This is a genomic window from Calothrix sp. UHCC 0171 (genome assembly GCF_034931845.1).
Classification (GTDB): Bacteria; Cyanobacteriota; Cyanobacteriia; order Cyanobacteriales; family Nostocaceae; genus Brunnivagina.
Window position 1 is genome coordinate 54535 of the sequence record NZ_JAYGHN010000015.1, and the last position, 57671, is coordinate 112205.

Consider the following 57671-nt stretch of genomic DNA (forward strand, 5'->3'; position numbering starts at 1 on the left):
TATTTATCTTTAAGTCTTTATCTTTAAGTCTTTATCTTTAAGTCTTTATCTTTAAGTCTTTATCTTTAAGTCTTTATCTTTAAGTCTTTATCTTTAAGTCTTTATCTTTAAGTCTTTATGTATACTGTTTTGTGGCATCCCAATAACTAAAATTAGATTCGATTTCGCTCCAACTTAGTTCTAAAACCCCAGGTTTTGATGAACTATCAATACCCCAAGGATTAAACAGAGTAAATTTTTGCGTTGAGTAATTATAATTTACCAATGCGTAAGCGTGACCTGCAATAATATTTGCTGATACTGGTTTTAATTTTGAACCAAAACCAATAGATTCACTTAAATTAATACTATTAATAATAGTTTGAAAATCTAAAGGAACACTCATCCAAACCTTGTTACCAGTGATATGTTGTAATGCATCGCCAATATATCCTCCTTGAGCGATACCGGAGTAAGAGTTGGTATTGTCTTGGTAAATCCAACCAGATTCATTGAGTTGTGCATAAGCTTTTTCTACAAGGGCAACCCAAAGTTCATTTGTGGAGTTGTTATAATTTTTACCTTTACTAGCGTAGACAAAATTTCCTGATGAATCAGTTGGTAAATATCTATCTACTGTGACGTAATCAGCGATTTGGTTTCGCCAAAACTTGATGGTGAAAGTATTATCACCATTGTCTATAAACATGTTTTCAATGGTTTGGACTGAGTTAATTGCTGTTGCTGCTAATCCAGCAAGAAAGAAACAGTCGTTAATCTGCCCTTGAGTGATGTCTTGATAGCTAATTCCATTCTGAAAGAGTGAACCACTTGCTTGCTGATATGTATAGGCAGTTGATGGTCGATCGCCTCCCAAAAACCATTTATTGATGAGGTTTTCCATTTGGGTATCGCTACTACCTACACTCAAGTTACCCAGTGAATTCCCTTGGTATTTTTGATTAGCTGCATCTCCGTTAATGATTTTGTTAGCTAATACTCGCACTGGTTCGGGAATCGAAAGTGTAGCCGCATGATTGAGTATTGTTTTCAAATCGGCGAATTCAGTCCCGTCAATGATGCCACCGTCTTTAGAGTCGCGCAAAATGGCAATCATTTCATTACGATCGATTATTCCATCAGTAAAAGATGATTTTGCCGTTTGACGAATTCCCGCATCTTGAATTTGAACGACTTGATCAAACCAATCTACTGAAGTTGAAGGTATTGTTTCAGTGATTGCTTGGCTGCTGAACCTCAAGTTGTAATTACTGACTGCACGACCAAGTCTATAAACCTCAATATAGTATTTACCAGCTTCTAACACCACATTGATAGATTCATCAAATTTACGGCGATTGTAGGAACCAGCCACAATAGAACCATTACTGTCTAATATTTGGACATTTAAGTTGGCAGACAAACCATCGACAGTAACATCCAAACTACTACGGTTATTAAGGTTAAAGCTGTAATAATCGTTTGTATTTTCCCAACCGATGGAGCCAGTTAATACTTGTTGACTGCGGGAAATATTTAAGCTGGAATTGATATCAATACTTTGTTTAAAATTATTCACTACTATTACAATCCCTATGTCATCAAGCACCCTGCGGGAAGCAAGGCATGGCAAATTTTAGAGATACAAAAGTAACCCTAAATATCTCAGTAAGGAAAACAAATATGCGTGATATATCCCTGTAAATTTATGTCTCAGGGGTTATTCGTCTTTTAAGTTCAATATTTGAATTTCTATATTGCTGCTTTATATATCCAAACAGCCATGTGGAATATACGTATTTTTTATTTCTGATGGATCAAAATCTGAAATTGCGCGTTGTTGCGAATGCTATCAAAAACCACATCGGTTTTCGTCCTTTGCCGATATTCTGCGTCTAAATTGATTGCTGTTTGTAAATCTTGTAGCACTAAATCGATATTATTTGACTGGGCATATACAATAGCGCGGTTATAGTTGAAAGCCAGTTGTATTCGCAAATATTTTTCATAGAGTTACCAATTTAGGACTTATCAACCCTGCCCATCCTTTTTCTAACAGTTTATAAATTTGGCGAAGTTATTGACCGAGTTTAGTTGTTGGTAATATTCTAAAATCAGTCATAATGCTGCTGTTGTAGGTGCGGAGATTTAAATGCGGAATATTTGGGCATTTGCTTGGGGTGCTTTAGTCGGAATTCTCGGTGGACTAATCGGTTTGGGTGGTGCAGAATTTCGCTTACCAATTTTAGTTAGCATTTTTAATTATCGAACCCTACAGGCAATTATTATTAATCTCGTTGTGAGCCTCTTCACTGTCACATTTTCATTCATTTTTCGGAGTGGTGTTATTGGAATTGAAAATGTTTTTGCAAACCTGACAGTAATTATTAATATTCTGGCAGGTTCTCTCATTGGGTCTTATATTGGCGTTAACTACGCAACTCATATCAACGAAAAAACATTAAATCGAGTTGTTGTCGTTTTTCTATTTTTACTAAGCTTTGTACTAATTGGGCATAATCTTATTTTCAGTCTTCAAAGTTGGCAACTTCCAGACTTACTCAGAATTGGCATTGGTTTTACCGCAGGAATTGTGATTGGAATATTCAGTAGTATGCTTGGTGTTGCAGGTGGTGAATTGATTATTCCTACTATTATTCTCGTCTTTGCAATTGACATCAAATTAGCAGGAAGCTTGAGTCTTGCGATTAGTATTCCTACGATTATGATGGGTTTGTTCAAATATCAAAGTCAGCAACGACTTAAAGAAGTAAAATCCGAGCGAGAGTTTATTATTTCAATGGCATGTGGTTCAATATTGGGAGCATTTATTGGCAGCAACCTTTTGAGGTATGTAGCAAATAACTTGCTATATGGAATTTTGGGTATGATTCTATTTTTGTCAGCGTTGAAGTTAGCAAAACACAAGCCAAGTGCATAAACAAAGCCTTTGCAGAAGATAGGTATTTCAAGCCTTTAATAGTTCACCAAGCTAAAATTGACGGGTTACCTCGTAATTGGGCTGGAGCATCCAATAACATCACGTGCAGTAATTAATTATTATTATTTTTCTTCGCGTCCCCCTGTCTTCCCATCTCAGTGTCAGTTTTATCGTAATTATTTAGGCGAACCTGATATGTATAGATGCACCTCAATTAATCAACTACAAATTAGGAATAATTACGAGCGAGGGCTAAAGCACGACGAACTGCGGTATCGGCATTAACAAAACCATTACCGTAGAATTTGTCGTATCCTGGTGTTCCCAAGTCGTATGCAGTTTCTGATAATATAGACCTGATTTGCGATGCATTCAGATTAGTATTTGCGCTCCAAACTAACGAAGCAACACCGGATGCGATCGCAGTAGATGCAGAAGTACCGTTGAATTTATCGTTGTAGCCAAAATTAAATGAACCGGCGCTATTTTTATCGGCGTTAGCAGCAGTAAATTCAGTTGGTGCCATTAATGTTAATGGTCGCAAACCTGCATTGATAGCTGTATCGTTGGTATAGTTGGAACCCCACCAGTTCAGGTTAGAGTAAGAAGCCCTTTCTCCGAGATTTTTAGTGTTGCCGTACCAATCTTTATTTCCCCAGGATGCACCCACTGAAACTACATTGCCGTAATTTTGGGCGAAGGAAGCAGGGCTGGAGACTTCACCTACATCTTCATTTCCAGCAGCGATTACAAATAAGACTCTATCTTGGTTATTCGCAATTAATTGTTGGAAACTATCACTACTACCACCTACCAAGCTGAGGTTGACAATTAATTTTTGACCTTTGCTATTGGCTTGGTTAATCAGTTCTTGTGTTGCTTCTACCAAGGTTTTATCACCTGGGTCTAATTGATATGTACCATTAATGTTGTTACCCAAGACATCAATATGCATCACATCTGAATTCCAGTTAATACCCGCCATCCCAAAGCCATTATTGCTTGCTGCGGCGATGGTACTTTGGACTAGAGTTCCGTGGGAATAACCTGCTGACTCATCTATATAATTGTTGCCAGAGAAAATAGTCGATCGCAAATCAGGGTGAGTGACTCCATTGCTATCCCTTCCGAGTCCACTATCTTCAATACCTATAAGTACCCCAGCAGAACCTGTTGTGAATCTCCAGGCATTATGTACACCTGTCATGTGTAAATTCCACTGCTGAGAAAACTTCTCGTCGTTGGTTGTGACTGTTGCTGCGCTTCCCAGTCCAATATTGGGGTTAGCAATTGTTAAATCGTAGGTAATGTCAGCAAAAACGATTTGTTCGATACCTTCAAATAAAATTCGATTGCCGTCGTTGAATGTAATCGCATCAAATAATCGATTGCCATTACCAGGATTTTCAACTACACCCCCACCTGTCGCATTTGCCCAACTAAAGTTGGCTTGGCTTGAGGGAATACCAGCAATTGTTTTTAAATCTAGTACATCTCGCCCACCCGTACCAAAATTTATATTGCCGTTTCCCGAAAAAAACGTTGTTTGATTACTGCGATCGTAAATTAATGTATCTGCACCTAAGGTTCCTTGTTGCCAAATTCTGCCTGAAGAACTTTGGGGAACTGGTAGATTGTCATTTGGGATGGCAGCCCGTCTTTCTCTTACATTCCCAGGTCTGGAAGCACTCCTTCCCTCTGGCAATGAAGTAGCTGAAATATCTGAGAAATCTAAGGATGAAGCTGATATAGGTTCGTTAATATCACCTGCGTAAGGAATTGCCGATACAGTCAGGTTGTAAGTACCGAAAACGTTGCCTTCCCCGGAAACCCCGTAAACATAGATATAGTAAATACCCTCATCAATACTTGTGTTGATGCGCTCTCCCCTACGAGTTGATTGTGAAGTCTCCATAACTTCACCCACATCAAAAACCCCGTTGGCGTTTTTATCCTCGATTAAATCAACATTTAAATTACTTCCTAATTCTTTCAGTAATAAGTTAAAACTACTACGCCCTTGCAACCCGAATCTATACAATTTTCCTGAATCGAAAGAGCTAACTGTATCAGTATATACTTGGAAACTTGTGGAAATATTAATATCAACTGCTGTACTGAGCGGATTACCAGGAACGTTAGCTGGCATATTTAATTAAGTTTTTACAGGTGGTACATATAATATCAAAATCGATATTTGCTAGATTTGCAGCAAAAATCACGTAAAAGTGCCTAAGTTTACTAAAATCTCATAGAGGATTTACGTAAACTTCACGTAAAACTGATGATGAAAACCGTGTGCATTTGCACATGATATTTTTACTTGTGTAAAAACAATACATAAAGTTTCAATGTATTTATTTTACAATGGGGGATTGAGATAGAACAGTCTCAATAATTTAGGGAGTTTGGTGTAGATGTTAACCAGTAAATAATTATTTAGTGAAGGTTTACCAATCTATCATGAAGTTGTTACGGAGGACAACTAATAACTCGCCAAAATAAGCTTATACCCTTGTATTCCGGCAAATTGTTGATTACACTGACCAGGAAAGAACAGAGGAATCAGTAGTCCAAATATCAACTTTCAATCAGGAATTTCGACTCCTAACATTGATAGGGATAATTCTGAATTCTGACAACCGAGTTCTGCTTCAAGAAGCGATAGACTGCTGGAAATCTGACTTTTTTGGGGGAATTTATGGAAATGCTGTCATTAATCGATGATTTCAAACCTTGGATAGTAGCTTCCCTCTCGCAGAAAATAACGATCGCGATCGCATTGAATACAATTTTGCTGGGTATCGCTGCGGTTACGCCTAAAAAACTCCTGACTCCAGCCGGGTATTTACATGCTTGGTTCTTGGGGGTATTGATTTGGGGAACATTGGGATGGCAAGGATATGTAGTCGTCATGTTCTACTTTTTGATAGGTTCATTTGTCACCAAAATTGGGATGGCGCAAAAAGAAGCCGAAGGAATTGCCGAAAAGCGATCGGGTATGAGAGGTCCAGAAAATGTCTGGGGTTCAGCATTAATTGGCGGATTATGTGCTGTAGGTGCGGGAATATTCTCCTCAAACATTTTTTCCCCTTCCTCTTCCTTATCCTCGCTTTCTTCCCTGTTTATCATCGGTTACGTTGCCAGTTTCAGCACGAAACTATCGGATACCTGCGCTAGTGAAGTTGGCAAAGCTTACGGACAGCGTACTTTTTTGATTACGACGTTGCAACCTGTCCCACGGGGAACCGAAGGTGCGGTGAGTTTGGAAGGAACCTTGGCTGGATTAGTTGCCTCAGCAGCACAGGCATTAGTGGGTTTTGGAGTCGGTTTAATTGGTGGCTTGGATATCGCTTGGTGTATCTTAGCGGCATTTATCGCTACTAATATAGAGAGCGTCATTGGGGCAACCTTACAATCTAAGTATGATTGGCTCACAAATGAATTAGTCAATGTCTTAAATACATTAATTGGAGCGATCGCGGCAATGTTATTAGCTTTCTCCTGGGTGAATTTGTCAAGCTAATTGCCTCCGATGATGCATCGATAATTCTGTCAGCATAACCTCATTGCGTTATCTAACAAAATCAAGACCATTCAAAAATTGGCAAATAGGGAATGATAAAAATTTATGATTCGGTTGCTGATTTGCTGTACCAACGCTTAGGATTGCTATAGCATTTTGGCTGGAACGCTCTGAAGTTGAAATTTCCAAGTATTATCACTTTTAAGCGTGTTTACTTATACATAAAATCATTCATGGAATCCTTATCATTTCTAAACATTGATGACAAAGAGATTTCCGTCGCCCAAGCAGTGAAATACCTGCAAACGTCGGGAAAGCTAGGACAGTTTATTGGTGATATTGTCCGTCAGCATGTCATCGAAAACGAGATTGCCAGCCGCGAAGATGTGGCAATTAGTCCAGCATTGACAGAACAAGCTATTATTGATTTTCGCTTAAAAAATCAACTCACAGACCCACAACGCTTTAATGACTGGTTGAAAAATAGCGGCACTAGTTATGATTCTTTTCACGCTTCCGTCGGATTTGGCTTTAAGATAGAAAAGCTTAAAGCTGTAATTGCCATGCCCAAGCTTCAAGAATATTTCATCGAACGGAAAATTTTTCTCGATCGCGTGGTTTTATCTCGCATTATCGTCGATAAAAGAGAACTGGCGGAGGAATTACACGCACAAATCGAAGAGGGTGCAAGTTTTGAGCAAATTGCCCGCGAATATTCCTTAGCTGATGATCGGGTAGTTAATGGCATGATGGGACCAGTGAGCCGGGGTACGTTACCAGATATACTAAGAGCGGCAGTAGATGTAGCTAGTCCAAATACATTAATTGGACCGTTTGAATTGGAAGGACGCTTTGGGTTGTTTCGTGTAGAACAAATACTCAGTGCGTCATTAGATGATACTCAACTAAAGCAAGCATTACAGAACGAGTTGTTTGAGAAATGGCTAGCAGAGAAAATTCAAAAACTTACAGTCAAGCTGCAAGTGGTTTAACTACCGTCGATGATGAATTACAAAGGCGGGTGCTAGCATCTTTACCTTGGGATGAAGCACCATTTTCTTGGCTAACAACCGAAAGTCAAGATTTGCTCCAAAATCACGCCGAAGTGTCTCGTTACGGACTTGGGGAAAAAATTTGGTCGAAGGATATCCAAGGCTCGCAATATTTTATTGTAACGGGCAAGGTTCGCTTGCGGGAAGAAGAAACTAGCAAACCAATGGCTACCTTGGAACCGGGAGATTGGTTTGGTGAGTTGTTATTGTCTGCGATTGACTGTAAGGCTATTGCTGCTAGTAAAGAAGTTATAGTAGTTCGCTGGGATGTCGCAGTTTGGACGCAAGTTTCTACTCCTCAAGTTCAAGCATTTTGGGAAGGTGCGCCGGAAGAAAATACGGGTGATAGAGTTTCACCAACACCTGCGGATTCTCTAGTGATAGAAGAGAAGGAGGAACAGGAAGATAAGCTAGATAGTGATGTATTTCAGCACTCCAATTTTTCTCCCTCCCCTTCCTTATCTTCGCAAAAACCCCAGTTTCAAAAGGAATTTCTCGCGACTGTCACCCCTCAAGCCAGTTCTGGCTATCCCTTTGTTGCTGGTTGGAATACTGGGGCTGCATGTTTAACAATGCTGGGACAGTATTTACAGAACCCTGTGCAACTTGAATGGGTACAGCGTCAATTACGCGGACAACGACCACAAAATATGGTCGAAGCTGCGGAAAAATTGGGATTTTTGCTGCGAAAATTGCAGGTAAATTGGGCAGAATTACGCCAATTAACTTTTCCGGTGGTGATGCGCTGGGGTGGTACTCAAGGGAATGAAGGTAGTTGGGTAGTAGCCTATGGTATTAAAGGCGATCGCCTGATTATAGCCAATCCACTTAATAGTGAAGGTAAGTGTGAAACTATACCCAGACAGATGGCGGAGGAATTCTGGGATGGTAGCCTCTGGCAAGCTGAAGTCATTAACAAGCAAGAAAAATTCAACCTGAGTTGGTTTTTGCCTGCTGTGTGGAGATACCGAGGTTTGCTAACTGAGGTATTAATTGCATCATTCACTTTGCAACTATTGGGATTAACAACACCACTTATTACCCAAGTCGTCATCGATAAGGTAATGGTACAGGAAAGTTTGCCGACATTGGATGTAATGGCGATCGCTTTACTTTCAGTGGCGTTTTTTGAAGCTTTCCTGGGTGTATTACGGTTGTTTATCTTTACTCACACAGCCCGTCGTCTCGATTTAAGCTTGTCGGCGCAGCTATTCCGCCATTTGATGCGCTTACCTCTGGCTTATTTTGAATCCCGTCGAGTTGGGGATACAGTAGCGCGGGTACAGGAACTCGAACAAATCCGTCAATTCCTCACAGGTACAGCTTTAACAGTTATTTTAGATAGTATCTTCGCCGTAGTTTATTTGGCGTTGATGTTCTATTACAGCATTCCCCTCACCTTTGCAGGTTTAGCTGTATTACCGCTATTTGCCACCCTGACATTAGTGGCAACACCAATTTTACGTAATTGGTTAAACGAAACCTTTAACCGCAGCGCTGACAGCCAATCATTTTTGGTCGAAACTATCACCGCGATTCACTCCGTCAAAGCACATGCTGCTGAACCTGTTGCCAGAGATAGATGGGAAGGGTTATTTGCCCGTTTCATCCGTACTGGATTCAAAGCCTCGACTACGCAAAACATCAGTAGTAATATTGGCGACTTTCTCACCCACCTGTCCAGTTTGCTGATTCTTTGGTTTGGTGCCAAATTAGTCATCGAGCAAAAGCTGACAGTGGGACAACTTGTCGCCTTTCAAATGCTTTCTGGTCGTGTTACTGGTCCATTACTACGCTTAGTACAGCTTTGGCAAAATTTGCAACAGGTTTTACTATCAGTAGACAGAATTGGCGACATTCTCAACGTTGCTCCAGAAGCTGAACCCGGTACAGGCTTGGTTTTACCACCATTAAAGGGACAAGTATCCTTTGAACAGGTATTTTTCCGCTACAAACCAGACACAGAGCCAGTGTTGCGGGGTATTTCCTTTGATGTTGAACCAGGACAATTTGTGGGTATAGTTGGGCGTAGCGGTTCGGGTAAAAGCACCCTATCCAAGTTATTGCAACGGCTTTACACCATTGAATCAGGACGTATTTTAATTGATGGTTTCGATATCAAAAGCGCTGATTTAGCATCCTTGCGCCAGCAAATTGGTGTGGTACTCCAAGAAGACTTTTTGTTCAACGCTTCTATTTTGGAGAATATTACCCTGGGGAACCCTGATATTAGCGCTGAAGAAGTAGTCCAAGCCGCACGCATGGCAGTTGCTCATGATTTCATCAGCCAATTACCCCACGGTTATGAGACTAACGTTGGTGAAAGAGGCACAGCTTTATCGGGGGGACAAAGACAGCGTATTGCCTTAGCGCGGTTATTCCTTTGCAATGCTCCAATTCTGATTTTGGATGAAGCGACAAGTGCATTGGATGCGGAAACTGAACAACAGGTATTACAAAACTTGCAAGCCATTTCCCAAGGACGCACAGTGTTTATTATCGCCCACCGTTTTGCACCCCTCAAACGTGCCAACCAAATTTTGGTAATGGAACGTGGAGTGCTGGCAGAAAGGGGTACGCACGATAGTTTGTTGCGGGAAAAAGGTTTGTATTGGTCTTTGTATCAACGTCAACAAGCTAATGTTTAGTTGGATTGATTTCAAGATTCTCTTCCCCTAAACCCCTCGAAAATATCAAAGTTTGCAAAATTACTCTCCCAACTACTTGCCATATCGGAAAACCCAAGTTATGCTTTAGGAGTGTGTGAGGAGTAAGTTGAAGACAGAAAGCGCTTGGAGTGGAAACACGGTCACACGTCCAGGCGCTTTTTGCTTTTTACAAATATTTTGACTCAGGAAGCAGCTAAGAATTGACAGCCAGGATACATCTGATAGTCTTTCATGCGTGGGCAGGGATGTATAGGTGGCAAGCTATTGTTGTTTAAAGCCGCCCATTAGAGAGCGTTTATAAAGTAAATATTCAGGATAGTCGCCCAGGGAGAAACCCAGTTTCTCATCAAAAAGTGAGATGATGCTCGATACTTCAATCCAAGAAACCGGGTTGCTTTGGTCTTAAGGTTTACTTGATACATAACCTCTTATTGTGGAAATAGAGAAACTCTGATTGAGTTTGCAGTGCTTGAGTGGCGCTACACTAACACTCTAATTTTGTACTGTGTTTATCCGCCTTCCATTCGTGACTTAAAATCCAATACGATTCAGTTAAGGTTATTAGTCAATCGATTTGTTAAGAACCAAGATTTGGGGGATTCTCCCCCAAACCCCCTATTGGGAAAAGTTGACGGGGAGATGTTCTTCCCGTCAAACTTTGGACGGTTGCGTCCCCCAAGCCCCCTCCAAAAAAGTCGATCTGTTTTGCTTGTAATAATTGATTTATATTCTTAACTGAACTGTATTGACTTAAAATCAGGACTTCAAGCATCGGTAATTGTGACTACTAAAGTCTTTGAATATTTTCAGCTAAGTTTTACCCATAACTTAAGTTAAGTAACTTAGCTTAAGTTAAATCAATATATCGTTACGGTGTTAGCTTCTGATATTATCTTGGTGCATTTGCCTTGAGTAAATCATGGATAATCAAAAACATCGTGCTTATTGGCGCGCCAATACAGCTTTAATTCGTAATCTCCTAATAGTTTGGGCACTAGTATCTTTAGTGTTCAGTATCCTGCTTGTGCAACCTTTGAATACTATTCCCTTCTTTGGGGTTCCTCTGGGCTTTTGGATGGCTCAACAGGGGTCGATTTTAATATTTGTCGTGTTGATTTTTATCTATGCAGTGCAGATGGATAAACTTGACCACAAGTACGATATTAGAAGGAAGTGAGGAGTTAGATGTCTGTAGAACTTTGGACAATTGTTATTGTCGGAATTTCTTTCCTGCTATATCTTTATATAGGTTGGCAGTCACGGGTAAAGGATAGTAAAGGTTTTTTTGTTGCCGATCAAGGTGTTCCTTCGGTTGCTAATGGTGCTGCAACTGCTGCGGATTGGATGTCTGCGGCTTCGTTTATTTCCATGGCTGGTTTAATTTCCTTCATGGGGTATGATGGTTCGATTTACCTCATGGGTTGGACTGGTGGTTACGTGTTACTAGCATTGCTACTTGCACCATATTTACGGAAATTTGGTAAGTATACAGTTCCCGATTTTGTTGGCGATCGCTATTATTCCAACATAGCGCGGCTGGTGGCGGTGGTTGCTGCAATCTTTGTTTCTCTCACCTATGTTGCCGGACAAATGCGGGGTGTTGGGATTGTTTTTAGCCGCTTTTTGCAGGTGGACATCAATACTGGTGTCATTATCGGGATGGTGATTGTCGGCTTTTTCGCAGTGCTAGGTGGAATGAAAGGGATTACCTGGACACAGGTAGCACAGTATGGGATTTTAATTGTTGCTTACTTAATTCCTGCAATTGCGATCGCATTTCTCCTCACTGGTAATCCTATTCCCCAATTTGCTTTTACCTTCAGTGATATTGCCACTAAGCTCAATCAGGTACAGGTTGATTTGGGTTTTCAGGAGTATACTCAAGCATTTGTCAATAAACCAATGCTTGATGTGCTGTTTATTACCATTGCTTTGATGGTGGGCACTGCGGGTTTACCTCATGTAATTGTCAGGTTTTATACTGTTCCTGATGTGCGCTCTGCCAGATATTCGGCTGGTTGGGCATTACTATTTATCGCCATTTTATACACTACTGCGCCAGCCCTTTCAATGTTTGCTCGGTATAACTTAATTGAAACGCTGCACAATCGTACTATTCCAGAAGTACAGCAACTAGATTGGGTGAAAAAGTGGGAAAATACCAAACTTTTATCTTTTGAAGATAAAAACGGTGATGGGAGACTGCAACTGACACCGACAAAAGAAACGAACGAGATTACCATCGATCGCGATATTATTGTGCTAGCAACTCCAGAAATCGCTAAACTTGCACCTTGGGTAATTGCCTTGGTGGCGGCTGGTGGGTTAGCTGCGGCTTTATCTACAGCATCGGGACTATTGTTGGTAATTTCCAGTTCTATTGCCCATGATGTCTATTACCGGATTATCAACCCCAATGCCTCAGAGCAGAAACGCCTATTTGTGGGGCGTTTGATGGTGGGTTTATCGCTGGTGCTTGCAGGTTATTTTGGTGTGAATCCACCAGGATTTGTGGGTGAAGTTGTTGCCTTTGCCTTTGGTTTGGCTGCATCTAGCTTTTTCCCAGTAATTGTTCTGGGTATTTTCGATAAACGTACCAATTCCACAGGTGCGATTGCGGGAATGGTGATAGGTTTAATTTTCACTATTGTTTACATCGTTGGTGTCAAGTTTGCGGGAATGCCTGCTTGGTTCTTTGGTGTATCTCCCGAAGGTATTGGTACGCTGGGTATGGTAATTAATTTAGTTATTACTTGGGTGGTTTCTCGACTCACAGCACCACCACCAGCACATATCCAAGCTTTAGTGGAAGATTTACGTTCTCCTGATGTGGAGGAAGCTTTGACAGTAACAAATATACATTAAGCTTGATTGTTCCTCTCTTGATTTTAAATTCTTGATTTGAAAGTAAGAGAGGCTCTCTGGTTTGCCTAAGTTATGACAATCAAACCGACGCAAAGTTAGGAGAGAGGGAAAAAATTAATCATGGCTGATTGCCGGAATTGACATCATAAGTTGAAGAGAAATAGTAGATTGCACCCGACAAATTAAATAATCCCCAATTTCCAATTCTTCAATCTTCATCTAATGCCGGAAAGTATTCCTCGAACTTCCACAATTCATCTTTATTGGCAATAAACCAGATACGAGTTTGCGGAGTTAATTTACTCCAAACAATTTCCGGTGGCACTTGCGGTAATGCATATCGATATTCTGCACCTAAAACTCTTAAATTTTCGAGAATCTCGTCAGAAATACCAAAATATTGCCAATCTACTTGTATGTTAATTCCCGACATACAGCTTGCAGGATTGAAAACTAATTGTGCAGTGCGAATCAAATCAGCAAAATGCACAGGTTTTAATTTTCCTATTTCCTGAAGTTGGAATAATTCATCATCCTTTGGCGACATAGTAGTTGAGTGAAAGTAGAGAAAATGTCATCAATTGGATTTACTTGCAGAGAAATTTCGAGATTTTATGATTTATCCTGGTTCCTCTAGTTTAACGCAATTACTGATTTGTTAAAAATTACACAATTTGGGAAGGGTAAGAATAGCTTAACAAGCATAGTTTTTCTAGTCAGTAGGAATTGTCAAGCCCCCAATTGTAGTCGCTGCAAAAATTACCGCATCATTCTGAGGTTGGAAATAGACAAGGTTTAGTAACAAGATTTGCTAAAATTTACAGATATTGAAAATTTTACAAGTATTATTTATGAAACTTAGTCTCTGCGCCATTGTTAAAGATGAAGAAGCCACCTTAGCTAAATGTCTAAATAGCGCTAAAAGCATAGTTGATGAAATAGTAGTTCTAGATACAGGTTCTACTGACAAAACAATGGCAATTGCCCAAAAATTAGGTGCAAATGTATATCAATACCAATGGCATAATGACTTTAGTGCCGCGAGAAATGCAGCTTTAAAATATGTGACAGGTGATTGGGTTTTGGTATTGGATGCGGATGAGACGCTAACGCCAAGAATTAAATCGCAGATTCGGCAAGTGATGGAAATGCCAGAGTATATTTTAATTAATTTACTACGTTATGAAGTGGGAGCCAACCAATCACCTTATTCGATGGTTTCGCGGTTATTTCGTAGGCATCCGGCAATTAAATTTACACGTCCCTATCATGCGATCGTTGATGATAGTATTAGTGAGATTTTACGCCAAGAGCCGGATTGGCAAATTGGTCATTTAGAGACAGTTGCTATTTTACATCAAGGATATCAACAAGAAATCATCAATAAACAAAATAAATTTGCCCAAGCTCAAGCGGCAATGGAAGGTTTTATTGCCACAAATCCAAATGACCCTTATGTTTGTAATAAATTGGGTGCTTTATATGTTGAATTGGGAAAAGTTGGGGAAGGCATTGAGTTATTGCAGCGTGGAATTGCTTCTAAACAAGCGAATATGGATTTGATGTACGAGTTGCATTATCATTTAGGAATTGCCTATAATCGTCACCAAGATATCAGAAAATCTATCTCTCATTATCAAGCTGCAATTAAGTTAATTGTTACGCCAATTTTAAAATTGGGTGCTTATAATAATTTGGGTAATTTGCTCAAAAGTTTGGGTGATTTACGCAGTGCCAAAAGTGCTTATGAAATGACTATTCGTATTGACCCGAATTTCGCAACTGGGTATTATAATTTGGGAATGACGTTGAAAGCAATGGGATTATTTATGGATGCGATCGCAGCATATCAACGTGCCATCAAGTTAAATCCCAATTATGCAGATGCTTACCAAAATTTAGGTGTGACTTGGTTAAAAATCGGCAATCAAAAAGCCAGTTTAGCTGCTTTTAATAAAGCTATTTCTTTGCATGAAAAAAACAATCCCAGCGAAGCGATGAGATTGCGTCAAGGATTAGAGGAGATGGGGCTTTTATAAATTACCTTGCTTCCACTTTTGCCAAGTGTGTTACTTGCTCGTCTCTACAGCAGCCAGCAGACAATACTTAAAGCTTGGATTTGACAAACTTCTCCAATCTATCCATACCTTTTTCAATTGTTGCCATATCCGTGGCATAGGAAAGACGCACGGTATCATCGGCACCAAAAGCAATACCGGGGATGACGGCGACTTGATGTGCTTCCAGTAAGGCATTACAAAAATCTAAAGACTTTAATCCAGTTTTGCGAATATCGGGGAGGAGATAAAAAGCACCTTCGGGTTTGGGACAACTTAAACCAGGGATAGCATTGAGACGTGCATACATAACTTCGCGACGTTTGGCAAAAGCGAGACGCATTTCTTCGACACAATCCTGAGAACCTTCTAAAGCCGCGATCGCACCATATTGGGCAAATGTACAGACATTGGATGTACTATGGCTTTGAATGGTAATTGTGGCTTTGATTAATTCCCCAGGTCCTGCTAAATAACCGATACGCCATCCCGTCATTGAGTAACCTTTGGCAAAACCATTACTAATGATAGTGCGTTTAAAGATTTCCTCACCCAAGGAACCAATGCTGACATGTATCGCCCCATCGTAAAGAATTTTTTCGTAAATTTCATCCGAAACTACCAAAATATCTTTTTCGACAATGATTTCGGCTAATGCCTTAATTTCATCGGGAGTATACACCATCCCCGTGGGATTCGATGGCGAATTCAGAATAAATAACTTGGTTTTGGGAGTGATTGCTTGGCGTAATTGTTCCGGAGTAATTTTATATCCTGTCGATGCGTCAGTATGCACAATTACCGACTTGCCACCCGCCAGCGTCACCATCTCCGGATAGCTTAACCAGTAAGGTGCAGGAATAATTACCTCATCACCGGCTTCAATCAACGCAAGTATCAAGTTATATAGCGAATGCTTACCGCCATTGCTGACGATGACATTTTCTGCCTTGTAATTCAGACCATTTTCGCGCTGCAACTTCCGGGCGATCGCATCCCGCAAAGCTGGTTCTCCAGATGCCGGACCATATTTAGTCTTACCATCTTCTAAAGCTTTGATTGCTGCGGCTTTAATGTGCGCTGGAGTATCAAAATCCGGTTCGCCAGCACTAAAGCTACAAACATCAATTCCCTCAGCCTTCATAGCCTTAGCTTTCGCGGCGATCGCTAATGTAATTGAAGGCGTTACCTGACTCACTCTTTCTGCCAGTTTCATCTTCACTCTAACTTTTGGCAATTTTCCCATTCACTCCAGCATATCTTAAACGGGAAGTAAATGATGGCGATATCTTTGGAAACGTGGAGACGCGAGCGATCGCGTCCCTAACTGCTAATATCTACTCAGAATAGGCATCCATTGGTAAACAGGAACAAACAAAATTCCTGTCCCCAAATGCTGCATCAATCCTACCGACGCTAACCCAGAATTTATTATCTCTTGTCCAAGCTGCGGGATATGCTGCTTGCTCCCTGGTATATGGATGTGTCCATTCCTCAGCAATCAAACTGGCGGCGGTATGGGGTGCATTTTTCAAGAGGTTATCTTGAATATCCATTTTCCCCGATTCAATTGCGGCAATTTCTTGACGGATGGCAATTAAGGCATCGCAGAATCGGTCTAATTCCTCTAGCGATTCGCTTTCCGTCGGTTCCACCATGATTGTACCAGCGACGGGCCAGGATACAGTCGGGGCGTGAAAACCGTAGTCCATCAAGCGTTTGGCTACGTCATCAATTTCGATATTGGCGGATTTTTTTAAAGCCCGCAAATCTAAAATACATTCGTGGGCAACATAGCCGTTACTACCTTGAAAAAGTACAGGATAGTAACCTTCTAAGCGCTTGGCAATGTAATTAGCATTGAGAATTGCCACTTTCGTCGCCTCCGTTAAACCAGATGCACCCATCATGACAATGTACATCCAGGAAATTACGAGGATACTAGCACTACCCCAAGGAGCGGCGGACACTGCACCAATAGCTTTTTCCCCACCCATTTCCATGACAGTATGTCCGGGAAGGAAAGGAACTAAGTGGGCCGCGACACCAATGGGTCCCATCCCTGGACCACCACCACCGTGGGGAATACAGAAGGTTTTATGCAAATTCAAGTGACAAACATCAGCACCAATATCACCGGGACGACATAATCCAACTTGGGCATTCATATTTGCCCCATCCATGTAAACTTGTCCACCGTGGGCGTGAATCATGGCGCAAATTTCTTGGATACCTTCTTCAAATACCCCATGTGTGGAAGGATATGTCACCATCAAGGCTGCCAGATTTTGGCTGTGTTTCTCAACCTGTGCCTGCAAGTCACTAATATCCACATTCCCATTGCGATCGCAAGCTACGGGAACCACTTTCATGCCGCACATCACCGCACTGGCGGGGTTGGTTCCATGTGCTGATTCGGGAATCAAGCAAATATTTCGGTGTCCTTCTCCACGACTTTCATGATACTGGCGGATAACTAAAAGTCCCGTATATTCACCTTGGGAACCTGCATTGGGTTGGAGGGAAATTCCCGCAAATCCGGTAATTTCTGCTAACCAGGTCTCTAATTGCTCAAATAAAATTTGATATCCGCGTGTTTGCGATGCGGGAGCGAAAGGATGAATATTCCCAAATTCTGCCCAGGTGACGGGAATCATCTCCGATGTCGCATTCAGTTTCATCGTACAGGAACCCAAGGGAATCATTGATGTGGTGAGGGATAAATCCTTGGTTTCGAGTTTGTGGATGTAACGCAGTAATTCGGTTTCGGAGTGATAGCAGTTGAAAACTGGGTGAGTGAGGTAGGGAGAAGTACGGGGGAAGAGGAGGGAGTCGGGGCAGGGAAGAGTGGGTAAGGGAGGGAGTTGTTTTCCTTGGGCGAAGATTTCCAGTAAATCGACGACATCAGCTTCCGTGGTGGTTTCATCCAGGGAAATGCCCACAGCAGTCTGATCAAAAATTCGCAGGTTGATTTTTTGGCTTTCGCAGGCTGCGAGAATTGTTTCTAAACTATTGCTTCCCAGTTCCACCTTGATGGTATCGAAGAAATTTTCGGAGACAATCCTGTAACCTAAGCCTTTCAAGCCTTCTGCCAGGAAAACGGTTTTCTGATGAATATCTTGAGCAATTTGCTGCAATCCTGCCGCACCATGATACACAGCATACATCCCCGCAATAACAGCAAGTAAAACCTGTGCAGTACAAATATTACTGGTGGCTTTGTCACGACGAATATGTTGCTCGCGGGTTTGTAGCGCTAAACGTAAGGCTGGTTTACCGTTGGCATCCTTCGATACACCAACAATTCGCCCCGGTACTTGTCGCTTGTATTCTGCTTTTGTCGCCAAATATGCTGCGTGGGGACCTCCGTAACCCAGAGGAATGCCAAAACGCTGGGTACTACCAACAACGATATCAGCACCAAATTCACCAGGAGGTGTTAATAAGCACAGACTCAATAAGTCAGCCGCAACGGTGACTAATGCCCCAGTTGCATGTGCTTGCTGAATAAATTCTTGATAGTCGTAGATTGTGCCATCACTAGCTGGGTATTGGAGGATAGCGCCAAATATTCTTGGAGAATTATCCGGGGAAAAATCAAAAGTCCGATGGTCGCCAATAATGATTTGTATTCCCAAAGGTCTGGCACGTGTCTGTAACACGTCGATTGTTTGGGGATGGCAATCTTGGGACACGAAGTAGGCATTTGCTTGATGTTTGCAAATCCCATAACTCATACTCATTGCTTCAGCTGCTGCGGTTCCCTCATCAAGTAAAGACGCATTCGCGATTTCCAAACCTGTGAGGTCGATAACCATTGTCTGAAAATTGAGCAAAGCTTCCAGTCGTCCTTGAGCGATTTCTGGTTGATAGGGGGTGTAGGCGGTATACCAGCCGGGATTTTCAAGAATATTACGTAAAATTACTGAAGGGGTAATGCAATTGTAATACCCCATCCCCATAAAAGAACGGTAAACCTGATTTTGGCTAGCAATTTCTTTGAGTGTTGCGAGTGCTGCATACTCGCTTTGGGCTTCTGGGAGGTCGAGAGAACGGGATAGACGAATGGCTACGGGGACTGTTTGATTAATCAGTTCATCAAGGCTAGAAATCCCCATAACTTCTAGCATTTTTGGCAACTGACTGTTTGAGGGTCCAATATGTCTTTGTTGAAAATTACCTATTTTTTGAGTATTTTCACCTTCATTTTGCCGTTGGCTTGACTTGGGCACAGGTGCGTAGATTACCACAAACTCGTCTCCAGACGTGACTATTTAATATTTTGCAACAAGTAGATTTGTAACTTCATATTTTTACTGAAAGATTAGATAAATTTATCTAAAATATTTATCTCAAATATTTGCTGATGCGTTGGGTTACGGTATCGATCGCCAATCATAGACCCATTGTATAGCTGCCAATAGCGATCGCCTGCCTTCACCCAACCTTGTATTTAACTTCCTTCTACCTGAAGACTATACTCATCGGCTGTCATGGCATCGTCGATTTCGCTCGGATCATCAATACGGACTTTTAGTAACCAGCCCTCTCCGTATGGATCATCAGCCACTTGTTCGGGTGCATCAATTAATATATCGTTTCGTTCAATGATGATACCGGTAATGGGTGCATTCAGTTCTTCTACGGCTTTTACTGATTCGATTGTTCCGAAACTATCACCTTTAGCAATTCCGTCACCGACTTCTGGAAGTTCTAGAAATACGATATCCCCTAGTTGATCTACAGCAAATGCGGTAATACCAATGGTAGCAATATCACCTTCTAAACGCACGTATTCGTGGGTATCGAGATATTTCAATTCTTCGGGATATTCAAACGCCATATTTATTCACTCCAGAATTTTAGACGATCGCATTTTCTCTACTAATTGAGGAAAAAGCAACTTGATGTAGCCACAACTCTTAGTTGAACCTATGGATGATCAAAGTACAGATTATAACCTCGCCGCACAAATAGCAGCACCAATTAAACCGACTTGTTGGTTGAGAATAATATGCACGGGGATGTTTTCGAGGATGCTTCGCATTCTTCCTTTCTGGCTAAAGTGCAGCAGAAAATCATGTTTTTGGATGAGGGGAAGAATTTTGGGAGCAATACCACCAGCAAGATAGAATCCTCCGTAGGGGAGTAGTTTCAGAGCCAGGTTTCCGGCTTCGGCACCATACGCTTCGACAAAGAGTTGCATTGTTTGTTCCGAAAGGCGATCGCTTCCTGCCAGTGCTGCACCCCCAATTATGGCACCTGGATCGATAGTTTTTTCCTGTCCGGCTTCTTGTTCCCAGGTTCGCATAGCTTGGGCAACTTCGGGGGATTCGCTGCTGATTTTTCTGTCTCGCAAAAATTGGTATATGGATAAAATTCCCAGCCCGGAGACAACCCTTTCAACAGAAACCCTTTGAATGTCGTGTTTGTCGAGTAAGTATTTGAGAAGCAGAAATTCCAGTTCACTACGGGGGGCAAAATCAGCATGTCCACCTTCCGATGGATATACATAATAGTCTTGTCCCTGTTTGATTAAAAATCCTTGTCCGAGTCCAGTCCCGGCACCAATGATGGCAATGGGCGCATGAGTTAGGGGTTTACCGGGTTGTAAAGTAAAGATATCTTCAGCCTCTAAACCCAAAATTCCGTAACCAACTGCGGCAAAATCATTAATGAGGGAGATTTGGGCAATACCTAATTCATCTTGGAGGCGATCGCTATCTAAGTACCAGGCTAAATTTGTTAATTTGGCTGTATTATCAACTACAGGACCAGCAATCCCAAAACATGCTTTTTGCGGCGTACCAGCGTTGGCTAATGCCAAAAATTCACGTACCATCGGCACTAAATCAGTATAATCACCACTGCGATAAATATATTCGTACAGCGTTCGTAATTGTTGTTTTGCGGATGCATCAACTAAACGTAAAATAGTTTTTGTACCGCCAATATCCCCTGCTAGTAATAAGTTCATCATGCTTTTGGATGTGAAATTTTGGATGTGAGATTTTTAGAGACACGATATATAAGCTAATTAAATCGAACCATTTCTTCTATTTCTGTCAAGTGGGATGTATCACCCTTGATTTCAATCCACCATTCAGGATGTTTGCGAACTAGTTTAAATATGCTGCATAATCGCACTTTTTCGGCTTGGTAAGTATCTGCCCCTGCAAGTCCAATCACAGCGCCATTTACTGATGCACCATGTCCCACTAGGAGGATATTTTCTGGGGAATAGTCTGTAACCAAACATCTAGCGGTTTGCCCGGAGCGCGCTCTGACTTGGGCATGGGTTTCTGGATACTTAGCCGCAATTAGGGGAGTGTAGCTGCTATCTATGCGGGGATAAATTTGGGCGAGTTCGCTGATGGGATGCCGCTTGGGTTCTTCATCCATCCATTCTGGGTTGAGCCATTCGCTGAGTCCTGTTTCTAATTTAATTGGTAAATCCAGGATTTCGGCAACTGCATTGGCGGTTTGTACTGTTCTCAGGAAGGGTGATGCAAAAATATGATGAATATTTTCTCCTTGAAGACGATTTGCTAGCTGTTTGGCTTGGATGAAACCATCTTCCGAAAGTGGCGGATCGTAACGACGTTCGGCGGTGAGAAACCAGTCAGGATTTACGAAGTCCAGACGGTTGGCGTGTCTAACTATCCAGATAATTTGAGACATTCGGAGATTATGGAGGAGTGCGTTAGCGTAGCTTCACTAAGATGTTGCTCTTAGTAAAGATTTAATATAATCGCATGTTTCGGTAGATTACGGGTTTAAAGAATAGGAGAAGTTTCCTAACTTTTGTACTCTTTTCTGGCGGGAAAGGAGCTAGAAATCCAGTCAATACTGGAATTATCCTAAGTAAGCCTTTTTGACCCGTTCATCAACAATTAGCTCGGCAGCTACGCCTTGTAATGTAATCCTACCAGCTTCTAAAACGTAACCTCTATCGGCAATTTGCAGTGCTAAATTGGCATTTTGTTCGACTAATAAAATAGTCATACCTGTGGAGCGTAAATTTTCGATAATTGTAAAAATTTCCCGTACGATCGCCGGTGCTAAACCTAAACTAGGTTCGTCTAATAATAGCAGTTTGGGTCTACTCATTAATGCACGAGCGATCGCTAACATTTGTTGTTCTCCTCCGCTTAGGGTTCCTGCTAGTTGATGGCGACGTTCGGCGAGTCGGGGAAATAGTTGAAATTGTGTTTGAATATCGGCTTTAATTTCGGCTTGATTGTGACGAACAAATGCACCTAAAAGCAGGTTATCGTATACAGTTTGTTTTGCTAAAACTCGTCTTCCTTCGGGACAATGAGCTATCCCTAATTCGACTATCTCATGGGAAGGACGGCGAACAATTGTGCGCCCATTGTAGATAATATCACCACTGCGAATATTCACAATTTTGGAGATAGCGCGAAGGGTGGTTGTTTTCCCAGCACCGTTGGCACCAACTAGTGTCACTACTTCGCCATGATTAATATATAAATTGATGTTTTGCAGTGCTTGAATACCGCCGTAGTTCACACAGAGGTCTTTAGTTTCTAATATAGTAATTTCATTATTCATACAATTAATCTCTGATTTTTATTCATTTCCCAAATATGCTTCAATCACGGCTGGATTGGCTCGGACAATTGCCGGTTTATCTAAAGCAATGAGTTGTCCAAAGTTTAATACAGCAATGCGATCGCATAATCCCATGACTAGGGGAACATGGTGTTCAATTAAGATGATAGTCAGATGAAATTGATGGCGAATTTGCTGAATAAAATCGCTTAATTGCTGTTTTTCACTGGGATTCATTCCTGCTGCTGGCTCATCAAGTAATAGAATTTGCGGTTCTAATGCTAAAGCACGGGCTATTTCTAAGCGTCTTTGCTCTCCATAGGGAAGATTTTTTGCTTGTTCTTCGATACGATTTTGTAAACCAACTAATTCTAATAATTCTAATGCTTTTTCTTGGCTATATTTTTCTTCCTGGGGTGCGGGAGGTATTCCCAATACACCTGTAAATAGATTACTTTTTGTATGTAAATGTCTGCCAATAATTACATTCTCTAATGTCGAAAGCTCGCCAAATAAGCGAATATTTTGAAATGTTCTCGCAATCCCTAATGATGCAATTTTATCAGGCTTTTTGCTAGCTATTTCTTGACCTTGATAAATTAAATTACCCGCAGAAGGAGGAATTAAACCTGTGATTAAATTAAAAAGTGTGGTTTTACCTGCACCATTGGGACCAATTAAACCAAAAATTTCATCTTTATTCACAGAAAATGAGATATTATTAACTGCAACTAAACCACCAAATCGACGAGTCAAGGCTTTAGCTTCTAGTACAGTAGGGTTATCTGTTGACATGTTCAATTAATTAATTAATTGGATTGGAAATTAGATAAAATTACTTTTAAATAATATTTTAAATAATATTTTAAATGCTTGTATCAACAACTTAGTTAGTAATATGCTGCTAATTTATTAAGCTTTTCTAACTATTATTTTTAACTTTTGTTCTAACTTTAGAAAATCTTTTAAAAATCTTAGGTGTCACCAGTCCTTGTGGAAAAAAGATAGTACCAAATACGATTAAAAAACCAAAAATAATTAATCTACCATCCCGAAGAAATTGCGCTAACCAAGTTGGTAAACCACCAGTATCCGCCAAGCCTCTCAAAACTTCCGGCAATGCCGTAAATACCATACCACCAACAACTGAACCTAGAAATGTACGAGAACCACCAATTAAGACAAAAGTCAGGAAAATAATGCTGGCTTCAAAAGTACCTTGTCTGGTATTCCAGGTATTAAAAAAATGAGCGCTAATCGCCCCAACCATCCCAGCTAAAATTGCTCCTAATGTAAAGGCAATGACTTTATAGTGAGTTGAATTAATTCCCATTGAACTGGCAGCTAATTCATCTTCACGAATCGCAATTAATGCTTTCCCAACTCGCACCCGTTCCAGGCGATAAATTAATATCATTGTGATAATTAATAAAGGTAAAGCAATCCATAAATATTCAATTTGTGATGCAAAAGGTTGAGGAATCCCAGGAATACCAATTGCACCTCCTGTAATCTCTAAATTTAAAGCAATAACTCGTAAAACTTCAACAAACGCAATTGTAGCGATCGCTAAATAGATTCCTCGTAATCTTAATACCGGAAAACCAACTAATAACCCCAATAATCCCGAAACTACACCGGAAATTAGCATTTCGAGTAATAGTAAACGAATAGGGAAAGTACCATTGGGTTGACGAAATACAGTAGTCGAAAGAATTGCAGCAATATATCCGCCCAGAGCATAAAATCCTGGACTTGCTAAAGATAATTGTCCTGCCATCAAGGGTAAATATAAAGATAATCCCAGTAGGGAGTACAGTACCATTAAGACAATTAAAGAGCCGTAAGTATTGAAAAAATCACTCATAAAATTATTAAAATTATTAATATTAACTAATCATTAAATTATCCCACTTAAACTTTTTGAATAAATTTTCTGCCGAGCAGTCCTTGAGGTCTAACTAATAGCATAATAAATAAAATTCCAAAAGCAACAGCGTCTTTATATCCTGAATATTGCTGTGGTACAAATGCTTCTACTATCCCAATTAAAAAACCGCCCACAACTGCACCGGGAATGCTGCCTAAACCACCTAAAACTATTACCGCTAATCCTCGTAATCCAAAAGTAATACCAAAGTAAGGTCCAGCAATACTAACGCTAGAAGCGAGTAATGTTCCCGCCATGCCGGCTAAGAAGCTACTGATAAAAAAGGTAAAAACAATAAATAAATCGCTATTTATTCCTAATAGACTAGCAGTAATCGGGTCTTCTGCGATCGCTTGCATTGCTTTACCATACTTAGTCCTGTTAATAAAATAAGTTAAAATTGCGACTACTGTGATTGAAACAACAAAAATAACTATTTGCACTGTACGAATAGGAATCGGATTTTCAGGAGTCCCGAAGTTAATCGCAGGTGGTAAATTACCGTAAGTATTTGCAGGGAAAGTATAATTTTCTGCTCCTACTAAATATTGAATGAAATTAACAATAATTTGACCAATTCCCAAACTAGAAACAACAGTTAACAAGGGGTCTGAACCTTTACGTCGCAGTGGTAAAAATGCAAACCTTTCGATTATTACTCCTACTAATCCGGCAAAAATACTACCTAAAATTAATGCCAAAATGAACGGTAAACCAAAAGGTAAACTAGCATTTGCTAACACTCCGCTAAAACCAAATGCGCCTCCCATTAGCGCATAAGAAAAATATGCTCCTAAAGTAAAAACTGCACCATGTGATAAATTAATAATTCCGAGAATTGAGTAAACTAGGGTATACCCTAAAGCAAAAATTGCGTATGTACTACCAATAGATAAACCATTGAGAAGTTGTTGGAAAAACAGCGTTATAGTCATTATTTTAAAATGGAAAAGGAAAAGGATATTGGGAGGAATAGGGAGGTGGAAAAAGAGATTAATTGATGTTCAATTCCCAATATCTATTAAACAATTAACTATTGACTAAAATTACTTAATAAATGTAAATTTCCCATTACTTCCATCTTTCTCCATTTTTATTTGAGCAACATAAAAATCCTTTTGTACCACTTCACCTGTGGGGGTAAATGAAATTTCTCCCACCGGAGTATCATATTTACCGGCTAATATTTCTTTATTTAATTCACTTCGCAATTGTGGCAGTGATAAACTACTAATTTTCGTCTTTTTATCTAAAGATTTTAATGCTTCAACATATACCTGAACTGCTGTAAAAGCTTGCCCACTAAATTGAGGTGGCTCTATTTTATATGTGCTAAGATAAGTTTGACGAAATGTTTTATTAATTTCATTCGGATGTTCAGGACTATATGCTTGTGCAATGATTACGCCGTCACACAAAGCTTTACAAACTTTGTAGACATTAGAAGTATTCAATCCATTACCACCAACAATTAAGCCTTTATAACCCAGTTCTCGTAATTGTCTAACTAAGTTACCACCATCTGCTGCCAAACCCGATATGATAGCTAAATCTGGTTTTAAATTAATCGCATTTGTGGCTTGGCTCTGAAAATCAGTATCTGTGGTTTGAAATTTTTGAACAGTGACTATTTCTAATCCTAAATCTTTAGCTGTTTTTTGAAAAATTTCCGTTTCTGTTTTATTAAAAGTGTCATTCTGAGCGTAGAAAACAGCGACTTTTTTAATATTAGGATTTTGCTTAATAGCAGCTTTGACTGCATTTGGAGCAACAGTAACAATTGGAGCTGAAACTCTGGCTATATAATCGCCAATTTCGGGAATTCCTTTAGCAGTATTGGATGCAGCAATCACAGGTATTTTCGCACGTTCTGCGATCGGATCGGCGCTAAATGCTTGCTGTGATAAAGTCGGACCAATTATACCAACTACCTTATCTTTATTTATTAATGCTTGAAAAGCATTCATTGCTGTTTGTTCTTCTCCACCAGCATCTTGAATCACAAGTTTAATTGGTGTACCATTGACACCACCTTGATCATTAAAATATTTCTCAGCAATTTTAACTCCATGAATCCCATCTTGACCGAGTAATGCTGCATTTCCTGTTTGAGAAAAGGCAATACCAATGGGAATGGCTGCTGATACTGAATTATTATTTGGTGTATTGCTACCTGAAGTGGGACTAGTCTCACCACCTCCGCAAGCTGTGACTATAGCTGTCAAACATGCAAATAATAGGGTTTTTTGATTAATGTTTTTTTTCATTTTCGGGAGAATTAAGTTCATTTTTAGATATTCTACAGATAGTTGCACGAAGTCTATCATGAAGTCTCTAAATAATTAGAGCAAATTCGTTAGATATGCAATTGATGCTCAAAAGTGCCAACGGTTAATTATATATCCGAGAATAAACATCTTTTCCCAATAAAAAAAGGGGTTTCCCCCTTTTTTAAAGTTTTTTAATTATGTAATTATTCTTCTTCACTTGCAGATGGAATTTCTTCTTCAATTGCAGTTGGAATTTCTTCCTCAATTGCAGATGGAATTTCTTCTTCAATTACTACTACTGGTTCTTCAAGTGTCATGGATGGGATGGCAGCGCCTTGAGCTTTTGCAAGCAACTGTTCGCGATATTTAGCTGCCATTTCTTCAGCTTTATCGTAAACCAAATCCCGATTCTTAATCATATCACCGGGTTCGGGTTCAAGCTGCTTCGTGGAAAGCGAAATCCGCCCGCGTTCAGCATCCAAGTCAATAATCATTACCTTAACTTCATCATTGACATTGAAGACACTATGGGGAGTATCAATATGCTCGTGAGAAATTTCCGAGATGTGCAACAATCCACTCACACCACCGATATCGATAAACGCACCATAAGGCTTGATACCGCGTACCGTACCGATAACCACTTCGCCAACCTCAAGACGGTTCATCTTGCGTTCCACTAACGCACGACGATGAGAAAGAACCAAACGGTTACGTTCTTCGTCAACTTCAAGAAATTTTAAAGGTAGCTCTTCACCGACTAAATCTTCTTTAGGCTTGCGAGTGCTAATATGAGAACCGGGAATAAATCCACGCAGTCCTTCAATGCGGACTAATGCACCACCACGGTTAGTCGCAAATACTCCCGAACGGACAGTTGCATCTTCTGCTTGCAACTGGCGTACCCGTTCCCAAGCTCGCATGTATTCTATCCGACGAATCGAGAGGGTTAACTGTCCATCTTCGTTTTCATCGGTGAGAATAAAAAATTCTCTAGTTTCGTTTGATTGTAAAACTTCTTCCGGGGCATCGACCCGGTTAATTGACATTTCCTGTATGGGTATGTAAGCTGCCGTTTTTGCACCTATGTCAATCAGAGCGCCGCGTGGTTCGATACTAAATACCGTACCGGGTACGATATCTCCAGGGCTAAAATGGTAATCGTATTTATCTAATAACGCAGCAAAATCTTCGTGTGTAAATCCTATTTCAGCTGTAGCAGTTGATTTCTGATTGACCATGCTAATTGTTTCCTGGTGTTAGTCTCCGTATTTTTTTGCCTCCTAGCGATGTACATGCAAGCGCCTGCCTGACAGTCTACACCTACATCTTAGTTCATGCTAGCGCAGGGAAATTGATAAAAATTGCTATCGACTTCCAAATATCAGATTATATCAGATATTTAACTATTGGGGAATGGTTATTGGTTAATAGTTATTTCGTGCTTGTTTTGTGAAAAGTCCAACTAAGTAACCCTATTAATTAGTAACTAAGAGGACTCAGAGATTAAATAACCGCTAGTACCATCATCGGTATTAGCGGCAAAGATTGTATTTTTTGCTGTGAGCAATTACAAACTTGGAAATATTGAATTAATCATCTTTCTTGGGGATGCGGGGGGGTTCGCGAAATGCGATCGCAAAAAAGATAGTCCCCAACGCCAATGTGAAAACCAAAATGTAAGCAATGCTTTCCATATCTAAATTTTCCTGCTTTTTTCAGTTTAATAGGTAGCGATTAGTAGTTAATGGTTAATGGTTAGCAGCTAGTTATGTTCAGAGCTATGTAGTTAAAGTCACTATTCACTATTTCCCATGACTGGCTAACTATTATCCATTACCTATTAACCATTACCTACTAACAAGTCTTAGACAGCTTTTTTACTACGGGTTGTTTTGTCACCCACTTTCTGGAAGAGTCCCCATTCGACTTGTTCTTCCATATCTGCTTCCACACCAGCAAATACATCTCGGTAAATTGTCCGAGAGCCGTGCCAAATGTGACCAAAGAAGAACAGCAGCGCAAATACTGCATGTCCGAAGGTAAACCAACCACGGGGGCTGGTGCGGAATACACCGTCAGAATTCAAGGTTTCGCGATCGAATTCAAAGATTTCGCCACCTTGCGCTTTACGAGCATATTTCTTCACATCGGCGGGGTCGTTGAAGGTCTGACCATTCAAGTTACCACCATAGAAGCTAACTGTTACGCCAGCTTGTTCAAAGCTACTTCTCGATTCTGCACGACGGAAGGGGATATCCGCACGAACAACACCATCAGCATCGGTTAAAAGCACTGGGAAGGTTTCAAAGAAGTTAGGCAAACGACGAACTGTGAGTTCTTTACCTTCTGCATCTTTAAATACTGCGTGACCTTGCCAAGATTGAGCAATCCCGTCACCTTTAACCATTGGACCAACGCGGAACAAACCACCTTTTGCGGGGCTATTACCGACGTAATCATAGAATGCCAGTTTTTCAGGAATTTGCGACCAAGCTTCAGACAGGCTCGCACCTTCAGCAACGCTTGCTTGCACGCGACGATTAATTTCTTGCTTGAAGTATCCTTGATCCCACTGATAGCGGGTAGGTCCGAATAATTCAATTGGAGTAGTCGCGTTACCGTACCACATAGTACCTGCAACGACAAAGGCAGCAAAGAAAACTGCGGCGATACTGCTCGAAAGTACGGTTTCGATATTACCCATCCGCAATGCTTTGTACAGCCTTTCAGGTGGTCTGACTGTCAAGTGGAATAAACCAGCAATAATACCAACTACGCCAGCAGCAATGTGGTGAGCAACAACACCACCAGGGTTAAACGGGTTAAATCCTGATGGTCCCCATTCCGGTGCAACTGGTGCTATGTGCCCCGTAACTCCATAGGGGTCTGAAACCCACATTCCTGGACCAAACAATCCAGTTAGGTGGAAAGCTCCAAAACCAAAACAGAGCAAACCGGAGAGGAATAGGTGAATACCAAACATTTTCGGCAAGTCTAGCGCTGGTTCACCTGTACGGGCATCTTGGAAAAGTTCCAAATCCCAATACACCCAGTGCCAAACTGCTGCTAAGAATAGCAAGCCAGCCAGGATAATTTGAGCTGCTGCAACGCCTTCAAAAGACCAGAAACCAGGCTCGTAGCTGGGGTCGCCAACAACGTTCCAGCCACCCCAAGAACCTACTACACCCAGACGTGCCATAAAGGGCAGTACGAACATGCCTTGCCGCCACATCGGGTTAAGTACAGGATCACTGGGGTCGTAGATTGCCAGTTCGTAAAGTGCCATTGAACCAGCCCAGCCAGAAACAAGGGCGGTGTGCATCAAGTGTACAGAAATCAATCGTCCTGGGTCATTCAGAACGACTGTATGTACTCGGTACCAGGGTAGTCCCATCGACTACGCTCCTCCTCGATGAGTTTGTTTACAGAGAAATTTTTTAGATTTTGTTATTACAAGAGCTTGCGCTCTTCCACACATATTGTCTTATAAATTTAGACCGCGTGGGCATTTAAGTAGTGCTTTAGTTTTTACGAGAAATTACATGATGCAAACGCCACGCAAAAACAAGAAAGTTCTCGAAAAAGAACGATCTGCTACTAAATGCAAAAATGAGAATGTTTTAAAAAGTGTAACTATTCATGGAACTCTTTGCAAGCGGTGGCAAAAGGAAATAGGGGAAGTTTGGGGGAGTGAGGGAATGTGTGCTGGAGGGAGAGTAAGTAGGATTACAGCAGTAAAAATTAAAATGAAAGTCAAAATATAAAGAATTATTAAAAATAGTGGCAAGCAAAATTTTTAATGTTCATCCTTCCCTATTTTTCTATCCCCTTTTTTCCTTTTCCTCTCTTATTGCACCACCGTTTGCAGATTTTGCATCATGCATTGGGCTTGGGCATTTCCCAGTCGTTCCAAAACTTGTTCGGCGCTGATTAAGCGTTTGAGGGTGACTTGCCCAATAGTTTGGGTGTTGGCGGCTTGTAGGGAATCAACTGGTTTGACTTCGATGGTAATAATTGCATCTTCTACCCGGTACAACCATAATGATTCTTCTTTTTCTATGAGACATAGACTCATTTTTTGAATATCAGGTTGTCTTCTCCATGCTGTCACCTGCCAAAGACCTTCTGATGCCCAGACTCTACCGATAGTCCATCCTTCAGACAAGAAAAAGTATTTCATAATGCGATCGCAGCTTTTAACTAGAATTTGCTGTCTAACAATATCGCCAGGTTTGGAGATTAATCAGGTATATAAATTAGTTTTTATGGTTTTTTTTTGAATCAGAATTGAGAATACAAAAATTTAGTATCCCTACTTACAGGATTGTAGTAGAATGACTCACCATTGACTGGAAAAATTATCAAAGTTATTGATTTTATGTACTGGTTCCCCTTTTTGAGAAGCCCTTGGGGGCGAACTAAACAAATTATTAGTTTAGCTTGTATCTGTTTATTGTGTTTATTACTAGTTACTAGCTGTGGCAGCAGTCCGTCAGCAAATAATTTGGGGGGTAACGCTAATCCCCGGATTATTATTGGGACAACAAATAAACCTCGAACCCTTGACCCCGCAGATGCATATGAAACAGGTTCGCTAGGTTTGATATATAACATGAGCGATAGACTTTATACTTACAAAGCCGGAAGTACAGAGCCTGTACCGCAACTAGCAACCGCATTACCCCAAGTTAGTGCTGATGGATTAACTTATACAATGCCTTTGCGCCAAGATGTGTTGTTTCATGATGGCGAAAAATTCAATGCCCAAGCAATGGCTTTTAGTTTAGAGAGATTTATTAAAAATGGTGGGAAACCGGCATTTTTGCTTGGTGATATTGTTGAATCAGCCAAAGCCACATCTGAATACGAACTCACCATTAAATTAAAACAGCAATTTGCCGCTTTCCCTTCTTTATTAGCATTTGCTGGAGTCTGTGCAGTATCGCCAAAGGCTTACAAAATTGGCGAAGGTGAATTTAATCCTAATAATTTTATTGGTACGGGTCCATATAAATTAGCGAACTTTGCCACCGATAAAATTCAGCTAGATTTATTTGATAAATATTGGGGTGAAAAACCAACAAATCAAGGTGTGACGCTACAAATTCTCAGTAGTGGCGTGAACTTATATAATGCTTTTCGCAAAAAATCGATTGATGTTGCCGGCTTGTCGATGGATGCCGATCAAATTCGCTCTTTACAGGAGATGGGAAAAAAAGGAGATTGGCAAGCGATCGCTAATAACGGTAGTGTTGTCTCGTTCATGACAGTTAACCGCAACCAAAAACCTTTGGATAATCCTTTGGTAAGGCAAGCATTAGCGGCGATGATGAATCGAAAGCTGCTCCTAGACAGAGTTTTGTATGGGCAAGGACAGCCAGTTTACAGTATGGTTCCCACTACCTTTGATGTTTATAAACCAGTATTTCAAGAACAATATGGTAGCGATGGGGATGCCGAAAAAGCCAAACAATTGCTCAAACAAGCTGGTTTTACTCCAGAAAAGCCTGCTCAAGTCGAACTTTGGTATCGTTCTAATGTTGCCACAACAGGTTTAACTGCGATCGTGATGAAAGCGATCGCTTCTAAGACAATGGATGGATTGCTAGATTTGCAAATCAATGGTATTGACTCCACCAGCGCCTACAAAAATATTCCTCAAGGAGCATATGCGACAACTTTGCTGGAATGGTATCCAGATTTTTTAGATGCAGATAATTACGTGCAGCCATTCTTGCAATGTGAAAAAGGTTCCCTGGAAAAAGGTTGCGAAAAGGGTGGAAGTGTGTCTCAAGGCTCGTTTTACTTTAGCGAGAAGATGAATAAACTGATTGAAGCCCAGCGTCAGGAACAAGATGCAGGCAAGCGTAAGCAATATTTTGCCGAAATTCAAGACTTGATTGCCAAGGAAGTACCTTATATTCCCTTGTGGCAAAAAAAAGATTATGTGTTTGCTCAAAATAGCATTAGCGGTGTCCAACAAGATGCCACCCAATTATTAATTTACAGTGGAATTAAGAAAAGTTAATTGAGCATCGCCCCATCTCCACATCTTTGCGTCCCCTTATTCATAAAAGATTTTATGTCCCGTTCCAAAGCTCTGACATATTACGTAACTGTTCGCTTACTATTAGCACCATTACAAATATTAACCATTGTGACAATGGTATTTGTCTTGCTGCGAGTTGCTGCGGGCGACCCTGTTGATGCAATATTAGGTGTACGTGCGCCAGAAAGTGCCAAAGAAACCCTGAGAAAACAATTAGGTTTAGATTTACCTTTGTGGTTACAGTACCTCAATTATTTGGGAAGTTTATTTCTCAAATTTGACATGGGTAAATCAATCACCAGTCGCGGTAAAGCTGTATGGGAGATTATTGGCGAATACTTCCCTGCAACTGCGGAGTTGGCAATATTCAGTATTATTGTGGCGTTGGTGGTGGGAATCACAGTTGGCACTCTATCTGCATCACGTCCGGGTACTCCCTTAGATTTAGGTGGTCGCTTATTCGGTATTATTACTTATGCGCTGCCAATGTTTTGGGCAGGGATGCTACTACAATTAATTTTCTCTGTGGGTTTAGATTTATTACCCTTGGGAACTCGTTTTCCTGCCACTTTAGATGCACCAACAAAAATTACTGGCTTGTATACGCTGGATAGTTTGTTAGGTGGTAAAGTTGTTGAGCTTTTGACAGCAGTAAAATATTTAATTTTGCCTAGTTGTACTTTAGGAGTTTTATTGAGCGGTATTTTTGAGCGGATTGTCCGGGTAAATTTAAAACAAACCTTGCAATCTGACTATGTAGAAGCAGCAAGGGCGAGAGGGATTCCCGAAAATAAAATCCTGGTTTCTCATGCTTTGAAAAACGCCTTAATTCCAGTAATTACCGTTTTAGGATTAACTTTTGCTTCGTTGTTAGGTGGGGCAATTTTGACAGAGGTAACATTCTCTTGGCCCGGTTTAGCAAATCGCTTGTACGAAGCTATCAACGAACGCGATTATCCGACTGTACAAGGAATTATGGTATTTTTTGGGGGAATTGTTGTCATGGCAAGTATTTTGATTGATATTCTCAATGCCTACGTAGACCCACGTATTCGCTATTGAGAAGGAAGTAAATATTATGTCAAGTAATCTCAATCAATCTCAATCAATCTCAATCAATTTAAATCAGCAAAAATTTTCTCTCTTTGAAGTTATGGATTGCATTCATGTAACTGGTATTCGCGCTTATGGCTATACTGGCTATTTGCCGGAAGAACAGGTTTTAGGACAGTGGTTTGAGGTTGACGTAAAGCTGTGGTTAGATGTATCAACTGCTGGCAAAACGGATGCGATTGAGGATACTTTGGATTATCGTAGCGTTATTAACTTGGTGAAGCACTTAATCACGACATCGAAGTTTGCTTTAATTGAAAAATTAATTGCGACGATCGCTGATTCGATTTTAGCTAAATGCGATCGCTTAACTCAAGTACAGGTAATTTTGACGAAACCTGCGGCTCCAATCCCCGATTTTGGTGGCAAAATTAGCCTCGAAATCACCCGTTCTCGTGTGTAAGGTTTAGTATATTTAATCCCTCTCCGATGCAGATACTATGGGCAATTAGGAGGGGATTTTCTATTACTGTCTCGGAAAAGTCAAAAATGATGACGGGGAGATGAGGAGACACAAAGATGAAAGCAAGCGTATTTACAGTCTTAAGTTTTTTGATTCGCTGATTTGAACCTACCGGCAACAAAGTCGCGTTTGTATAAATGTTTACTTTTACGGGATGTAACGCGATCGCGCCACATCCGAAAACTAGAAGCTTTCATCTCCCGCCGCATTAAGGCGATAACCTGTTTTTCTTGCAAGCCAAACTGCTCTGCTATGGCTTCAAAAGGGGTTCTATCTTCCCATGCCATCTCAACTATACGGTCTATTGCTTCAGTTTCAAGTTCTGGTAAGTTCATCTGATTTCAATCAATGACAACTATATTAATTTTAGTAACAAAAATTGACAATTGTCACATTGCAATAGATTAAAAATTGTTGACATTGAAAATCATGCATTTTCAGCAAGGTATATTTGAGTGAAAAAGTCTTGTCTTTTGGCGTGAATATTTTTCATGTGTTTTTTGACAGTATTGATGGTGATATAAAGTTGTTCAGCTATTTGTTTGTAGCTATAATTAAGACGATAAAGATGCCAAATTTCTGCTTCTCTTGAAGTTAATTGATATTTTTTTATTTCAGTAATGACTGCATTTTTGACAGATTCATAGCGATTTTCAATAGTTACAAGCAAATAAGGATGATGAAATTGATTTAGCCTGAGATATCTGACTCTAATTCTAAAAATAGCTGTATTATTGAGTTTAATTTCATCAGATACAATATTGCGATCGCCTTCAAAACTACTATTTTCAATTAGAGATTTACATATATCCCAAATTGCCTGGGGAATAAGGTATTCATCGTTATTTCCCTCGATTTGATGACAAAAGTCATAGGCTTTGGAGTTGCCAAAAATTAGTTTACCAGTATTTGTTAAAATTAATATACCGTCTTGTAATTCTTCAATTACGTTCCGTAAAAAAGCTACTTGACTAATATTTTGATAGTTAAGGATATTTGGCTTTTTTGTTTTTACTACTTCCCGTGAAGATATTGTGGTGAAGGCTATCATAAGTAATAATTTCCATTCATGAAATATATTTGGCAAATTTTTGACACAAATTTATGAATTCTACTTCCGAGATTCTGACAAATAATTGATTCAAAATATTCTGCATACTTTTTGCCGATTATTTTTTAATTCACCTAAAATTCACCTAAAAATTGACTTTTACAAAATCATCAATAAACAGATATATTGGAGTTGACAGTCATTAAAATCAAAACTATCTCTCAGAGAATAGTCTTGATTTGACTGGTTGTTATATATTTTCAATACAGTTTGGGAATTTTGGATTTCGGATAAATTCGGAAACCAGCAGATACTTAAGTGAGTGAAGAGTATGATGTGTTGTAGATATAATCAGCTTCCCGCAAATAATGCTATTTCTCTAAAAGCTGACGATACATCATCTCCGCGTCACACCCTCTCCACATCACTGCCTCCTAAATCTGTTGCTTCCTTTTTGAGAATTGCTATAATTCTGTACTGAAGGATTTGAGATTTTTTCCTCTGTGTCGCCATCACTTTCCAATTCTGTAATCCTCTGCCTTCTTGCCTACCTTTGGGAAATAGCAAGCGAGACGCTTGCACTACTTATTTTTACATGATTCCTTTGTTCTGATGCGCGCAACAAGGTGTAAGCTAATACGCAGTTATTTGCATTCATTACGTTAAAGTAGCGTCTTATGTCCATAATTGCTCTCAGAGCGTGGTATCTTCAGGATTACGAGCCGATTCATGAACTGGAAAAACGTCCGGCAGATATCCGCTTGAGTAAAAAAAGCTTGTTGAAATCGGGTTTGCGAGCTGATTTTTTGGATGATATTGATGAGATTAAAAAGTCGACTTGGTTTGGGCGCTATATCGAAGGTGAGAATGTCGAGTTTTATGTTGAGGGTAGTGGTGGCTATTGCGTCGCGAATATTGATTTAATTAGCCATGAGATTTACTTTACCAAGCAGGCATTGTTGGCGCAATTGGAACCAACAATCTTTTTTTGTCATCAAATTGAGTATCCAACTGCTAGTCAGGCATTGCGCGAAGCTTTGCAGCATAGCTTAGAGATTTTGAATAAACGATCGCGATTACCTCTAGCTCTTGTTGAATCATACCGCCCCAAAGATGCACCTGCACGCCTTAACCGCACAATGATGCGAAAAATTCGTAGAAGTTTACTATTTATTGCGGATGTAACACCTATAGCCCGCATTGATGGCGAAGAAACACCGCAATTGATTCCTAGCCCCAATGTTTGTATTGACATTGGCTACGCTATCCAAAGCAAGCGTACTGAGCAAATTTTACTATCCCACATGCAGCGTCCCGAAATGCCGGGACAATTCCCTTTCGATTTACCCCCCAGCCAAATTTTACAATTTAAAGATATTAAAGAATTAAATAAAGTTCTCACTAATACTATGGAAACTCAGCTAGGGCGATTTAAATTATTTTAATTAATTAGGGCATGGGGATAACTGCAAGCCAAAACTACAATCCCCATTCTCCACTACCCTTAATACAAATTAATCTCAATATTTGCACTCACTAACTGTTTTTTCCATGTTTGAAATCTACATTAAGGTAGATTTTTCCGGGAAAACTATGGATAAAAGTAAAGATTAGCAGACAGATAAATAATTCCGAGAACACGTCGCTGGAAAATACTGTTGTTGAACGATGCAGTGTTTAAAACTTTGATGGTAAAATTCAACAGCTTGTGTTGCAAAAGAACATGCGATTAATTACAAGCGATGGCTATGGCGGTTTGTTGGTGCGACGATTATTAGTGGCTACTGTACTCGTACCTTTATTTTTGGAATGCTTGATTTTACAAGGTTTGCGGACAGGTTTTTTTGACGCAGTCCTTGCATTATCATTGTTTGCGATCGCATCAATATTAGTATTTTTATTGTTAATTTGGTATGGTGCGTTAGGGATTGAACGTTTGATTCGTCAACGCGACAGATTCCAAGCAGCACTAAATGCCAATGAGGAAAGGCTGCGAAGCTTTGTAGAAGCGAATGTAGTTGGAATTTTGTTTGGTGATATTTATGGAAATATTAGCAATGCTAACGATGAATATTTACGCATCATCGGCTACAATCGCGAGGAATTGGAAGCGGGTAGGATACGTTGGCAGGATATTACCCCATCCGAGTATTGGGATTTAGAAAAAGAGCGGATTGCTGAGGCTCAAAAAGATGGCGCTTGCAAGCCCTATGAAAAAGAGTATATTCGCAAAGATGGGACTCGGATTCCCGTTTTGGTTGGTTATGCTTTAGCGGGGGAAAAACGCCAAGAATCAATAGCATTTATTTTAGACTTAAGCGAACGCAAACAAGTTGAAGCGGCATTACACGAGAGCGAAGCCAGCCTCCGCAGTCAACAGCAATGGTTAGAATATTTACTGAATTTAATGCCCTCACCATTGTTATTAATCGAACCAAAAACCGCAAAAGTTGTATTTGCTAATCATGCCGCAGATGAGCTAGCTGGCGGGGAATTTCCTAAAGGTAAGCGGGCAGAGGAATATCATACCGTTTACCACTGTACCGATGCGGAAGGAAATCCGATTCCCGATGAACAAATGCCGGGGGTAAGGGTTGCTCGTGGAGAACGTCTGGAAAGCATTGAGATGGATTGGCATACTCCGGGTGGGATTCGTTCGCTACTGATATTTGCAGATACATTACCAGCAATGCATGGTCATGCTGCAACTTGCGTGTTAATGTTCCAAGATATTAGCAATCGCAAGTATGTAGAAAAAGCCCTATCTCTTGGTTATAGAAGGCTACAACTATTGTTTGGAACCGCTAGTGATTTACTCTCTAGCCAACAACCAATTGCCCTTTTGGACAGTGTATTCCACAGTTTATCGGAGCAGATAGGTTTAGATTGTTACTTTAACTTTTTAGTAGATGAAAGCCAGCAACAATTACATCTGGCTTCATATAAAGGAGTCAGCGAGGAATTTGCCAATCAAGTCACAACTTTGCATTTCAACCAAGGGATATGCGGGAAAGCAGCAATAAATCGCCACTTTCTTACCCTGGAAGATGTACAAAACTCAACTGCTCCAGAAGCTGATGTGATTCGTAGTTTGGGAATCACCGCATTTGCTAGCTATCCATTAATTTCTGGGGGACAATTATTTGGTACCCTAGGATTTGGTAGTTTAAGCAAATTGCGGTTTACTCAAAACGAAATTGGGATGATGCAAGCAGTTTGCGATCAAATTGCGATCGCAATTGAACGTTCGCGCCTAGTTGGTTCATTACAGCAGCAAACCGAACAACTGCGTGAAGCCAACCGCATGAAAGATGAATTTTTAGCCGTACTTTCCCATGAACTGCGATCGCCATTAAATGCAATATTTGGATGGGCACAATTATTGCGGACTCGTCCCCAGTTGGATGAGGCGAAAAAAATTCAGGCATTGGAAACCATTGAACGTAACGCCCGCAATCAAAAGCAACTGATTGAAGATTTACTAGATATTTCCCGGATTGTACGCGGAAAATTGCGCCTCAACGTCACTTCATGTAACTTAGTTCCCATCGTTGAAGCTGCGATTGACACAGTACGCATCGCCGCCGCCGCCAAAGAAATCGAAATCCTCTTTTCCATCCGCGATACGGAATGGGAAGCCAGTCAAAAAATAGTTTCCCTAAATAAACAGACTCAAGGACAAATTTCCCGCAACCAAGCAGCGATTTTCTACCCCAAGCTATTTGTCACGGGTGATGCTGAACGCCTGCAACAAGTGATTTGGAATCTACTCACAAACGCCATCAAATTTACTAATCCCGGTGGAGAAGTCGAAATCAAATTAGCGATTGAAAGCAATCCCGAAACTGTTCTCATCCAAGTTCGTGATAGCGGCATGGGGATTAAACCAGAATTTATACCCTACGTTTTTGATCGGTTTCGTCAAGAAGACAGTTCCAGCACCCGTACCTACGGTGGCTTAGGTTTAGGTTTAGCAATTGTCCGACATCTTGTCGAACTCCATGGGGGAACCGTCAGCGCCGATAGTCCAGGTACTGGGAAAGGGGCAACATTCACCGTCAAACTACCCCTGTTGTACCGCCAAGAGGAAAATCCTCCATCTACCCCCCTGCATCCCCCCTTGTCCCCCTTACCTTCCCTAGCTGGGGTGCGCGTGCTAATTGTGGATGATGAAGCCGATACCCGCGATTTTCTTGTCACCGTCTTGGAGCAGTCACAAGCCCAGGTACAAACAGCTACATCAGTGAGCGAAGCGATCGCTTGTATCAGCCAATCCCAACCCGATGTATTGGTAAGCGATATCGGTATGCCGACTGAAGATGGATACTCTTTAATCCGGAAAATTCGCCAGATGAAACCAGAAGATGGGGGAAATATTCCGGCAGCAGCATTAACGGCATATGCCCGTACCGAAGATAGAATGCGGGCAATTCAAGAAGGTTTTCAATTACACTTGCCCAAGCCAGTAGAGCCGGAAGAATTGATTGCAGTTGTTGCCAGTTTGGCTGGTCGAGGAATAGTTAATTAAATCTCTCCGCGTCCCTCTATCTCCCCATCTCCGCGTCAGTTTTATCGTCGGTATTTAGGCGGAAATAATATCACCTGCATAAACCAGTGAAGTCCGACATATGAGTGAGTGAAGGGTTGAAAAACTCAAGTAATAAACAACACTATTAAACTCAGTAAAATTTAGGTGACTCAAGATGAAACTTCGCGCACTCACTGGTTCTTTTCTTGCTGCTGCTACTCTCGTTTCTGTTTCCATGCCTGCACAAGCAAATCCATTTGCGAATACTGCTGCTGGTGTTTTTAAACCTGTAAATACACAACCCGCAGGCGATGCGAAATCTAGCGCACCTGCAAATAGTTCAGCACCCGTGGGAAATAGCGAAATTCAAGGATTAGGTGATCATCAATCTTGGGTTGACCAAAAAACCCTCGCAAATGACCCCCGCGCCTTGTGTACTGATGTCGGTTTAGGTAATAATACTCGTGCTAATTCCAGCGATATTGCCAGTTCGAGTTCCACTTCTACCCGTGCAAATTCATCAAAAAGCCATAATAATGCTGGTGGTGGCGGTGGTAGCTTCTTAGGTATTGTCAGTGTTAGTGGAAGCGGTGGTAGTCAAGGGAGCCAGCAGGCAAGTCAATCGAGCGACAAAAAGACCAACCACGCCGAGAAAATTAGCAGTAATTCTTCCACAGTAGTTCAGGGCAAAAATTGTGATGCATTTGTCAATTCTGCTGCGGCTAGAGATATGAACTACCAAGATAATTTAACTCGCCGTTATGAAATTAAAACAGGTCGTCGCGGACAGCAAGTAAATCAACTCATTGAAGATAAATAATTCCGACTCATAATTGTGATGACTCTTGCAGGATGGGCTTCTTGCCCGTCCTTTGCTGCGTTTAAATTCGATCATTATTCCCAGGCTGAAAATGAAAAATTTATCGAAAATAATTATATTTGGTATTGCTGTATCTTTAGTTATTGTGCCTTTAGCTACTGCCCAATCTGTAAATAGGGAGCATTATCGAGAACCTGTATTTCCATATTTACTAGATCATCAACTCGATCGCCAACAGGCGGAAACTGTGATTCGGGTGCGATGTTTACCAATCAGGCGCAATCAACAATACCCATCTGGGAATGCAGACAACAACCGTAGACTAATTCGCGATCGCCTTTTGCGTCCAAATCAAGCCAATGAAATCCTCATTGATGTGGAAGGTTTCTGTCGCGATGTCAAAATTCGTGTTAATGAGCCGACAAATGATTTAAATTATACTTTTGATGAAAATGGGGAATACGCGGATAATTGGTCGAATCGTCAAGGTTCAGGTTGGCAATGGCTGTTGAGACATCGGTAATGAAAGGTGATTTTTATGTGTTTGTGCCCCTCCCAGCGATTTTGGCGTAGTTAAAAGCAGGGTGGGGTTATTTGTATCCAGAAAAACCAAAACTTCATGAATTTATTTCCGAATCTGCGAACAAACACTGCATAAAAACATCTCAAGCGACATATGAAGGAGTGAAAGCAAACAAAACATTTCACTCACCCAGGATAAAAGCCATGAGCGCAATCAACGCAATTAACGCAATTAACACAATCAACACAATCAACACAAAACTTATTGTCAGCTTAGTTGCTTCCGTCTCCGTACTCAGTACAGTTGCATTGCCTAGCCATGCCCAAACCACACCGACAACTCAACCTCAAGTTCAACCTGTATCTTCACCCATTCCAGTAACTGCATCAGAAATTACGATATCAGAAATGACCATTCCTCAAGACACTGCCATCATCGTGTCTTTCCCCGCCGCCATTAACGTAGATGCTGGTCAAAAACAAGAATTTCCCGTCACAGTTCCCCTTTCTAGCGCCATCAAAGACGGACAAGGTAATGTGATTGCCCCCGAAAATACACCAGTTACAATTGTTCTCAAACCAACAAAAGGTGGTGTCAAAATTATTGCTCAATCAATTGTTGTTAACGGTCGAATTGTGGCAATTAACGCTTCCAGCCAAATAATTCCCGGAACAACAATTACCCACAAACGCGCCAACGATAAAGCAGTGGAAAACGGTGCAATTTGGGGCAGGATTGGTGGTAGTGCCCTTGGTTTTGTGTCCGGTGGCGACCCAGAAAAATTTGACCGTGGGGCAATGGGTGGTAGCTTAATCGGCTTAGTTTCCGGGTTGCGATCGCCTGAAAATACCCGCATTGTCCAAATCCCCCAAAACAGCGTTTATGTATTGTCTCTGGAGGCTCCTGTTCGCATCTCTGGACGCTAAAGGAATTTGAGATTGTGAAACAAACAAAAATGATTGTAGGGCGACAAAATCTTTCTTTTGCCCCCCTACAAACCAAATAAATTAATTGTTAATGATTAATTAATTAATTAATTTATTTATTTATTAATTTATTTTTACTAAGTGGTCAGTGATTAGTCATCACCACTCAGCATTAACTCTCCGCATTAGACGGAGGTCGCCCAAAAACTGGCGAGAGATAGGCAACAATCGCACCCATTGCAAAACCAGCAATATTACGAACCAAAGGTAGCCATTCTGAAGTGCGTGTGACAACGGGACCAATACCGAAGGCGAGGAATAAAATTCCCCATAGGGGAGAAAAAATCAAAGCCCACTGCCAAGCAAAAACTTGTCCTTCTTTACGGGGTTGTGCGGCGAAACCGCAAATTACACCACCAATAGTCGAAGTAATTAGGGTCAAAATCCATTGTTCCCGTGGAAGTCCCGGTACGACGCTACAACCACCCCGGCGCAAACAACTCTCCACAGTTTTCAAAGTATCAAGAATTGCTTGGTCTTCGCCATTTTCGCGGACATAATACAAATTCCCAAATCGGGTTTGCAGTTCAATCCAGAATGTTCGAGATAGGAGGTCGTATACTGCGTCACCAACACTAAAGCTGAGAATATTACCACCACGAGAATCAGCAACTAGCAAAATACTCTTGTCATCTAAGCCCCAAAAATTGATAACCGCCCGACCAGGAGTTTTATCATACTGGGTCAAAACTCGTAATTTCCAGCCAGTTTCCTCCTGAAAATTATTAAGCTCTTGAATTAAATTTTTTTCTTGGATGTCGGTGAGGGTTTTGGCTAAATCGACAACTGGGGTGGGATGATCTGGTAATAAGTCTGGGTTGTCGTAGGCGTAAGCTTGGGTCGGTTGTATTGCCCAAATCGAACCAGCTAAGAAAAATGCCGCCAAAAATGCCAAAATTCGCCGCCAAAAACAGTTTTGCATGGACTTTTATATATAAATCTAAACAGCGATCGCGAACAGCTCGTTTTAAAAGCTTAAAAGAAAAGTGATACTTTGTTACACTTTTTAACTTTAATCTAATCTTGGCGACGAAGGCAAAGGGTTTTTACCGATTTCTGGATGATTTTTCAGGGGAAGCTGGTGACACAGTGATACCAATTCTCCAAAAAAAATAACGGATGGTGACGCGGGGACGCACAGATGCAGAGACAGGGAGATTTATTTTATGTGTTGCCAGATTTTGGAGAAACGATATAAGAGACCGTTTATAAGGTAAATATTAAGGATAGCCGCGCAGTGAGAAACCCGGTTTCTCTTCAAAAAGTCAGATGATGCTCGATAGTTAAATCCCAGAAACCGGGTTTCTTTAGTCTTATTTTGTTTTGTAAACTTGTTCTCCAGGTTCTGGGAACCGATAGTCAAGAGGCAGAGCCTCTTGTATCACCGATAATCTTGGCTTTGAATTTGGCGCAATTTAGCGGCATCGCGCATATTATATTCGTGACGACAGAAGCGGTTTAGCTGGGTTTCAAAAAAATCGCGGTTGGCTTGTAAATGTCTGGAGTTGGGGTCATCTAATGGATATAACAATGCTGTCCGTAATGCTTGAATAACTGCGGAGGTGACATTATACATCGATCGCTGGAAACTAACTCCCAATTGAATCAACATGTCTTCTTCTCCACGACAATGTTGCTGGTAATAATCCACCAGATATTTTGGTAAAAAGTGCAACATATCCTGCATTAACAATGTGGGTGGGATGCCAGCAGTTCCCACGGGAAATACATCTGCATAAAGGATTCCGTAGTGAAAGTCTTTTTGTTCGTCGGGTACTTGACCAGCTTGAGCATTGTAAGATTTTGTACCACGGAAGGGAGCAGTACGGTAAAAGACAGCTTCAACGTAGGGTAATGCGGCTTCGTATAACCAGGTAAAACCCTTGGATTTGGGAATGATTTCGTAGCATTCACCGTTAATATAGACATGGTGGTAAATTGGACGACCTGCGATCGCAAAGATGCCATTGACTAAAAAGTTCATGGCATCGGGTACACCTTTGAAGCCACCTTCGTCGTAAATATCGGACATTTCAAAGAAGACGGGAGCCATGACTTCCCAGAATAAGCCCAGATTGGCGTAGTATGACATCTGCCGGCATTGTTCCAAAAACATATCGGGGAAGAGTTTGTACAGCGCCAACATTGCGGGATTGCCTTGAAAATAGGCTTTGATTGCTCTATCTGCATTAGCCCGGTATTCGTCAGAGTCTAGATAAGCATCGAATTTGTTCACAGGTGCATACATGTGTCGATGCCAGAGCATTGCCCGCATACAAGCTTCAGCAAACTCCATATTAATGCGATCGTGTAGCAGGTGATGGAGTAATTTGGGCATTTTGGTGGTTTCACCCTTTTCCATAAATGCCAAAAGTTCAGGGTGGGCTGTAGCGACACCACGCCAAATTCTTAAGTCGGCATCATCACCTGCATAGTGGTTGTGACGCTGCAAATATTCATCGGAGATAAAGTATTTAAAAAAGGGAAATGGGTCTAAAAATACCTGTTCGGCAATATAAAGTAAATCACGCCAATAGAAATCCATTGGTACTGCATAAGCTTTATAAATACCAATAATTTGCATTAAGTTTTCTGGTGTATCGGGTAGCATTGAACCACCAGCTTCGAGCCGATGAATTATTTCCGCGAATTCATGTGTTGAAGGTGGTAGTTTAGTTGTTGGTTTTTCTGGTGTTAGTACCATTGCTATTTTCCTGTTTGGAATTTGGGATTTTAGGTAATTATTTCAGTGCTATTTGGGGAGAAGTTGTTGTTTTGATTTGTGTTTTGATTTGGGGAATTGCTGCCACCATGGCTGTAGTTGTGGGTTCACTCCAACGTACTAACCAATTTGGTTGTACTCCTAGGAAAATAATTAATGCAGCTAAGATAAAAGCTGGCATTTTTTCTGACCAAAAAACGCGAGAATAGTACGCTAAATTATTATCCAATTTGCCAAAACAGGTGCGGTTGAGGAGGATAACGAAATACACCGCAGTTAAACCTGTGGCAATCACACACATTAAGGTGGGAATTGGGAATACTGAGAAACTGCCTTGGAAAACGATAAATTCAGCGATGAATCCAGTCATCCCCGGAATTCCCGCACTTGCCATTCCTCCCAACACCAAGAATGCACTCACAAGAGGTAAGCCACGAATCGGACTCATTAAACCGTTGAGTTTATCGAGTTCACGAGTACCCACCTTAGCTTCCACAACCCCAACCAAGTGGAAGAGAATCGCCAAGATAATGCCGTGGCTAAACATTTGCGCGATCGCACCTACGAGTGCTAGAGGTGTACTAGCAGCACCAGCGAGGAGAATATAACCCATATGTCCGATGGAACTATAAGCAACCATCCGCTTAATATCTTTTTGAGCGATCGCAGTTAAGGTTCCATAAATGGCGCTACCTGCACCCCAAATTGCTAAGGTTGGGGCGATCGTACTCCAAGCATTGGGAAACATTGCCATGCCAAATCTGAGTAAACCGTAGGTTCCTAGTTTTGCTAATACCCCACCCAATAAAATCGCGATCGGTGCGGATGCTTCGACGTAAGCATCTGGCAACCATGTATGAAATGGCACTAAGGGAATTTTGATGCCAAAGCCCAAGACAATGCCAATCAGGAGGATTAATTGTAGTGTTGCTGACAGGGATTGTGTGGAGATGTCGCTCATGGCAAAGGATTTGGAGCCTGTCAACCACACCATTCCCAAGAATGTAGCCAGAATTAATGCACCGGAAACCGCAGTATAAATTAAAAATTTAATGCCAGCGTAAGCTCTTTTTTCGCCACCCCAAATTGAAATTAATAGATAAAAGGGAATTAATTCTAATTCGTAAAACAGGAAAAATAGCAGTAAATTTTCTGCCATAAATGCCCCGGCAACTCCGCTACTTACAAGTAAAACTAGGGAGTAGAAAAAGCGAGGACGTGGTGTATCTTTGCTACTGCTATAAATCGCAATCCAAGTTAACAGGCTATTGAGAACCAGCATCAGAATGGATAATCCATCGACACCTAACTGATAATTTAAACCCAAGGTTTCGTTCCAAGGAATATTTTCTTGCAGTTGCATTCCTGGATTCGCCACATCAAATTTTAATAAGATGAAAAGGTTCCAAAGTAGTGTTAATCCAGAGATGAATAAGCCAACTAATCTCACATTAACAGCAGGTAGTTTTTGCGGTAGCAACGCAATCATTAGCGCCCCAATAATAGGTGCCCAAATTAAAACACTCAGCATGATTTTATTGGTGATTGATTTTTGATTGGATGTTTTTTAATCGACAAAATAGAAGGGCAAAAAGATAATTATCCCGTGAATTGAGATAATATTTCGGGTTCATCAGACTCAATCAATTAAAATTCAAGAGTTGGCAACATTGATACTGAAGCCGACATTAAATCTAAAAATTGGTCGCCCCAGAATTGCCAAGTTACAAATGCGCCCAATACACTCAATCCCAACAAAACTGTGAGTGCATAAAACTGAGTTTGTCCCGAATTGCTATATTTCAGACCTTCACCACCACCGAGGGAAAGTAAACCAATTAAATTAACGATGCCATCAACTACAAAACGGTCAAGAAGGTCGGTAAGTTTGGAAATTAAATCCACACCCAAAACAATACTCGCCTTGTAGATTTTCGGTGTATAAAAGTCGTAGGCAAGTAAATTTTGTAAAGGTTTAAAGGGCAAACGTACAGGTTTGGGGATAATATTCCCTAGATAAATCACACAACTTAAGCTGCAACCAAAAATACTCGACCAAATCAACAGTAATGCCACATCTTTATTAAGCATTGCCCAACTCGGTAACAGCGAGAGGCTTTGTAATACCAAAGGTAAATGCAACACAAAGCCGAATAAAATCATCATTGGTAATATCATCTGCCAAGAAACTTCAGGCGATCGCTCGCTCATCTGTTTGGCTTTTCCGCCCCAAATTAAGCCAAATTCACGAGTTAAACTAAATGCTGTCAAAGCATTAACTAGAATAATTACCCCCACCAATAAAGGGTGAGTTATCCAGAGTGCATCGGCAAGCTGCAACATTGCCCAGAAACTACCCAAGGGAGGAAAACCAATTAATCCCAGAGTCCCGACTACATAAGCTAATCCAGAAATGGGGCGACGAGACCATAAACCACCCAATTGCGTCACATTTTGAGTAATACTATTCCAAATGACCGCACCAGTTGCCATAACTAGCAATGCCGCCCCTAAAGCATGACTGAGTACCAATAACAGCGCCGCTTCATCCTGTTGGGTTCCCACAGCAATAAACACCAAACCCATATAAGCACTTACTGAATAGGACAAACAGCGCTTCAGATCAATTTGAGCGATCGCAATTAAAGAGGCACCGATGGCTGTCACCGCACCAATTGCAATCATTGCCGCAGATACAAACGGCGACAAACTAAATACTGGCTGCAATTTAATCAATACCCAAGCACCGGAAGCGACAACCACCGAATTCCGCAAGATTGTACTGGGAACTGGTCCTTCCATGGCTTCATCTAACCACAGATGCAGGGGAAACTGGGCACATTTACCCATTGGTCCCGCAATCAAAGCCAAGCAAACTAAAGTAATAATTGTGGGGTCAACTTCAGCAGTGGCTGCCCATGCCGCTAAATCTGTATAATTCCAGGTTCCGGCTAAGGGAAATAAACCCAATACACCCATTAACAAAAACAAATCTCCCACCCGTTTGGTTAAGAATGCGTCGCGGGCACCCGTCACCACCAAAGGTTGACTAAACCACAGTCCCACCAACAAGTAGGTTCCCAGGGTCAATACTTCCAGAATTACATAGCTAAAGAACAGGTTATTGCATAGAGCTAAAGCACATAATCCCCCTTCAAACAACCCCAGAAGTGAGAAAAAACGACCCCAACCCCAGTCCATCTCCATATAGCCAATCGCATAAATCTGCGCCAAAAAATTCAAACCGCAGATTACAACCAATGCTGTAACACTAACTGAAGATATTTCTATATCTATAGACAGATTTAAACCAGCAGTCGAAAGCCAAGGAATAAATATTTCCTTTGCTGGTTGATTCCAAGTTGCCGATAGGGCGATCGCGCTATGAATCAAGGATGAAAATGTCATAATTAAATTGACATAACCAGCCGGTCTTGGACCTATGCGACGTATAATCCCTGGCGACCAAGGTAGTGCTAAAAGCCCACCCAATAAGGCATAGCATGGCACCAACCAAACGGTGTCAAGTAAGTATTGAACCATCAATTTACCTCTAGATTTGTAGCATTAATCAGGGGTTGTCACCAATAGTTCCTTCACCACTGACACCCCAATTTTGCAACTTATGCAAATTTCATATTTAATTAATCTTTATAGATATAGAGTAGCTTTATATTGCTAAAAATGGAATTGTCTGATTGAGAAAAATCAGCGATAGTAACTCTAAATAATACTTATATCATCGTTCATTAGTATATCTAATGATAAGCATATTATTTAATCTATGATTAGTTTTAACAATTCTGGATGCAGATAATCAGTTGTTGTTAAACGATGAAGATTGATATCATGTCAGCACTACATCTCTGGATTCGGCGTTAGATGTATAATTACTCAAGTTTTTTGTGTATTTATTTAACTGTTTAAAACAATTAAATGATTACGATTTTAAGCACTATTACTTATTGACAAATTATTGATGAGCTTAACTTGTCACCAATAGTTGACAGACTTTATTTAACGACAGTGGAAAGAAGCTATACCAGGGATAAAAAAATAGGTAATACCATTCTAATGTGAAGTTGCACATTATTAGTTAGCTCAAAGCTTTGCTATATAAACATCATTTCTATGCAGCTTCATAGAAAATTGGTATAAGAATGTTGTTATTTTAGAGTTTATGTATAAAGTCAACATAAAACCAAAGAAACCTGGTTTCTGGGATTTAAGTATCGAGCATCATCTGACTTTGTAAAAAACTAATTCTATTGCTAAGTTTTTAGCAAACAACTGCGAATCACCTTTAAATGCTTTATCTAAGACGACAAAAGCCATGGGTGACCTGGGACTCGAACCCAGAACCAGCAGATTAAGAGTCTGATGCTCTACCATTGAGCTAGTCACCCGCAAAACTCAATTATATCATGAGTATTCTCTTTGAGGAGAAATCTTTGCCATACAAATTTGCTGATGGGTGAGGCGAAAATTCGTATTTTATGACACCCTGTTATATGGTTAATATTTGTGAGTGTTCCTGAATTTTAGGTATGTTTTTGTAGAAAAAATCCTACATGAAAACCTAACTTTGATTCAGCAATACTTTTTTGTGAAGTAATAAATTGAGAGCTAGTATATGAGCAGCGCAGTATCTACTCCAGATTCCGTTCTCCAACAACTTCAATGGCGTTATGCTACCAAGAAATTTGACCCTAGCAAAAAAATACCCGATGAGGTGTGGAAGGCTCTAGAACAAAGTATGGTTTTAGCTCCTTCTTCTTTTGGGCTACAGCCTTGGAAATTTTTCGTTGTTAGCAATCCGGAATTACGTCAGCAGTTGCTACCACATTCTTGGGGGCAAGCACAAGTTGTGGATGCATCACATTTGGTTGTATTTGCGATCAAAAAAGACTTGAATGCTGCTGATGTTGATCGTTATCTCGATCGCATGGCGGAAGTTCAGCAAACACCTGTGGAAAATCTACAAAAGTTTGGTTCTGTAGTCAAGGGGTTCATGGATAAGCCACCTTATCCTTTGGATATTAATGAATGGTCTACTCGCCAAGTCTACATTGCTTTGGGGCAGTTTATGACTGCGGCTGCTTTTTTGGGTATTGATACCTGTCCTATGGAAGGTTTTATCCCTAGTCAATATGATGAGGTTTTGGAACTTCCTGCACAAGGTTATAAAGCAGTTGTGGTTTGTCCGGCTGGATACCGTTCGCAGGAAGACCACAGTGCCCAAAGACCGAAGGTAAGATTTAAGACTGAAGATGTGGTGGAGTATATTAATTAATTTGTAATTTTGAGGTTGATATCCCCAGCTGTTCGTAAAAGTTGGGGATAAGCTAATGTGCAGCTAAATCATATCGATCGCATTCACCTTCTATTAATCAAGCGATCGGCAATTTGTTCAGCTTCATTAATGGGAATTGCAAAGCCTAATCCTTGAGCGCCTTGAATAATCGCAGTATTCATCCCAATCACTTGCCCGCGTTGGTTTAATAATGGTCCTCCAGAATTACCGGGATTAATTGCGGCATCGGTTTGAATAAAACTTGCGGATTGACTTCCTCTTGCACCTAGGGCGCGACCCGATCGCCCCGTACCGCTAATAATTCCCACTGTCACCGAATTATCTAAACCCAAGGGACTACCAATTGCGATCGCCCATTCCCCTGGTCTGAGACTATCGGAGTTGCCCACGCTCACACTGGGTAAATTTTGCTCGCGCACCCGAATGACAGCCACATCCATACGTCTATCTTCACCTAATACCCTACCAGCAATTCGGCGACCATCTTTTAAAGTTACTGTCACCCTGTCTGCACCATCAACTACATGGGCATTGGTGAGAATTAAACCATTGGAACTAATAATAAATCCTGAACCAGTTCCCCGTGCCACACGACGACGAAAGTTACCGTCGGTATCATCATCGATGGTACGTGATGAATCAATCCTCACAACCGCAGGACCAGTTCTCTCAACTGCGATCGCAATAAAATTAGTATCCAGATTACGCCTATTTCCTCGATATGATGGTGATTCGGCAATTGGCAGATCGGAAGTAATTCCCTTGCTAGGTATTGTTTGACTGCTGGCAAGAAATGCGATCGCGCCAATTGAAATAAGAGCAACAATAACGTAAGGATTTTTAAAAGTCAGGTTAGCAGACATTGTTAGAGTTGTTAATTATTAATTGTTAATTGTTAATTGTTAGTGGTTAAGTGGTCATACTAATTTATAGATATCTCCCAAATTTATCTATGGGTTTTTTCTTTGTCTCCACATACCTACTCTCCAAATTCGTTACCAAATTTATGGGGTTCTGAATGTTGATGAAGAACATTTATCTATATAACTCTCAACTAACCAGCAACTCAGAAGCATTACCTAATAACTAATAACTATTAACCAATAACCAATCACTATTAACTGTTAACTACTAACCCAATTAGCTCTGAAGCAAGCGCTTGATAATATCTATCCCCACTTGGGTGGTTTGCTCAAGCAATTTGGGGTCAACTGTTTTATCGTTGGGGCTGTGGTAATTTGGCTCTAAACCACGATGGAAAAACATCACTGGTATATTTTTCGCTGCAAATGAAGCATGATCACTGCTCGCACCATTTAAACTACTAGAACCAAATAACTGTATTGTTGGCTCTACAACTTGGGCTAGGGCTGTTAATGATGGTGTTCCTCCAATTTGTAATTGCTTGTTGACACCAACCATGTCAAAGTTCAGCATTCCTTTTAAGCCCGTGAGGAATTGCGGCGTTGCTGCCTCCACAAAAGCCTGGGAACCATGTAAACCGTCTTCTTCGCCATCAAAAGCCACGAACCAAGTTTGACGTGCCTGGGGCGAATTTTTAAGATTGCGGGCTAAGGATAGGACAACTGCTGTACCGGAAGCATTATCATTGGCTCCTGGAGCATCTTCTACTGAATCGTAATGACCGCCTACAATAATTTTAGGTTGGGTTACACCTTCAAGATGGGCGATAACATTACGTCCTGTGATTTCTTGGTTTTTGCCGTTAACGTTAAGTGTGACATTCAAGGGACTTTTTTGAGTCTGCGCCACTAGCTTTTCACCTTCTTCCCCGGAAATTGCTAAAACAGGAATTTTGGATGTTGCTGCCAATGCTCCACTGCGTAAATGTTCAGGTTTGTTGTTGAAAATTATCACGGCACTAGCACCTGCTTTTTCGGCATTACGTACTTTTTCCGCAAACTTAATCTCACCGCGTTTAATAATTGCGATCGCACCTTTAAGCTGATTAGTTTTGATAAAATCGCTGCTACGTCCAAAGTTAGGAATTGCCACCAAAGGCGCTTTGATTTTACCGGGAATTGTCCCTTTCAGGGAATATCCTTTAATTGTTTTGCCGTCAACAATAATATTTGATTCTAAATCGACAAATTTTGTATAAGTAAAAGTCTGAATTTTGGTTTTATAACCGGCTTGACGGTATTGTTCAGCTAAATAAACACTGGCTTTTTTGGCTGCATCTGTACCAGTAACCCGCGCTCCCAGGTTTACTAATGCTTCTACATCAGCATAGGTTTGATTTGTTCCTGCTTGGCGCTGTTTTAATTGAGTTTCTTTAACATTAACTTTTTCCGAAACTTCAATTGCATGACTGGAAGGGTTGACTGAAGAACCGCAAGCTGTAGATAGGGTTACAAATGCGATCGCTAATATTTTCGTGCCAATTGAAAATTTGTTGATCGCTTTTACCCTAACTAGTGGTAATCTAATTGTGGATGGAGATTTCGTCATCAGGATGCATTTTTAGAATACTAGTTCTGTTAGAAAATTTCTAAGTTTTTGACTTTCTAACCAAAACTTATCTCAACTCGGTTTCTCATCAAAAAATTCAGATAATGCTCGATACTTAAATCAAAGAAACGGGATTTCTTTGGTCTTACTGTTTGTTTTATACATCGCCTCTTAAATAAAAATACCAAGCTTTAATTTTAGATACCGAATATATCCTGAATATATCCCCAATTATAACAAAGTTGGGGATATTGTTTTCTCCTCACCCTTACATCAACAATCCCTAAAAATTACCTAGTACAGTACGGCGGAAATGAAGCAACCATTCTAAAATGACAAAAAGCTTCTGACTTCTGCCTTCTGTCTTCTGTCTTCTGTCTTCTGCCTTCTGCCTTCTGCCTTCTGACTTCTGCCTTCACGTACTAGCCAGCATTAAAAATCTCAAAATACTGCCCTTACCCCTCATGGCTCTTACCCCCTTTTCACTCGCGGAAAATCAATGTTATCACCAAGCTATAAATTTATACATATGTTCAGGATATGACTTTAATACAAGAAATGCCTGTAAATTCCCCTTTTCCAGTGCTTGACTCGACAATAGTAACTTGGAAACAAATTTCATTACCTGACAATACGAGTAAAATAATTTCTCTTCAACTAAGTAAAAATAACAGCTTAGTATTAACATTAAAAAATAGAGTTTGGCAGTATCGAGATAACACAACATGGGAAATTGTTGCCTCATCTCCCAATTCTGGAAGTATTTCCCAATATCTAATCGGTGATACAGTCACCTATGTAATTGTAAATTCCCTAGCCTATGAAATGAAGTTAGGAACCAGTGGGTGGAAAGCAATTCCTAACAGTAGCTTTGTTGATTTAGCCGTAGTTGATGGTGATACTTTATGGGGTATTAATGAGGCTGGATATTTACATCAATATACTCCCGGTAGTAATTGGATAAAAGCTGAAATTCCACCACTCAAATTGTGGAAATCAAATCAATCGGTGGGAATTGCCGCCAAAGGCAATAATTTCTGGTTTGGATTAAAATTTCGAGCCAAGCAACTTTTTGAGCAAGATAAAAATCCCATCGCTAGAGAAACTATTTGGCAGCTACAAAAAGAAAATCAAGATGAAACTCAACTATATAGGCAAATAGATATTACTGAAAATATCAATTTACTGAATCTGAGCGGTAAACCATTTGGACCATTTGGACAATTGTGCATAACAGCCGATGGCATATTATATGCATCTACAGAACAAGGTGTATGGCAGCGTTCCCTTAGTAATCTAGATAATAATAATCCAGGATGGCAACAATTGCGATCGCAACCTGGAAACATCCGATTATTTCCCCTGAGCAACTCCTCCCTATTAACATACAACTCCCGTTCCCAAGAACTTCTCTGGTGGAACAATCAAACTTGGTACAGTATTCCTACACCTCCCCATGAAATATCATCTGCTGTTTTGGTCGGTGACAGTTTGTATATTACTGGCAACAACACTTTATCCGCTATTTCCATCAAAACTGCCAAATCGATGGAACCTCCGCAACCAAGAATGGCAACCTATCTTAATCTTGGTAAACTTAGTACCGCTATTTATTGCCAAAATCAACTTTTCGTAACCAACGAAAATACTTTATTTCAAATTGCCGCCACTAACCCCGAACCTATTGCGGCAATACCTTTAAGCACACCTGCATTTGATATTTCCCATAGCAGCGACAAGACTAATCAAAATAGTGAGAATATATTCATCGCCACTCAAGGTGAATTACTCAAGTACAGTATCAGCGAAAATATCCTGAAAACTGTATTTATTAATCCCACACCTCCTCAAAAAGCCAGAGTTGATAGCGATCGCGATTTTACTGCATACTTAACAGATAAAACCATTCGTATTTTCGATAATAGTAATCACAACCTCGTAACTCAAATCACAATTAGCGCTGATTTTGTCGAAGATATCGCCATCAAAAATAATCAACTCTACGTCGTTGGCTACAACAACCAACGCAACGCCCAAAAAAAGCAACCAGTTCAAAGTGCATTTTTAAGATGCTTCCAAATTACCAATACCTTGACACAACTATGGCAAACCTGGGGTTTTTCCGGTAACGAACTTGGTAATGATATGGCAGATACCCGCATGTATCGAGTTGTCGCCAATGACAGCGAAGTCGCAGTTCTCGGAGAATCCGCAGGTGGCAATACAGCTTATCGTTGGAATGGCAAAGACTTATCAACATCCACATTAGTCACCTACGACATGTTCAACAATGCATTTGATGCCAAATCAGCGCATTTTAGTTATTATGCGATCGTTGATGCATCCACTGGTACGGTAAAACGTGGGCAATTTTCCATACCTCGTCAACTACCTAGTTCTAGTCGTTCCAATACTAATAGAGTTCGTAGTCTAGCATTTGATGAAAATAATGTATACATTGGTACATTCTCCTCTTTCCAAATTAGTAACCGTGACTTTGTGAAATTTCTTGGTCAAAAACCACCTATTTATAAAGATGGAGATGCTGCATTATTAAAAGTACCAAATAATTTGAAAGTGCGGGATTTTTGGTTTACCCCTGGGAATGGACAAGTATTATTTTTTGATAGTAATTGTACTGTGATTAATGTTGCGGCGAATACACCCCACAATCCCCTTTTAAATGGCATTGGTAGAGTTAATCAAGAAGATGCATATGTAATTATTTGGTAATAAGATTTGGTAATAGTATAAACAGCATATTTTATATCCTCGATTGCTCTTCCAAGTCGGGGATATTTTATATTTATGAATAATTGCTAAATGTAATATTTACTTTTAGTTAAATAATCAAGCTGCAAAAGCTATTGATTTATGTGAAGATAGTAGATAAGCTTTTATGCTCAATTTTTGATGACAATACCTGTGCCCGCTATACCGAAATACCTATTTATTTTTTGCCAAAAGATTGTCCAGTCAACAAAATGATTGTAGGAAATTGAGATTTATTTAGTTATTAGTTAAACTTCACCCTCACCCCTATTCTCAAAATGTCCCTAAATCTACCAATTGGTACCCCTCCCCTACGCATTTTAATTGTTGAAGATGACCCAATGATGCAGTTAGGACTCGAACAGTCATTGATGGCTTATCCACAACTGGAAATTATTGGACAAGCTGATGATGGCTATTTTGGTGTCCAGGCAGCGTTGAAACTCAAACCAGATTTGGTGGTAATGGATATTGGCTTACCGCGTTTGGATGGCATTGCCGCAACGCAACAGATTAAAGCTGCTTTACCGGAAGTTCGTGTAGTCATGTTAACCTCCCATCAAACGGAAACGGAGATTATTGCGGCTTTATCTAGTGGCGCAGATGCTTACTGTATTAAGGGCGCAACCGTTGAAAGACTTTTAAGTGCAATTTCTGCGGCTGTAGAAGGCGCTACATATCTTGATCCGCAAATTGCCAGGAAAGTAATTGAAAATCTCAAGCCTCCTTCCCACCAAGGAAATACTGCTAATTTATCGCAACGGGAGCTAGATGTATTGAGGTTGATGGTTGATGGTTTGAGTAATCCTGAAATCGCCGAAAAACTATATCTCAGTCCCAACACCATTAAAACTCATGTTCGGGGAATTATGAATAAACTTTCGGTAGATGACAGAGTACAAGCAGCTGTGGTTGCATTGCGATCGGGATTAGTTTGAATTTTTGTCAATTAACGTGACGTGACTTCAATAAACCTAACCCCAAGCGATTTATAAAGTTCTGGTTATTACTTTATTGTAAATCTATAGCTTCTTGTGCTGTTGCTATAATTTGCCCTCCATATTCGTCATCTATACCAAGAATAAGAACAGGTATATCTATATTTGAAACCCCACGTTGTTCTAAGTCCCAAATAAATTGCTCGAAGAACGAAACACCAGATGACATTGCATTTACCAGCTGTTTCACTGGTACTATTTCTACTCCTGCATCAATATGTCCTAAATTTTTGAAAATCGGCATTTTCGCACACACATCGTACACCATGAACGAATATAGCCTTTCCTAGGCTACTGAGGTACGCATAAACCTTTCCAACTAGGAATAAGCCGCTAAAATGTACTTCACTAGGTTGGGAACCGCTATACTTACCAAACTGAACCTCAACACCAAGCTTTTCTTTCACAAAATCCATATCTCGGAAAGAGCCATTCATTTTTACGTTTGTTTGATACCCAGGCGTATAGAATTTTGTTGGATATTCACAAGAAACACGTCGATTTATCCAACCACGTGTTCCAAATTCTGTCTTGAATGCTGTATTCAGGGATGAAGGACTATATAACATTTGATAGTTACGTCTAACTTCCTTACTTTCTTTTGTCCTATGTTGTCTTGCATCAACATTCCTAATGACTTCATATATCTCATCCAATAAATATGGATATTGCTGCTGTATGTACTCTTTTCCTCCACTAAAGGAGTATTCTCCAGCAATAATCATGACTCAGTAATTCCCTCAAATAAATCTTGATTTCTCCACTCTTCAGGCACTTGTGCAACACGTTCACGTCCCGTTGGTTTATAAATTTCTTTACCCATTGCACGTAATTTTAATTCACCACGATATAAAGCTTTTAATCTTTCTTTTGCTATATTTGTATAACGTTGTTCTTTATCAATTCCAATTGCTTGACGATTATGATTAATGGCTGCAATTAATGAAGAACCCACACCACAAAAGGGATCGAGAATGTAATCATCCTCATTAG

The 57671-nt window shown here is 40.5% G+C and carries 49 protein-coding genes and 1 tRNA gene (1 of these 50 running past the window's edge); 19 read left to right on the forward strand and 31 right to left on the reverse strand.

Annotated features, from left to right (window positions below; all coding sequences use genetic code 11):
• Nucleotides 1–115: 115 nt before the first annotated feature.
• Nucleotides 116–1558 carry a C2 family cysteine protease gene (locus VB733_RS13545; protein WP_323340587.1) on the reverse strand — a complete coding sequence of 481 codons (1443 nt, stop codon included), beginning with the start codon at nucleotides 1556–1558 and terminating at the stop codon, nucleotides 116–118.
• 224 nt (nucleotides 1559–1782) lie between these two features.
• Nucleotides 1783–1977, reverse strand: coding sequence for a TPR end-of-group domain-containing protein (locus VB733_RS13550; protein ID WP_323340588.1), 195 nt, complete (start codon nucleotides 1975–1977; stop codon nucleotides 1783–1785).
• A gap of 154 nt (nucleotides 1978–2131) precedes the next feature.
• On the opposite strand from VB733_RS13550, the gene VB733_RS13555 reads away from it, so the two are divergent.
• Nucleotides 2132–2920, forward strand: a complete 789-nt coding sequence (locus VB733_RS13555; protein ID WP_323340589.1) for a sulfite exporter TauE/SafE family protein — start codon at nucleotides 2132–2134, stop codon at nucleotides 2918–2920.
• Between the two features lie 229 nt (nucleotides 2921–3149).
• Here VB733_RS13555 and VB733_RS13560 read toward each other — a convergent pair whose 3' ends face one another.
• Entirely contained in the window at nucleotides 3150–5069 is a 1920-nt protein-coding gene (locus tag VB733_RS13560; RefSeq protein ID WP_323340590.1) for a S8 family serine peptidase, read from the reverse strand.
• A gap of 558 nt (nucleotides 5070–5627) precedes the next feature.
• Here VB733_RS13560 and VB733_RS13565 point away from each other — a divergent pair.
• The 5 genes from VB733_RS13565 to VB733_RS13585 all read left to right on the forward strand — a co-directional run bounded on the left by VB733_RS13565 (nucleotide 5628) and on the right by VB733_RS13585 (nucleotide 13032).
• Nucleotides 5628–6446 carry a TIGR00297 family protein gene (locus VB733_RS13565; RefSeq protein WP_323340591.1) on the forward strand — a complete coding sequence of 273 codons (819 nt, stop codon included), beginning with the start codon at nucleotides 5628–5630 and terminating at the stop codon, nucleotides 6444–6446.
• Between the two features lie 233 nt (nucleotides 6447–6679).
• Nucleotides 6680–7438, forward strand: a complete 759-nt coding sequence (locus tag VB733_RS13570) for a peptidylprolyl isomerase (protein ID WP_323340592.1) — start codon at nucleotides 6680–6682, stop codon at nucleotides 7436–7438.
• Nucleotides 7387–10146, forward strand: a complete 2760-nt coding sequence (locus tag VB733_RS13575) for a type I secretion system permease/ATPase (RefSeq protein WP_323340593.1) — start codon at nucleotides 7387–7389, stop codon at nucleotides 10144–10146. The genes VB733_RS13570 and VB733_RS13575 overlap by 52 nt, the downstream gene beginning before the upstream one ends.
• Nucleotides 10147–11086: 940 nt before the next feature.
• Nucleotides 11087–11344: a DUF4212 domain-containing protein gene (locus tag VB733_RS13580; RefSeq protein ID WP_323340594.1), complete on the forward strand. Its 258-nt coding sequence runs from the start codon at nucleotides 11087–11089 to the stop codon at nucleotides 11342–11344.
• 8 nt (nucleotides 11345–11352) lie between these two features.
• Nucleotides 11353–13032 carry a sodium:solute symporter family protein gene (locus tag VB733_RS13585; protein WP_323340595.1) on the forward strand — a complete coding sequence of 560 codons (1680 nt, stop codon included), beginning with the start codon at nucleotides 11353–11355 and terminating at the stop codon, nucleotides 13030–13032.
• 208 nt (nucleotides 13033–13240) lie between these two features.
• On the opposite strand, the gene VB733_RS13590 is transcribed toward VB733_RS13585, so the two are convergent.
• The gene (locus tag VB733_RS13590; protein ID WP_323340596.1) at nucleotides 13241–13579 is read right to left on the reverse strand and encodes an excinuclease ATPase subunit; all 339 of its coding nucleotides are present in this window, start codon (nucleotides 13577–13579) and stop codon (nucleotides 13241–13243) included.
• A gap of 304 nt (nucleotides 13580–13883) precedes the next feature.
• Here VB733_RS13590 and VB733_RS13595 point away from each other — a divergent pair, with 304 nt between their 5' ends.
• The gene (locus VB733_RS13595; RefSeq protein ID WP_323340597.1) at nucleotides 13884–15071 is read left to right on the forward strand and encodes a tetratricopeptide repeat protein; all 1188 of its coding nucleotides are present in this window, start codon (nucleotides 13884–13886) and stop codon (nucleotides 15069–15071) included.
• A 67-nt stretch (nucleotides 15072–15138) separates the two neighbouring features.
• On the opposite strand, the gene VB733_RS13600 is transcribed toward VB733_RS13595, so the two are convergent.
• The 13 genes from VB733_RS13600 to psbB form a co-directional block, all read right to left on the reverse strand.
• Nucleotides 15139–16305: a pyridoxal phosphate-dependent aminotransferase gene (locus VB733_RS13600; RefSeq protein ID WP_323340598.1), complete on the reverse strand. Its 1167-nt coding sequence runs from the start codon at nucleotides 16303–16305 to the stop codon at nucleotides 15139–15141.
• A 121-nt stretch (nucleotides 16306–16426) separates the two neighbouring features.
• The gene (gcvP, locus tag VB733_RS13605) at nucleotides 16427–19339 is read right to left on the reverse strand and encodes an aminomethyl-transferring glycine dehydrogenase (RefSeq protein WP_323340599.1); all 2913 of its coding nucleotides are present in this window, start codon (nucleotides 19337–19339) and stop codon (nucleotides 16427–16429) included.
• Nucleotides 19340–19542: 203 nt separating this feature from the next.
• A complete protein-coding gene (gene gcvH / locus VB733_RS13610; protein ID WP_096615133.1) occupies nucleotides 19543–19932 on the reverse strand; it encodes a glycine cleavage system protein GcvH in 390 nt (129 codons plus the stop codon).
• A gap of 111 nt (nucleotides 19933–20043) precedes the next feature.
• Nucleotides 20044–21066, reverse strand: coding sequence for a glucokinase (locus VB733_RS13615; RefSeq protein ID WP_323340647.1), 1023 nt, complete (start codon nucleotides 21064–21066; stop codon nucleotides 20044–20046).
• 56 nt (nucleotides 21067–21122) lie between these two features.
• On the reverse strand, nucleotides 21123–21770 hold the full coding sequence (locus VB733_RS13620; protein ID WP_323340600.1) for a histidine phosphatase family protein: 648 nt from the start codon (nucleotides 21768–21770) through the stop codon (nucleotides 21123–21125).
• A gap of 174 nt (nucleotides 21771–21944) precedes the next feature.
• Entirely contained in the window at nucleotides 21945–22664 is a 720-nt protein-coding gene (locus tag VB733_RS13625; protein WP_323340601.1) for an ABC transporter ATP-binding protein, read from the reverse strand.
• Nucleotides 22665–22682: 18 nt separating this feature from the next.
• A complete protein-coding gene (locus VB733_RS13630; RefSeq protein ID WP_323340602.1) occupies nucleotides 22683–23459 on the reverse strand; it encodes an ABC transporter ATP-binding protein in 777 nt (258 codons plus the stop codon).
• Between the two features lie 127 nt (nucleotides 23460–23586).
• Entirely contained in the window at nucleotides 23587–24531 is a 945-nt protein-coding gene (locus VB733_RS13635) for a branched-chain amino acid ABC transporter permease (protein WP_323340603.1), read from the reverse strand.
• 47 nt (nucleotides 24532–24578) lie between these two features.
• Entirely contained in the window at nucleotides 24579–25529 is a 951-nt protein-coding gene (locus VB733_RS13640; RefSeq protein ID WP_323340604.1) for a branched-chain amino acid ABC transporter permease, read from the reverse strand.
• 111 nt (nucleotides 25530–25640) lie between these two features.
• A complete protein-coding gene (locus VB733_RS13645) occupies nucleotides 25641–26861 on the reverse strand; it encodes an ABC transporter substrate-binding protein (protein ID WP_323340605.1) in 1221 nt (406 codons plus the stop codon).
• A gap of 206 nt (nucleotides 26862–27067) precedes the next feature.
• On the reverse strand, nucleotides 27068–28105 hold the full coding sequence (locus tag VB733_RS13650) for a 30S ribosomal protein S1 (RefSeq protein WP_323340606.1): 1038 nt from the start codon (nucleotides 28103–28105) through the stop codon (nucleotides 27068–27070).
• A gap of 351 nt (nucleotides 28106–28456) precedes the next feature.
• Entirely contained in the window at nucleotides 28457–28561 is a 105-nt protein-coding gene (locus VB733_RS13655; RefSeq protein WP_096615336.1) for a photosystem II reaction center protein T, read from the reverse strand.
• A gap of 170 nt (nucleotides 28562–28731) precedes the next feature.
• Entirely contained in the window at nucleotides 28732–30261 is a 1530-nt protein-coding gene (gene psbB, locus VB733_RS13660; RefSeq protein WP_323340607.1) for a photosystem II chlorophyll-binding protein CP47, read from the reverse strand.
• Between the two features lie 148 nt (nucleotides 30262–30409).
• On the opposite strand from psbB, the gene VB733_RS13665 reads away from it, so the two are divergent.
• Nucleotides 30410–30631 carry a hypothetical protein gene (locus VB733_RS13665; protein WP_323340608.1) on the forward strand — a complete coding sequence of 74 codons (222 nt, stop codon included), beginning with the start codon at nucleotides 30410–30412 and terminating at the stop codon, nucleotides 30629–30631.
• Between the two features lie 83 nt (nucleotides 30632–30714).
• Here the strand turns inward: VB733_RS13665 and VB733_RS13670 are convergent, their stop codons facing one another.
• A complete protein-coding gene (locus VB733_RS13670; RefSeq protein ID WP_323340609.1) occupies nucleotides 30715–31047 on the reverse strand; it encodes a hypothetical protein in 333 nt (110 codons plus the stop codon).
• A gap of 198 nt (nucleotides 31048–31245) precedes the next feature.
• Between VB733_RS13670 and VB733_RS13675 the strand changes: the two genes are divergently transcribed.
• From VB733_RS13675 to folB, 3 genes are all read left to right on the forward strand, one after another.
• Nucleotides 31246–32895: an ABC transporter substrate-binding protein gene (locus VB733_RS13675; protein ID WP_323340610.1), complete on the forward strand. Its 1650-nt coding sequence runs from the start codon at nucleotides 31246–31248 to the stop codon at nucleotides 32893–32895.
• Between the two features lie 54 nt (nucleotides 32896–32949).
• Nucleotides 32950–33978: an ABC transporter permease gene (locus tag VB733_RS13680; RefSeq protein WP_323340611.1), complete on the forward strand. Its 1029-nt coding sequence runs from the start codon at nucleotides 32950–32952 to the stop codon at nucleotides 33976–33978.
• A 91-nt stretch (nucleotides 33979–34069) separates the two neighbouring features.
• A complete protein-coding gene (gene folB / locus VB733_RS13685) occupies nucleotides 34070–34432 on the forward strand; it encodes a dihydroneopterin aldolase (RefSeq protein ID WP_323340648.1) in 363 nt (120 codons plus the stop codon).
• Nucleotides 34433–34572: 140 nt separating this feature from the next.
• Here the strand turns inward: folB and VB733_RS13690 are convergent, their stop codons facing one another.
• From VB733_RS13690 to VB733_RS13700, 3 genes are all read right to left on the reverse strand, one after another.
• Nucleotides 34573–34827: a TIGR03643 family protein gene (locus tag VB733_RS13690; protein WP_323340612.1), complete on the reverse strand. Its 255-nt coding sequence runs from the start codon at nucleotides 34825–34827 to the stop codon at nucleotides 34573–34575.
• Between the two features lie 92 nt (nucleotides 34828–34919).
• Complete coding sequence (locus VB733_RS13695; RefSeq protein WP_323340613.1) at nucleotides 34920–35543, reverse strand: helix-turn-helix transcriptional regulator; 624 nt, start codon at nucleotides 35541–35543, stop codon at nucleotides 34920–34922.
• A gap of 408 nt (nucleotides 35544–35951) precedes the next feature.
• On the reverse strand, nucleotides 35952–36125 hold the full coding sequence (locus VB733_RS13700; RefSeq protein ID WP_323340614.1) for a hypothetical protein: 174 nt from the start codon (nucleotides 36123–36125) through the stop codon (nucleotides 35952–35954).
• Nucleotides 36126–36220: 95 nt separating this feature from the next.
• On the opposite strand from VB733_RS13700, the gene VB733_RS13705 reads away from it, so the two are divergent.
• The 5 genes from VB733_RS13705 to VB733_RS13725 all read left to right on the forward strand — a co-directional run bounded on the left by VB733_RS13705 (nucleotide 36221) and on the right by VB733_RS13725 (nucleotide 42340).
• Nucleotides 36221–36988, forward strand: a complete 768-nt coding sequence (locus VB733_RS13705; RefSeq protein ID WP_323340615.1) for a hypothetical protein — start codon at nucleotides 36221–36223, stop codon at nucleotides 36986–36988.
• 278 nt (nucleotides 36989–37266) lie between these two features.
• A complete protein-coding gene (locus tag VB733_RS13710) occupies nucleotides 37267–40071 on the forward strand; it encodes an ATP-binding protein (protein WP_323340616.1) in 2805 nt (934 codons plus the stop codon).
• Between the two features lie 175 nt (nucleotides 40072–40246).
• Nucleotides 40247–40891 carry a hypothetical protein gene (locus tag VB733_RS13715; protein ID WP_323340617.1) on the forward strand — a complete coding sequence of 215 codons (645 nt, stop codon included), beginning with the start codon at nucleotides 40247–40249 and terminating at the stop codon, nucleotides 40889–40891.
• Between the two features lie 91 nt (nucleotides 40892–40982).
• Nucleotides 40983–41414, forward strand: coding sequence for a hypothetical protein (locus VB733_RS13720; RefSeq protein ID WP_323340618.1), 432 nt, complete (start codon nucleotides 40983–40985; stop codon nucleotides 41412–41414).
• Between the two features lie 248 nt (nucleotides 41415–41662).
• Entirely contained in the window at nucleotides 41663–42340 is a 678-nt protein-coding gene (locus VB733_RS13725; RefSeq protein ID WP_323340649.1) for a hypothetical protein, read from the forward strand.
• A gap of 172 nt (nucleotides 42341–42512) precedes the next feature.
• On the opposite strand, the gene VB733_RS13730 is transcribed toward VB733_RS13725, so the two are convergent.
• The 5 genes from VB733_RS13730 to VB733_RS13750 all read right to left on the reverse strand — a co-directional run bounded on the left by VB733_RS13730 (nucleotide 42513) and on the right by VB733_RS13750 (nucleotide 49528).
• Entirely contained in the window at nucleotides 42513–43322 is an 810-nt protein-coding gene (locus VB733_RS13730) for a TPM domain-containing protein (protein ID WP_323340619.1), read from the reverse strand.
• A 459-nt stretch (nucleotides 43323–43781) separates the two neighbouring features.
• Nucleotides 43782–45104, reverse strand: a complete 1323-nt coding sequence (locus tag VB733_RS13735; RefSeq protein ID WP_323340620.1) for a CO2 hydration protein — start codon at nucleotides 45102–45104, stop codon at nucleotides 43782–43784.
• 37 nt (nucleotides 45105–45141) lie between these two features.
• Nucleotides 45142–46653, reverse strand: coding sequence for an NADH-quinone oxidoreductase subunit M (locus tag VB733_RS13740; RefSeq protein WP_323340621.1), 1512 nt, complete (start codon nucleotides 46651–46653; stop codon nucleotides 45142–45144).
• Nucleotides 46654–46769: 116 nt separating this feature from the next.
• On the reverse strand, nucleotides 46770–48665 hold the full coding sequence (locus VB733_RS13745) for an NAD(P)H-quinone oxidoreductase subunit F (protein WP_323340622.1): 1896 nt from the start codon (nucleotides 48663–48665) through the stop codon (nucleotides 46770–46772).
• A 791-nt stretch (nucleotides 48666–49456) separates the two neighbouring features.
• Nucleotides 49457–49528 (reverse strand) — tRNA-Lys (locus VB733_RS13750).
• Nucleotides 49529–49755: 227 nt separating this feature from the next.
• Here VB733_RS13750 and VB733_RS13755 point away from each other — a divergent pair.
• Nucleotides 49756–50415 (forward strand): NAD(P)H-dependent oxidoreductase, encoded by a 660-nt coding sequence (locus VB733_RS13755; protein WP_323340623.1) that lies wholly within the window; start codon nucleotides 49756–49758, stop codon nucleotides 50413–50415.
• An 83-nt stretch (nucleotides 50416–50498) separates the two neighbouring features.
• Here the strand turns inward: VB733_RS13755 and VB733_RS13760 are convergent, their stop codons facing one another.
• Both VB733_RS13760 and VB733_RS13765 read right to left on the reverse strand, forming a co-directional pair.
• Complete coding sequence (locus tag VB733_RS13760) at nucleotides 50499–51299, reverse strand: trypsin-like peptidase domain-containing protein (protein WP_416336317.1); 801 nt, start codon at nucleotides 51297–51299, stop codon at nucleotides 50499–50501.
• Between the two features lie 277 nt (nucleotides 51300–51576).
• On the reverse strand, nucleotides 51577–52908 hold the full coding sequence (locus VB733_RS13765; protein ID WP_323340624.1) for a M20/M25/M40 family metallo-hydrolase: 1332 nt from the start codon (nucleotides 52906–52908) through the stop codon (nucleotides 51577–51579).
• 540 nt (nucleotides 52909–53448) lie between these two features.
• On the opposite strand from VB733_RS13765, the gene VB733_RS13770 reads away from it, so the two are divergent.
• Together VB733_RS13770 and VB733_RS13775 are read left to right on the forward strand one after the other, a co-directional pair.
• Nucleotides 53449–55641 carry a hypothetical protein gene (locus VB733_RS13770; RefSeq protein WP_323340625.1) on the forward strand — a complete coding sequence of 731 codons (2193 nt, stop codon included), beginning with the start codon at nucleotides 53449–53451 and terminating at the stop codon, nucleotides 55639–55641.
• Between the two features lie 317 nt (nucleotides 55642–55958).
• Entirely contained in the window at nucleotides 55959–56618 is a 660-nt protein-coding gene (locus tag VB733_RS13775; RefSeq protein WP_323340626.1) for a response regulator transcription factor, read from the forward strand.
• A gap of 73 nt (nucleotides 56619–56691) precedes the next feature.
• Here VB733_RS13775 and VB733_RS13780 read toward each other — a convergent pair whose 3' ends face one another.
• The 3 genes in view from VB733_RS13780 to VB733_RS13790 are tightly spaced (each overlapping or abutting the next) and all read right to left on the reverse strand, a layout consistent with a single transcriptional unit that may run on beyond the window.
• Nucleotides 56692–56922 carry a hypothetical protein gene (locus VB733_RS13780; protein WP_323340627.1) on the reverse strand — a complete coding sequence of 77 codons (231 nt, stop codon included), beginning with the start codon at nucleotides 56920–56922 and terminating at the stop codon, nucleotides 56692–56694.
• Nucleotides 56891–57403 (reverse strand): BglII/BstYI family type II restriction endonuclease, encoded by a 513-nt coding sequence (locus VB733_RS13785; RefSeq protein ID WP_323340628.1) that lies wholly within the window; start codon nucleotides 57401–57403, stop codon nucleotides 56891–56893. Before VB733_RS13785 ends, VB733_RS13780 begins: the two co-directional genes overlap by 32 nt.
• Nucleotides 57400–57671, reverse strand: partial view of a site-specific DNA-methyltransferase gene (locus tag VB733_RS13790; RefSeq protein ID WP_323340629.1) — the 3' portion only. The gene runs 718 nt beyond the window's last position; only the last 272 of its 990 coding nucleotides appear in the window; its start codon lies off the right edge, out of view; the stop codon is at nucleotides 57400–57402. The genes VB733_RS13785 and VB733_RS13790 overlap by 4 nt, the downstream gene beginning before the upstream one ends.

What these genes read in the sequence shown, in the direction of transcription:
- VB733_RS13555 (WP_323340589.1), top strand. Translation starts at nt 2,132, where the DNA reads ATGCGGAATATTTGGGCATTTGCTTGGGGTGCTTTAGTCGGAATTCTC.
- VB733_RS13560 (WP_323340590.1), bottom strand. Translation starts at nt 5,069, where the DNA reads ATGCCAGCTAACGTTCCTGGTAATCCGCTCAGTACAGCAGTTGATATT.
- VB733_RS13565 (WP_323340591.1), top strand. Translation starts at nt 5,628, where the DNA reads ATGCTGTCATTAATCGATGATTTCAAACCTTGGATAGTAGCTTCCCTC.
- VB733_RS13570 (WP_323340592.1), top strand. Translation starts at nt 6,680, where the DNA reads ATGGAATCCTTATCATTTCTAAACATTGATGACAAAGAGATTTCCGTC.
- VB733_RS13575 (WP_323340593.1), top strand. Translation starts at nt 7,387, where the DNA reads ATGGCTAGCAGAGAAAATTCAAAAACTTACAGTCAAGCTGCAAGTGGT.
- VB733_RS13580 (WP_323340594.1), top strand. Translation starts at nt 11,087, where the DNA reads ATGGATAATCAAAAACATCGTGCTTATTGGCGCGCCAATACAGCTTTA.
- VB733_RS13585 (WP_323340595.1), top strand. Translation starts at nt 11,353, where the DNA reads ATGTCTGTAGAACTTTGGACAATTGTTATTGTCGGAATTTCTTTCCTG.
- VB733_RS13590 (WP_323340596.1), bottom strand. Translation starts at nt 13,579, where the DNA reads ATGTCGCCAAAGGATGATGAATTATTCCAACTTCAGGAAATAGGAAAA.
- VB733_RS13595 (WP_323340597.1), top strand. Translation starts at nt 13,884, where the DNA reads ATGAAACTTAGTCTCTGCGCCATTGTTAAAGATGAAGAAGCCACCTTA.
- VB733_RS13600 (WP_323340598.1), bottom strand. Translation starts at nt 16,305, where the DNA reads ATGAAACTGGCAGAAAGAGTGAGTCAGGTAACGCCTTCAATTACATTA.
- gcvH (WP_096615133.1), bottom strand. Translation starts at nt 19,932, where the DNA reads ATGGCGTTTGAATATCCCGAAGAATTGAAATATCTCGATACCCACGAA.
- VB733_RS13615 (WP_323340647.1), bottom strand. Translation starts at nt 21,066, where the DNA reads ATGAACTTATTACTAGCAGGGGATATTGGCGGTACAAAAACTATTTTA.
- VB733_RS13620 (WP_323340600.1), bottom strand. Translation starts at nt 21,770, where the DNA reads ATGTCTCAAATTATCTGGATAGTTAGACACGCCAACCGTCTGGACTTC.
- VB733_RS13625 (WP_323340601.1), bottom strand. Translation starts at nt 22,664, where the DNA reads ATGAATAATGAAATTACTATATTAGAAACTAAAGACCTCTGTGTGAAC.
- VB733_RS13630 (WP_323340602.1), bottom strand. Translation starts at nt 23,459, where the DNA reads ATGTCAACAGATAACCCTACTGTACTAGAAGCTAAAGCCTTGACTCGT.
- VB733_RS13635 (WP_323340603.1), bottom strand. Translation starts at nt 24,531, where the DNA reads ATGAGTGATTTTTTCAATACTTACGGCTCTTTAATTGTCTTAATGGTA.
- VB733_RS13640 (WP_323340604.1), bottom strand. Translation starts at nt 25,529, where the DNA reads ATGACTATAACGCTGTTTTTCCAACAACTTCTCAATGGTTTATCTATT.
- VB733_RS13645 (WP_323340605.1), bottom strand. Translation starts at nt 26,861, where the DNA reads ATGAAAAAAAACATTAATCAAAAAACCCTATTATTTGCATGTTTGACA.
- VB733_RS13650 (WP_323340606.1), bottom strand. Translation starts at nt 28,105, where the DNA reads ATGGTCAATCAGAAATCAACTGCTACAGCTGAAATAGGATTTACACAC.
- VB733_RS13655 (WP_096615336.1), bottom strand. Translation starts at nt 28,561, where the DNA reads ATGGAAAGCATTGCTTACATTTTGGTTTTCACATTGGCGTTGGGGACT.
- psbB (WP_323340607.1), bottom strand. Translation starts at nt 30,261, where the DNA reads ATGGGACTACCCTGGTACCGAGTACATACAGTCGTTCTGAATGACCCA.
- VB733_RS13665 (WP_323340608.1), top strand. Translation starts at nt 30,410, where the DNA reads ATGATGCAAACGCCACGCAAAAACAAGAAAGTTCTCGAAAAAGAACGA.
- VB733_RS13670 (WP_323340609.1), bottom strand. Translation starts at nt 31,047, where the DNA reads ATGAAATACTTTTTCTTGTCTGAAGGATGGACTATCGGTAGAGTCTGG.
- VB733_RS13675 (WP_323340610.1), top strand. Translation starts at nt 31,246, where the DNA reads ATGTACTGGTTCCCCTTTTTGAGAAGCCCTTGGGGGCGAACTAAACAA.
- VB733_RS13680 (WP_323340611.1), top strand. Translation starts at nt 32,950, where the DNA reads ATGTCCCGTTCCAAAGCTCTGACATATTACGTAACTGTTCGCTTACTA.
- folB (WP_323340648.1), top strand. Translation starts at nt 34,070, where the DNA reads ATGGATTGCATTCATGTAACTGGTATTCGCGCTTATGGCTATACTGGC.
- VB733_RS13690 (WP_323340612.1), bottom strand. Translation starts at nt 34,827, where the DNA reads ATGAACTTACCAGAACTTGAAACTGAAGCAATAGACCGTATAGTTGAG.
- VB733_RS13695 (WP_323340613.1), bottom strand. Translation starts at nt 35,543, where the DNA reads ATGATAGCCTTCACCACAATATCTTCACGGGAAGTAGTAAAAACAAAA.
- VB733_RS13705 (WP_323340615.1), top strand. Translation starts at nt 36,221, where the DNA reads ATGTCCATAATTGCTCTCAGAGCGTGGTATCTTCAGGATTACGAGCCG.
- VB733_RS13710 (WP_323340616.1), top strand. Translation starts at nt 37,267, where the DNA reads ATGCGATTAATTACAAGCGATGGCTATGGCGGTTTGTTGGTGCGACGA.
- VB733_RS13715 (WP_323340617.1), top strand. Translation starts at nt 40,247, where the DNA reads ATGAAACTTCGCGCACTCACTGGTTCTTTTCTTGCTGCTGCTACTCTC.
- VB733_RS13720 (WP_323340618.1), top strand. Translation starts at nt 40,983, where the DNA reads ATGAAAAATTTATCGAAAATAATTATATTTGGTATTGCTGTATCTTTA.
- VB733_RS13730 (WP_323340619.1), bottom strand. Translation starts at nt 43,322, where the DNA reads ATGCAAAACTGTTTTTGGCGGCGAATTTTGGCATTTTTGGCGGCATTT.
- VB733_RS13735 (WP_323340620.1), bottom strand. Translation starts at nt 45,104, where the DNA reads ATGGTACTAACACCAGAAAAACCAACAACTAAACTACCACCTTCAACA.
- VB733_RS13740 (WP_323340621.1), bottom strand. Translation starts at nt 46,653, where the DNA reads ATGCTGAGTGTTTTAATTTGGGCACCTATTATTGGGGCGCTAATGATT.
- VB733_RS13745 (WP_323340622.1), bottom strand. Translation starts at nt 48,665, where the DNA reads ATGGTTCAATACTTACTTGACACCGTTTGGTTGGTGCCATGCTATGCC.
- VB733_RS13755 (WP_323340623.1), top strand. Translation starts at nt 49,756, where the DNA reads ATGAGCAGCGCAGTATCTACTCCAGATTCCGTTCTCCAACAACTTCAA.
- VB733_RS13760 (WP_416336317.1), bottom strand. Translation starts at nt 51,299, where the DNA reads ATGTCTGCTAACCTGACTTTTAAAAATCCTTACGTTATTGTTGCTCTT.
- VB733_RS13765 (WP_323340624.1), bottom strand. Translation starts at nt 52,908, where the DNA reads ATGACGAAATCTCCATCCACAATTAGATTACCACTAGTTAGGGTAAAA.
- VB733_RS13770 (WP_323340625.1), top strand. Translation starts at nt 53,449, where the DNA reads ATGACTTTAATACAAGAAATGCCTGTAAATTCCCCTTTTCCAGTGCTT.
- VB733_RS13775 (WP_323340626.1), top strand. Translation starts at nt 55,959, where the DNA reads ATGTCCCTAAATCTACCAATTGGTACCCCTCCCCTACGCATTTTAATT.
- VB733_RS13780 (WP_323340627.1), bottom strand. Translation starts at nt 56,922, where the DNA reads ATGCCGATTTTCAAAAATTTAGGACATATTGATGCAGGAGTAGAAATA.
- VB733_RS13785 (WP_323340628.1), bottom strand. Translation starts at nt 57,403, where the DNA reads ATGATTATTGCTGGAGAATACTCCTTTAGTGGAGGAAAAGAGTACATA.